A 57,086-nucleotide genomic window follows, 5' to 3' on the forward strand; every position below is an offset into this window, starting at 1 on the left:
TCGACCGGGGCTCCCTTCATCCCGCAAATGGCCGATCAGCTTCTCGAACCGGTACCACTTGACCAGGCCAGCCAGCCGATCCAGCGCCGCATTGGCGCCAGCCCCCTTCGGCATCAGCGCTTCCACAAAGCTCGGCTGTCCCGTCCGCTTGACCGCCATCGCTACCCTCCAAGGCTTAGCCCTAGGGAATCACAATTGACGAATTACGCAACAGGCCCCTTGTGGGAGAGGGTGGCTCGCCGCGTAGCGGCGAGACGGGTGAGGGGTTTCTCTCCATGTGCAACCCTCTTACCGCTGAATTCGCTGAAGCATACCCCTCATCCGGCGCTTCGCGCCACCTTCTCCCGCAAGGGGAGAAGGAAGGGGAGCCGCGCGCGTTGATCCAATCTTGACCTTGCCGCCCTAATCCGCTCCCTTTGGCGCGACACAATGATCCCCTCTCAGGGAAACGCCAGGGTAAGCTTCCATGTCTTTCGTCCTCGCCATCGACCAGGGCACCACCTCGTCGCGCGCCATCGTCTTTCGCAGTGACATCTCGATTGCCGCCCGCGCGCAGCAGGAGTTTCCGCAGCATTTTCCGGCCTCGGGCTGGGTCGAGCACGAGCCGGAGGACATCTGGACCTCGACCGTCATGGTTTGCCGCGACGCGATCGAGCAGGCCGGCATCACCGCAAAGGACATCGCCGCGATCGGCATCACCAACCAGCGCGAGACCACCGTGGTGTGGGACCGCGCCACGGGCCAGGCCGTGCACCGTGCCATCGTCTGGCAGGATCGCCGCACCGCCGACATCTGCGCGAAACTCAAGGCCGACGGCCGCGAGCCCGTGATCTCGCAGAAGACCGGCCTGATCATCGATCCCTATTTCTCCGGCACCAAGGTCGCCTGGATCCTGGACCACGTCCCCGGCGCACGGGCGCGTGCCGCGCGCGGCGAGCTGATGTTCGGCACCGTCGATTGCTATCTGCTCTGGCGCCTCACCGGCGGCAAGGTGCACGCCACCGACGCCACCAACGCCTCGCGCACGCTGCTGTTCAACATCCACACCGGCCAGTGGGACGACGAGCTGCTGGAGATCATCGGCGTGCCGCGCTCGATGCTGCCCGAGGTGAAGGATTCCTCCGCCCGCTTCGGCGAGAGCACGCCGGACCTGTTCGGCGGCGCGATCGCGATCTCCGGCATCGCGGGCGACCAGCAGGCCGCGACCATCGGCCAGGCCTGCTTCCGCCCGGGCATGATGAAGTCGACCTACGGCACCGGCTGTTTTGCCCTTCTCAACACCGGCACCACGCCGGTCGTCTCCAAGAACAAGCTGCTCACCACCGTCGCCTATCAGCTCGACGGCAAGCGCACCTACGCGCTCGAAGGCTCGATCTTCGTCGCAGGCTCGGCGGTGCAGTGGCTGCGCGACGGCCTCGGCATCATCAAGCACGCCGCCGAGACCGGGCCTCTCGCCGATCAGTCCGATTCCATGCAGAGCGTCTATCTGGTCCCGGCCTTCGTCGGCATGGGCGCGCCCTACTGGAATCCGCGCGTGCGCGGCGCGCTGTTCGGCCTCACCCGCAACACCGGCCCGGCCGAGCTCGCGCACGCCGCGCTGGAAAGCGTGTGTTACCAGACCTTCGACCTCTGGGCCGCGATGCGCGCGGACTGGCCGAGCTCGGAAGTCGCGAGCGTCGTGCTGCGCGTCGACGGCGGCATGACCGCCTCCGACTGGACCATGCAGCGCCTCGCCGATCTCTTGGACGCCCCGGTCGATCGCCCCGTGATCCAGGAGACCACGGCGTTGGGCGCGGCCTATCTCGCCGGCCTCCAGGCGGGCGTCTATCCCGAGCCGACAAAGTTCGCCGACAATTGGCGCCTCGAGCACCGCTTCAAGCCGAACATGAGCCAGGCGACGCGCGAGCGGAAGCTCGCCGGCTGGGCGCGTGCGGTGAAGGGCGTGCTCGCGAGCGACGAGGGAGAGGGATAGGCGGATTTCGAGAGGGAGCGCTGCGTAATCCGGGCTAGGGGCCTCAGACGGTATCGCACACAAAATAACAACAACGGGAGAAGACAATGAACACGGATCTCAACCGGGTCATCCAAAAACTCTGCGGCGCCATGATCTGCGCCGCGCTGCTCACCTCGACAGCCATCGCGCGCGACAAGCCGAACCCGCTCGGAAGTGCGCGGCAGCTCAAGACCGACGTCGCCGGCCTCGACGCCCCCGCGCAGATCCTGGTCGACGTCTGGGGCATCCCGCACATCTATGCCGGCAACGAGCACGACCTGTTCTTCCTGCAAGGTTTCAACGCCGCGCGCGACCGGCTCTGGCAGATCGATCTCTGGCGCAAGCGCGGCCTCGGCCTGCTCGCAAAGGATTTCGGCCCGGCCTATGCCGAGCAGGACAAGGCGCTGCGGCTGTTCCTCTATCGCGGCGACATGAACGCGGAGTGGGCGGCCTACGGTCCCAAGGCGAAGACCTATGCGGACGCGTTTGTCGCAGGCGTCAATGCCTATGTCGCCGACGTGCGCGCAGGAAAACGTCCGCTGCCGATCGAGTTCAGGATCGCCGGCACCATGCCTGATCCGTGGACGGCGGATGACGTCGTCCGCATCCGCAGCCACGGCCTGACGCGCAATGTCGCCTCCGAGGTCAAGCGCTCGCTGGTCGCCTGCGCGGCCGGCCTCGATGCCGATCGTTTTCGCGTCAAGCTCGAACCGGCATGGACCACGAAAGTCCCCGATGGTCTCGACCCCTGCAGCGTGCCCAAGGCCGTGCTCGCGGCCTACGATCTCGCGACGCGCCCGGTGGCCTTCGCGGCACCGAAGGACAAGCAGGCCGCACTCACCCACGATCCCGACAAATACCTCACCGAGGCCGACCAGCAGCGCGACACCATTGGCTCCAACAATTGGGTGATCGCGGCATCGCGCACCGCGACGGGCCGCCCGATCCTCGCCAACGATCCGCATCGCGAGCACAGCGTGCCCTCGCTGCGCTACATCGTCGGCCTCAATGCGCCGGGCCTCTCCGTGATCGGCGCCGGCGAGCCGGCGCTGCCCGGCATCTCGATCGGCCACAACGGCACCATTGCGTTCGGCCTCACCATCTTCAACGTCGACCAGGAAGACCTTTACGTCTACGAGCTCAATCCGAAAAACCCCAACCAGTACCGCTACGGCAATGGCTGGGAAGACATGCGCATCGTGCACGAGACCGAGCAGGTCAAGGGTGAGGCCGATCGCGACCTCGAGCTAAAGTTCACCCGCCACGGTCCCGTCGTCTTCGTCGACGATGCGAACAAGCGCGCCTTTGCGGTCCGCTCGATCTGGTTCGAGCCCGGCACCTCCGCCTATTTCGGCTCGTCCGACTACATGACCGCGAAGGACTGGAGCGGCTTCCTCGCCGCCATGCGGCGCTGGGGCGCGCCGTCGGAGAACCAGGTCTATGCCGACACCCGCGGCAATATCGGCTGGGTCGCCGCCGGCAAGACGCCGCGGCGCGCCAACTTCGACGGCCTGATGCCGGTGCCCGGCGACGGCCGCTATGAGTGGCAGGGTTTTCTCTCGCTCGACGAATTGCCGAAGGCCTATCAGCCCAAGCAGGGCTTTCTCGCCACCGCCAACCAGATGAACCTGCCGGCCGATTACCCGATAGCCGAACGCAAGGTCGGCTTCGAATGGTCCGACAGCGCGCGCTGGCAGCGCATCACCGAGGTGCTCGCGGCCAACAGCAAGGTGACGCTCGCCGACGCCATGGATTTACAGAACGACGACACCGCGATGCTCGGGCGGCGCCTCGTCAAGCTGTTGCAGCCACTCACCTCCGACGATCCCAATGTGAAGAAGGGTCTCGAGCTGCTCAAGCCATGGGACGCGCGGGATGCCGCCGACAGCGCGGCGGCTGCCGTGTTCGAGGTCTGGATCGCCAATCATCTCGGCCCAAGGCTGCTGAAGACCACCGCGCCCAAGGCCGCCGATCTGATCGCGCCGGAGGCGTCGAGCATTTCGGCGCTGGTCGCCTATCTGGAATCTCCGGATGCGTCGTTCGGCTCCGATCCCGCTGCCGCGCGCGACCAGATCCTGCGCGACAGCCTCGGCGCCGCGGTGGCCGACGTCGCGGGCAAGCTCGGGCCGGATGCCTCGACCTGGCGCTGGGGCCGGCTGCATGTCGCGAAATTCGACCATGCCTTGATGCCGCTCGCCGACAAGGCCACCGCCGCGCAGCTCTCGGTCGGCCCGCTCGCCTATGGCGGTGCCGCCAATGTGCCGCGCGCGGCCACCTACCGCCGCGCCGATTACCAGCTGTTCGCCGGCGCATCGTTCCGCATGGTGCTCGATGTCGGCAATTGGGATGCGAGCCGCACCATCAACACGCCCGGCCAATCCGGCGATCCCTTCAGCGCCCATTATCGCGACCTCGCGCCGCTCTGGGCGACGGGCCAATATGTCCCGCTGCTCTACAGCCGCCCGGCCGTCGAAGCCGCGACCGCGGAAGCGATCATTTTGACGCCGCGATGATCGATTTGTTGGCTGGAGAGTGCCGGAAGAGCGCGGCCTGCATGGTTCGAGACGCCCGCTTAGGCGGGCTCCTCACCATGAGGGTCTGATATCTCGCCGCGAAATGCGCCGTCATCCTGAGGGCCCGCCGTAGGCGGGCGTCTCGAAGGATGGGCCGCAAGCGAGCTGTTCGCCATGTCTTTCTGAGAGGCCACCCATGATCATCCCCGACGGCTATTCCGACATCCCCGCCGGCAAGATCGCCGCGGTCGTCACCCATCTGGAGATGACCGCACCTCCCGCGCGCCGCGACGATCCTCCAGGCAGTTGGACCTTGCGCAAGGTCGACGCGCCCGCGCTTCACTGGTATCGCGATCTCCATCGCCGCGTCGGCGAGGAGTGGCTGTGGTTCTCGCGTGCGCGCCTGAATGACGGGGAGCTTGCCGCAATCGTCCACGCGCCGGGCGTCGAGGTCCATGCCCTGGTCGTGGACGGTCGCGATGAAGGCCTGCTCGAGCTGGACTTTCGCGAGGCCGGCCAGTGCGAGCTGGTCTATTTCGGTGTCACCGCCGGATTGATCGGGACGGGCGCTGCTCGCTGCCTGATGAACCGCGCGCTGGAGCTCGCATGGTCGCGCGATCTGCGCCGCTTCTGGGTGCACACCTGCACCTTTGATCATCCGTCCGCCGTTGCGTTCTATCAGCGCTCGGGATTTCGTGCGTTCCGTCGCCAGATCGAGGTGGCCGATGATCCGCGCCTCGATGGAACGGCATCGCCGACGGCGGCGAGGCATGTGCCGATCATTGAGTAATGCCGGGCTACGCGCCCTCAATAATTATACCGCACGCCAAAGCTGAACCCCTGCGCAAGCAGGTTCGTCGTGTTGAGCACCGGCGCGGGCCGGTTCGGCCCGCCGCCGGCCGGCGGTGGCGCGAGGTTCGGATTGACGGTGGTGTCGATCAGCCCGCCGGCGCGCTGTACGCCGGTCCAGTACATCACGTCGTAGCCGGCGATCAGGCGCCAGCCGGGCGCAACCTGATATCCCGCCTTCAACGACAGCTCCGGCACCACGGCGAAGCGGGTTTGGTCGTAATGGCCTATATTGCTCGACAGCGCGAGGAAGCCGCCGGGGGCCGTCGTGGTGACGCCGGCCACGGTCGAGGCGGTCGAGCCCGAAATGTCGGCACTGTTGAGATTGGCGCCGAGCGCCACCTTGCCGCGCCACTCCAGCGACCACGGGCCATTGCGCCAGTCGCCGGTAAGGCCGAGATCGAGGCCGTGGAAATTGCTCGACGCCTTGAAATTGTCGGTGGGGCTGAAGGTGCCGAAGGCAAGAATGGTCGCGGTATTGGAGATCGTCAGCGTGTCGGTCGACCGCAGATAGCGATAGCCAACCAGCGCGCTGACGCGCTGTCCGCTCCACGCGCCGAGATCCCAGCGATAGAGCGCGCCGGCGCCGAGCAGGCGCGAGGTTTCGCTCGCGCTGGCGCTGCCGGTGGCCAGCCCCGGAAATCCCGCGATCAGCGCGTCGGGAAATCCCGTCAGCGCATTGGTGAAGGGCCGTGCCAGGATCGGATTGGCATTGGTGTCGGTCGCAAATCCGGTCGAGAGATTCTCCAGCCCGAAGAACGAGGCTTCGATGCCGCGGCTGCGCTGCGGATCGAACCAGTAGCCGGCGGTGATGCGCCCGCCCGAACGCCAGTCGTTGTTCACACTGGAATTGCCGAACAGCACGGTCGTCGTGGGCTGGCCGAGCACGCCGACAACTCCCAGCGGCGTGCCGACCGGGCTCGTGGTCACCAGCGCCGGCAGCTTGTCGCCCGTCACGCTCCAGGCAAGGTAGTCGGCCTCGGCCCAGAACGGATTGAAGTCGGTAGGTTTGGGCGGCGCCTTCATCGGCAGATCGGCTGCTGACGTGACGTCGGGCACGATCGCCGTAAGAGCCAGGCCGACCGCTGCCGCTCTCAATGCCCGCCGATTCATTTGGCTTCCCTCTGGGTCCGCGGAATGAACCATGCGACAATTTGTTCGGCAAGCTGGAGTTGAGGCGGTGCCGAGACGAAAATGTGTAGCTGTTGCCGTTGGGCACCGCTCGCTGGCTGTGTCGTTCGATAATAGCCTTGTGAAGAAGGTGAATGGCCGGCTTCGAGCCCCGGCACTGACTAGTGAGCGAGAACCATGTTCCTGATTGGCCAATACGATTCTCCCTTCGTCCGCCGTGTCGCGATCGCGCTGCGGCTCTACGGCCTCGCCTTTGAGCACCGGCCATGGTCCACCTTCGGCGACGCCGACAAGATCGCGCCGTACAATCCGCTGCGGCGCGTGCCCACGCTGGTGCTCGACGACGGCGAGGCGCTGATCGAGAGCACGATCATTCTCGATTATCTCGATGAGCTCGTCGGGCCTGAGAAGGCGATGCTGCCGCGCGGCGGCGCCGAGCGGCGGAAGCACCTGCGGATCTGCGCACTCGCCACCGGCCTCGGCGACAAGGCGGTCAGCCTGCTCTATGAGCGCGTGCTGCGGAAGGAGCAGCTTGCGCTGTGGGTCGAGCGCTGCCAGGCGCAGATCACCGACGTGCTGAAAGTGCTCGAAGCCGAACGCGCCGGGGTAACGACGCCGTATTGGCTGGGCGGCCAGATCGGCCACGCCGACATTGCGGTTGCCTGCGTCGTTCGCTTCACCCGCGAAGCGCATCCGCAACTGTTCGAGCCGTCGCGCTATCCGGCGCTGTCGGCACACGCCGAACGCTGCGAGGCGCTGGCACCGTTCGGGGAGATCGTGCAGCCGCTGGCCCCGCCGAAGGGGTGAAAGCGCGCCGTCCTATCTCCTGTTGCAGGGCTTGATCTCACCCGCTGCGGACTTCAGCACGATCGGATTCGGCGACAGTCTTATGCCAAAGAACAATTGAGAGCCGGACACCTTGTCGTCCGATCCCTGGTGTGCGTCCAGTTCGAGCTTCGCCGCGATCTCGGATGTCAGCTTGGCCCGCTCCTCCATCGAAATCGTGTTGTGATATTTGATCTCGTAGACGACGTCGGCTTCCAGCACGGACCGCGTCTGGCAGACCACTCCGCCGCTCGAAAGGTTCAGGGCGATCGCGTCCTCGCATTCGGCCTTCAGCAACGCATTGCGGGTCGATATCAGCGACTCGTCGGAAATCAGGAGAATGTTGGCGTTCTCGAGCTTGAGGTGAATTGAATCAACTTGCTGCATTCCGGCGACCGCCGACAGCTTGTCCCTGACCTGCGCGGACACGTCGAGATTCTTCTCGAGCGACTGCTTCAGGTCCCGGTCCACCGTCGGTGATTTCCGGATCTTGTCGGCCAGCAGCGTGGGGTCGATATCGCAGGTCGGATGCAGCTCCAGCCGGCCATCGCTCAGATATTCGATCGTGTTGATGGTGCCGGGACCGCCGAACGTGCTCGGCGGGACCACCTCGAAATATCCGGTCTCGGAGAGGATGGCCGTGATCGTGTGTTTCTTTCGCGGGAAGCCGACCCAGGCTGCAACCATCACCAGGCCGATCGCGACAAAGACGAGGCTACCAAGCCAGAGCCATTTGCGGCTTGCTACTTTCGCGGGCAGCACAACTGGTTTCGTTCGCCGCATGGCACGTAGCCTTTCGGGCAGTCAGCCGCGGCAATCGTGGGCAGCACGACAAGGGCGATCGCGGCGACGAACAGTGCAATGAACTGGTTCATATGCTCGATCCCAAGCAAACCATCGGTTTGAAGGTAGTAGACCGATAGAGTAGCGAATCAAGGTTGAGCGGACAAGTGAACGAGTTCACACCGCCCGGTTCCTGCGCGAAATTGCCGGTGAGCCGAATTCCGGACCGCGACTCGTCCTGGTGGTGTGTCAGAAAGGAGCAGGCCGCTCTTTGCGTCGCGCACTGTCGGTTGTTGCGAGGCGCAGGCGCCGTCCAGGGAGATCGTGCAGCCGCCGGCGCCGCCGAAGGAGCGAGGTCTCTACCCTCCCCTGGAGGGGGAGGGTCGATCGCGCGAAGCGCGAGCGGGGTGGGGTGACCTCTCAACACGGGTAGTGTTCGCGCGGAGAGACCGTCACCCACCTCGGTCCGCATTCCTGGTTCGCTGCATGCGAAATCCCCCTCCAGGGAAGGATGGGGACGCGCGTGTGGCATCCATCGGCACGGCAGGCGATGATGGAATATTACCGGTGCTTTGCCCGACGGAGCAAGTCGTTTCGGTAAGACCGAAATTCCTCAACCCTTTCAACCCCACCTCTACTGTGCATGGGGTTGTTTTTCACTTTTTAGTCTTGGGAAGCGAAGGCGGGCCTACCCCGCCCCCGCGCGCTTCTTCTGCCAGACGAGATGCACCGCGCAGGTGCAGCCGGGCGGATGCGAGGCGAGGTCCTTCGACGTCTCGTCGTTCGCGGGCGTTGCCACGAAGGCCTTGTCGGTCTGCTGCGACGGGATGTAGTTCAGCACCGGCGCGAGCCAGCGCTCGGTTTCCGCCACCGTCATTCCCTTGCGTGCGGCATAGTCCTCGACCTGGTCACGCTCGATCTTGCCGACGCCGAAATAATAGCTCTCGGGGTTCGCGAAATAGAGCCCGGACACGGAAGAGCCCGGCCACATCGCAAAGCTCTCGGTCAGCTTCACGCCGGCAGTCGCTTCCGCGTCGAGCAGCTCGAACAGCGTCGCCTTCTCGGTGTGATCGGGTTGCGCGGGATAGCCCGGCGCTGGACGGATGCCCTGGTACTTTTCGAGGATCAGATCGTCGCAGGAGAGTGCTTCGTCCGGCGCGTAGGCCCAGAACTCGCGGCGCGCGCGGGCATGCATGCGTTCGGCGAAGGCTTCGGCGAGACGATCGGCCAAGGCCTTGCACAGGATCGAGGAGTAGTCGTCATTGGCCATCTTGAAGCGGTCGGCGACCACGTCCTCGCCGATGCCGGCCGTGACGACGAAGCCGCCGACATAGTCGGGCACGCCCGCAGGCGCGACGAAGTCGGCGAGTGCGGCGTTGAACCGGCCCTCGCGCTTCTCGAGCTGCTGGCGCAGCGTGTGCAGCGTCGCGATCTGCTTGGTCCGGCTTTCGTCGGCGTAAAGCACGACGTCATCGCCTTGCGCATTCGCCGGCCAGAAGCCGACGGTGGCGCGCGCCCGGAACCACTTTTCCTTGACGATCAGATCGAGCATCTTGCGCGCGTCGTCGTAGAGCGAGCGTGCGACTTCGCCGACCTTGGAATCGTCAAGGATGGCGGGGAAGCGGCCGGCAAGCTCCCAGGTCTGGAAGAAGGGCGTCCAGTCGATATAGGGCACGAGCTCGGCGAGATCGTAATCGTCAAAGCTGCGGATGCCCAAGAAGGTCGGCTTCACCGGCTTGTTCTTGGCAAAGTCGACCGGCACGCGGTTGGCGCGCGCGGCCGCGAGCTTCAGGCGCTTCTTGTCGGCCTGCGCGCGCAGATGCGCGTCCGAGATTTTGGCGTATTCGGCGCGCACCTCGGCGGCGTAGGCCTCGCGCTTCTCAGGGCTCAGCAGCGAGGAGGCGACGCCGACGGCACGGCTGGCGTCGTTGACGTGGACGACGGGACCGGCGCGATAGCTCGGGTCGATCTTGACCGCCGTGTGCACGCGGCTCGTGGTGGCGCCGCCGATCAAGAGCGGCAGCTTCAAACCTTCGCGCTGCAATTCACCGGCGAAGAACGCCATCTCGTCGAGTGAGGGCGTGATCAGGCCTGATAGCCCGACGATGTCAGCCTTCTCCGCCTTCACGGTCTCGACGATCTTGGCTGCCGGCACCATCACGCCGAGGTCGATGACCTCGAAATTGTTGCACTGGAGCACGATGCCGACGATGTTCTTGCCGATGTCGTGGACGTCGCCCTTGACGGTCGCGAGCACGATCTTGCCGGCGGAAGAGGAGCCTTCGGTGCCGATGCCGTTGGCTAGGTTGCGCGCCTTCTCTTCCTCCATGAACGGCATCAGCCACGCCACCGCCTGCTTCATCACGCGCGCGGACTTCACCACCTGCGGCAGGAACATCTTGCCGTCGCCGAAGAGGTCGCCGACCACGTTCATGCCGGCCATCAGCGGTCCTTCGATCACGTCGAGCGGACGCTTGGATGCCTTGCGGGCCTCCTCGGTATCCACTTCGATGAACTCGGTGATCCCATGCACCAGCGAATGCGACAGCCGCTTCGCCACCGGCCATTCGCGCCAGGCGAGATCGGCTTCCTTGGTCTGGGTCTTGTTGCCACGGAATTTCTCCGCAAGTGCGAGCAGACGCTCGGACGCGCCGGGGTCGCGATTGAGGATGACGTCCTCGCACACCTGGCGCAGCTCGGCATCGATGTCATCATAGACGATCATCTGCCCGGCATTGACGATGCCCATGTCCATGCCCGCCTTGATGGCGTGATACAGGAACACCGAGTGCATCGCCTCGCGCACCGGCTCGTTGCCGCGGAACGAGAACGACAGATTGGAGACGCCGCCGGAAATATGCGCGTGCGGCAGGTTCTGGCGGATCCAGCGCGTCGCTTCGATGAAGTCGACGCCGTAATTGTTGTGCTCCTCGATGCCGGTCGCGATCGCGAAAATATTCGGATCGAAGATGATGTCTTCCGGCGGGAAACCGACGCGGTCCACCAGGATGTCATAGGCGCGCTTGCAGATCTCGGTCTTGCGCGCGAACGTATCGGCCTGGCCGACCTCGTCGAACGCCATCACCACCACGGCTGCGCCATGGCGCCGGGCGATCTTGGCCTCGTGAATGAACTTCTCCTCGCCTTCCTTCATCGAGATCGAATTGACGACCGGCTTGCCCTGCACGCATTTCAGGCCGGCCTCGATCACCGAGAATTTCGAGGAATCGACCATCACGGGGACGCGGGCGATGTCGGGCTCGGCGGCGACGAGGTTGAGGAAGGTCACCATCGCGGCTTCCGAATCCAGAAGCCCTTCGTCCATGTTGACGTCGATGATCTGCGCGCCGTTCTCGACCTGGTCGCGGGCGACCTGCAGCGCGGCGGTGTAGTCGCCGGCGGTGATCAGCTTGCGGAAGCGAGCGGAGCCGGTGACGTTGGTGCGCTCGCCGACGTTCACGAACGGGATGGCGTCCGTCAGGATGAACGGCTCGAGGCCGGAGAGGCGCAGGCGCGGCTCGATTTCCGGCACAATGCGCGGCTTGTGCGGGGCGACGGCCGCCGCAATCGCCGCGATATGGTCCGGCGTGGTGCCGCAGCAGCCGCCGACGATGTTGACCAGGCCATCGCGCGCGAACTCGCCGACCAGGCGGGCCATGTACTCCGGGGTCTCGTCGTACTGGCCGAATTCGTTGGGCAGGCCGGCATTCGGATAGGCACACACCAGCGTGTCGGCGACGCGGCCGATATCGGCGATATGCGCGCGCAGATCTTCCGCGCCGAGGGCGCAGTTGAAGCCGATGGTGACGGGTTTTGCGTGCCGCACCGAATTCCAGAACGCTTCCGGCATCTGGCCCGACAGCAGGCGGCCGGATTTGTCGGTGATGGTGCCCGACACCATCACGGGCACGTCGATGCCGCGCTCCTCGGTGATTTCGGCGATCGCATAGAGCGCCGCCTTGGCGTTCAGCGTGTCGAAGATGGTCTCGACCAGCAGCAGATCGACACCGCCGTCGAGCATGCCGTTGATCTGCTCGCCATAGGATTTGCGCAAATCGTCGAACGTGACGGCCCGGTAGCCGGGGTTGGACACGTCGGGCGAGATCGAGGCGGTGCGGTTGGTCGGGCCGATGGCACCGGCAACGAAGCGCGGCTTGCCGTCCTCGGTCTCGACGCGACGAGCGGCATTGCCGGCGAGGCGGGCGCCTTCGCGCGCCATCTCGTAGACGATGTCGGTGAGGTCGTAATCGGCCTGCGCGATCGAGGTCGTCGAGAAGGTGTTGGTCGCGACGATGTCGGCGCCGGCACGCAAATAGGCGGCGTGGATGTCCTCGATCGCCTGCGGCTGGGTCAAGATCAACAGATCGTTGTTGCCGCGCAGGTCGCGATGAAAATTCTTGAAGCGCTCGCCGCGGAAGGCGGCCTCGTCGAACTGGAGGTTCTGGATCATCGTGCCCATGGCGCCGTCGAGCACAAGGATGCGCTCGCGGGCGGCATTGAGCAGGGCAGTTCGCTTGGGAGAAACGGGAGTGGTCATTTTATCTTAAGCCGCCTTCTGCGCGCTCTTGGCGCGGATGCCGAGCAAATGGCTGATCGCGAACACGAGATCGGCGCGGTTCATGGTGTAGAAGTGGAAGGTGTCGACGCCGCGCTTCGCCAGCTTCTGCACCTGGCCGGCGGCAACCGTCGCGGCCACCAGCTTGCGGGTCTCGGCGTCGTCGTCGAGGCCGTCGAATTTCTCCGCCAGCCAATCCGGCACGGAGGTGCCGGCGCGGGTGACGAAATTGCGGGCCTGCTTGAAATTGTGCATGGGCATGATGCCGGGCACGATCGGGATGTCGATGCCTCGGGCACGGACGCGGTCGAGATAGCGGAAGTAGAGGTCGTTATCGAAGAACACCTGCGTGATCGCGCGCGTCGCACCCGCATCGACCTTGGCCTTCAGCGTGTCGATGTCGGCGTCGAAGTCGCGCGCTTCAGGGTGCTTCTCGGGATAGGCGGACACGGACACTTCGATGTCGCCGTGCCGCTTCTTGATGCCCGCAACGAGGTCGGCTGAGCTCTGGTAGCCGTCGGGATGGCTGGAATAGGGCGTGCCGATGCCGCCGGCGGGATCGCCGCGCAGGCCGACGATGTGGCGGACGCCGACCTCGTGATAGCGGTCGACGATCTCATCGATCTCCCCGCGCGAGGCGCCGACGCAGGTCAAATGCGCGGCCGGCAGCAGCGCGGTCTCTTTGAGGATGCGGGTGATGGTCGAATGGGTGCGCTCGCGGGTCGAGCCGCCGGCCCCATAGGTCACGGAGACGAATTTCGGGTCGAGCGGGGCGAGCCGGTTGATGGTCTCCCAGAGATTGCGCTCCATCTCTTCCGTCTTGGGCGGAAAGAACTCGAAGGAGATCGCAGGCCGCTTCGAGGAGAGGTGCCCGTTTTGGAGGTGCCCGTCTTGCCCTTCGGCTCGGGCAGGCGTCGTCAGATCAGTCATGGCACCACTCACTCCAGGGGCTCGTCCGGCTTTCGGCGGCCGGCAGTCAGGTCTCGATTGGATGTGGGCAAGATAAGCCAAAGCGGTCGCACTCGACAGCCCATCGGGGATGGGAAGTGGCCCACTTTCACCGGTAACGGTGGAAATATTGAACGGATGAGGGTATGAGTGGGAAGTGCGTAAATCTGATAAGATATTATACAAATCAACATATTGCAGCGATTTTGGCGGCGAGCAGGAGCAAATAAGGGGTGTGGGCAGTGTGAAGATGGTGTTGCTACGACAAATCTTGTCCCATCGCCTCAACCGGCCTTGTCGTGCGGGCTCGCTGCCTGCACACGCCAGACCTGCGCAGTCTGCCCATTGCCGCCGCGCCGGCCTTCACTACGTTAGCGCGCCATGATCCCGCTCTCAGTCCTCGACCTCTCCGTCGTCACCACAGGTACAAAACCCGCTGCGGCGCTGCGCAACAGCATCGATCTGGCGCGCCATGTCGATGGGCTTGGCTATGTCCGCTACTGGCTCGCCGAGCATCACAACCTCGCCTCGGTGGCGAGCCCGGCGCCCGACGTGATGATCGGGCAGATCGCGGCGGTGACGAAGCACATCCGCGTCGGCTCCGGCGGGGTGATGCTGCCCAACCACGCCCCGCTCGTGGTGGCCGAGCGCTTCAAGATGCTGGAGGCGCTGTTTCCCGGCCGCATCGATCTCGGTCTCGGCCGTGCCCCCGGCACCGACGGCGCCACCGCCTACGCACTGCGCAGCCGTCTCGACCGCCGCGAGGGCGACGACTTCCTGGAGCGGCTGCACGAACTGATTCTGTGGGAGACCCGCGAATTTCCCGCAGGCCATCACTACAACAACGTGGTCGCGATGCCCGACGACACCAAGCTGCCGCCGATCTGGCTGCTCGGCTCCAGCGACTATTCCTCGGAACTCGCCGCGCAGGTCGGCATGGGTTTCGCCTTCGCCCATCACTTCGCATCCCATGACGCGATCGATGCGATGGTGCATTACCGCAACCGTTTCCAGCCCTCGGCCTGGAGCGCGAGCCCGCGCGCGATCCTCGCCGTCGCCGTCATCACGGCCGACACGGATGAGGAGGCCGAAAAGCTCGCCTCCTCGTTCGATCTCAACCGCCTGCGCCGCGACCGCGGGCAATATCTGCCGCTGCCGAGTGTCGAGGAGGCGCTGGCCTATCCCTATACGGACGCCGAGCGCATTTCGATCTCGCGCAACCGTTCGCGCCTCTTCGTCGGCAATCCGGCGACGGTGCAGAAGAAGCTGCAGCCGCTGATCGATGCGAGCAAACCGGACGAGTTGATGGTGATTACGGCCGTGTACGACCACGACGCACGGAAGAAATCGTATTCGCTGCTGGCCGAGGCGTTCGGACTGAAAGCGGCCGCGTAAGGCTCTCGTGCCCCGGACGCGGCGCAGCGCGAAGCGGTGCGCTGCAGAGAGAGCCGGGGCCCATCGCGCTCCGGGTATCGTGGCCCCTGGGTCCCGGCTCGCGCTCCGCGCGTCCGGGACACGCAATCAATCCTGCTGCGTTTCGCTGAACGTCGCGCGGAAGGGGTGTCCCGGATACACGCCAACGATGCGGAATTCGCGCGAGAAGAATTTCAGCTCCTCGATCGCGAACGCCAGTCCCTTGTCTTCAGGGTGGCCGTCGACGTCCGCATAAAACTGTGTGGCGAAGAAATTGCCGTCGACCATGTAGCTTTCGAGCTTGGTCATGTTGACGCCGTTGGTGGCAAAGCCGCCGAGCGCCTTGTAGAGCGCAGCGGGCAAGTTGCGCACACGAAATACAAAAGTCGTGACCAGCGGCCCCGAGCCCTGCGCCGCCCATTTCGGCTCGCGCGCCAGCACCACGAAGCGCGTGGTGTTGTGGGCCTCGTCCTCGATGTCCTCCGCCAGAATGTCGAGGCCGTAGATCTTTGCCGCAAGCCGCGAGGCGATCGCGGCGACGGCCTTGTCGTTGCGCTCGGAAATGTCGCGGGCGCTGCCGGCGGTGTCGGCGTGCACGATCGGCTTGATGCCGAGCTTGCGGATGATGCGCCGGCACTGGCCGAGCGCATGCACGTGGCTCTCGACGCTCTTGATGTCCTCGAGCTTCGTCCCCTTCACCGCCATCAGCTGATGGCGGACCGGCAGAAACCATTCGCCGATGATGAAGAGGCCGGAGGCCGGCAGCAGATGATGGATGTCGGCGACGCGCCCCGCGACCGAATTCTCGATCGGGATCATGCCGAGGTCGGCCTCGCCCGACGAGATCGCCGACAGCGCGTCCTCGAAGGTGGCGCAGGGCATCGGCTCGGCGTCGGGATAGGCCTCGACGATGGCGATGTGGGAGTTGGCCCCAGGCTCGCCCTGGAATGCGATTTTCAGCTTGCTCATGATCGGCCTTGTAACAGCGGCTCAGGATTTGGAAAGGATGCTGCGGGCGGTCTCCAGGTCCGCCGGCGTGTCGACCCCGCGGGGCACGGTGTCGACGATGGTGAAGTCGATCCGCATCCCGGCCTCCAGCGCCCGGAGTTGCTCGAGCTTCTCCTGCAATTCCAGCGGGGATGGCGGTAGGGAGACGTAGCGCTCCAGCGCGGCGCGGCGATAGGCGTAGAGGCCGATATGGTGGTAGCGCGGCCCGTCGCCGGTCGGAGCGGTCGCGCGGGTGAAATAAAGTGCGCGCATGCGTTTCCCGCCCAGCGAAGTTCCGATCGCCTTTACGACGCTCGGCGCGAGGTCCTCCTCCTCGGTATGGATCTGCGAGGCCAGCGTCGCGATGTCCACGGCCGGATCTTGCAGCGGCGGCAGCACCTCGCGGATGTTGTCGATCGTGATGGTCGGGAAATCGCCCTGGAGATTGACCACGATCTCGGCCTTGCCTGAGGGATCGAGCTTCTGCATCGCCTCGTGGATGCGGTCCGAGCCAGAGGGGTGCTCCGGGCGGGTCATCACGGCTTCGCCGCCATGGGCGGTGACCACGGAGGCGATCTCGTCCGTATCGGTCGCGACCGCGACCCGGCCGATGCCGGCGGCCTCTGCCCGCCGCATCACGTGCACGATCATAGGCAGGCCCGCGATGTCTGCGAGCGGCTTGCCGGGCAGGCGGGTTGCGGCCATGCGGGCGGGGATCAGCACCAGGATGCGGGGATCGATCATCGGGTCAAGGGCCTGGAAACGAGAGGTTTTCCGCGTCGAGAAATGGGGTGGGGACGGGCTGAAAGCCGGGTCGCTTATACGGGTTGCCAGACCCCGGGCAAACCGATATCTCAATGGCAAAACTCGGGGAAACAACAAGGAACGTTTGATTCTCCCGAGGCTCGTCCTGGCGGCCGCTCGGCCGCTATTTCCTTACTGTGGTGTGGGGCCTGGCCGGAAATGGACTCTTTCGAACTGAACAAGATCCTCGGTGCCGTGCTTGGCACCTGTCTCATTCTGCTTGTGACGAGCTTTGCCGCCCAGGCGCTGTTCACACCGAAGCCGCTGGCGAAGCCTGGTTTCGAGATCGCCGTGAAGGAAGATGCTGGCCACGGCAAGGAAGGTGGCGCCGCTGCTGCGCCCTCCGAGCCGATCGAAAAGCTGCTCCAGACCGCTTCCGTCGAAAAGGGCGCTTCGGCTGCCAAGAAGTGCGGCGCCTGCCACACCTTCGAGAAGGGCGGCCCGAATCGCGTCGGTCCGAACCTCTATGGCGTCGTCGGCGAAGCCAGGGGCGAGGGCCGCAACGGCTTCAACTTCTCGGCCGCCATGAAGGCCAAGGGCGGCACCTGGTCGTTCGACGACCTCAACAAGTTCATTGCAAACCCGAAGGGCTTCATCCCGGGCACCGCGATGGGCTTTGCCGGCATCCCGAAGGACTCCGAGCGCGCCGACGTCATCGCCTATCTGAATTCGCTGTCAGAGCATCCTCAGCCGATCCCGACGGCGTCGAAGTAAGGCCGTCAAAAACCGATCTTGGAAAGTGCGGCCAGGCTGAAAAGCCTGGCCGTTTGCTTATCCGGGCCTCGCGGTGAGTTTATCGGGGCGTTTGGCCGCATCCGACGGGCCGCCCGGGCTTCCAACATGAGGAAAAAGCAACATATTCCGTCGAAACCTCGCCTATATTGAGCACTTAAAGGGGTAACCTCCTTCAAGACCAGGAATGTTGATTTGGCCATTACCCGACGCGATCTCCTGCTCACCGGCACTGCCGCCGTAGCGCTCCCCGCCCTCGGTTCCGTAGGGGGCCTTCCCGTCATCGGCACGGCCGCGGCGCAATCCGCCAGTGAGGCGCCCTGGCGCCACGCGCTGTCGCTGTTCGGACAGGTCAAGTATCCCGCCGACTTCAAGCGCTTCGACTACGTCAATCCGGAAGCGCCCAAAGGCGGTGTCGCGCGCCAGATCGCCGTCGGCACTTTCGATAATTTCAATATCGTAGTGGCGGGAGTGAAGGGGCAGGTCGCCGGTGCCGTCGCGTTCATCTACGAATCCCTCACGACGCCCTCGCTCGACGAAGTCTCGACCGAATACGGCGCGCTGGCCGAGGCCGTCAGCCACCCGGCCGACTTTTCCTTCGTCACCTATCGTTTGCGGCCGCAGGCCAAATGGCATGACGGCAAGCCGGTCACTGCGGACGACGTGATCTTCTCGCTGGATGCCTTCAAGAAGCATCACCCGATGTACTCGGCCTATTACAGCCATGTGGTGAAGGCCGAGAAGGTCGGTGAGCGCGAGGTGAAGTTCGTGTTCGACGCACCGGGCAACCGCGAACTGCCGCAGATCGTCGGGCAGCTCACGGTTTTGCCGAAGCATTGGTGGGAGGGGACCGACGCGCAGGGCCGCAAGCGCGATGTCTCCGCGACCACGCTCGAAATACCGCTCGGTTCCGGCCCCTACAAGGTCAAGGAATTCGTGGCGGGACGGTCGATCGCGCTGGAGCGCGTCAAGGACTATTGGGGGCGCGATTTCGCCACCAATGTGGGCCGCAACAATTTCGACGAGATGCGCTACGAGTATTTCCGCGATGCCACCGTGGCGATCGAGGCTTTCAAGGCCGATCAGGTGGACTGGCGCACCGAGAACAGTGCGAAGAACTGGGCGACAGCCTACGACTTCCCGGCCGTGACCGAAAAGCGGGTGATCCTCGAGGAGTTCGCCAATCGCAGCTCGGGTGTGATGCAGGCTTTCGTGCCGAACCTGCGCCGCGCCAAATTCAAAGATCCTCGCGTCCGTCGCGCGCTCAACTATGCGTTCGACTTCGAGGAGATGAACAAGCAGATCTTCTACGGTCAGTACAAGCGCGTCAGCAGCTATTTCGACGGTATCGACGAGCTCATGGCGACCGGGTTGCCGCAAGGCAAGGAGCTCGAGATCCTCGAGACCGTTCGCGCCGATGTTCCGCCTGAAGTCTTCACGACGGCCTACACCAATCCGGTCGGCGGCAGTCCGGAAGCCGTGCGCGACAATCTTCGCGAGGCGCTGCGCCTGTTCAAGGAGGCCGGTTACGAGGTGCGCGACCGCAAGCTGGTCGACGTCAAGACCGGTGCGCAGTTCACCCTGGAGCTGCTGAACCAGGATCCGAGCTTCGAGCGGGTCACGCTGTTCTACAAGCCGTCTCTGGAACGGCTCGGCATCGCGGTCAGCGTGCGCACGGTCGACCCGACTCAATACGAGAACAGGACGCGGGACTGGGATTTCGACGTCGTCACCAACTCATGGGGCGAGTCGCAGTCGCCGGGCAACGAGCAGCGCGAGTTCTGGTCGTCCAAGACGGCCGACATCGCGGGTTCGCGCAATATTGGCGGCATCAAGAATCCGGCGGTCGACAAGCTGATCGAGCGGCTGATCTACGCCACGGGTCGCGACGATCTCGTCGCGGCAACCAAAGCGCTCGACCGCGTGCTGCTGTGGAATAACTACGTCGTTCCGCAATGGACCTATTCGAAGATCCGCACCGCGCGCTGGGATCGCTTCGGCCGACCGGCGGAATTGCCCAAATACGGTCAGTCCGGCTTCCCGTTCATCTGGTGGTACGACGCAGACAAGGCGGCACGGATCGCAAAGAAGTCGTGAAGGACATCCCCCGCATGACGCAGATGTCACGCCGCCATGTGCTGGTCTTGGGTGTCGGCGGCACTCTCGGTGCGTCCCTCGGCGCGCTGATGTTGCCCGGCGCACGCGCATCGGAAGCGGGGACCGAGGCGCACGGCATCTCAGCGTTCGGCGATCTCAAATATTCCGCCGACTTCCACCATTTCGACTACGTCAATCTCGATGCGCCGAAGGGCGGCACGTTCTCGCTCATTCCCTCGGTGCGGGCCTACAACCAGTCCTACCAGACCTTCAACTCGCTCAACGCCTTCATCCTGAAGGGTGACGGCGCGCAAGGCATGGACATGACGTTTGTGCCGCTGATGGCGCGTGCAAATGACGAGCCTGATGGAATGTACGGCCTTGCCGCCAAATCCGTGCGGATATCGCCTGATAGGCTGGTCTATCGCTTCACCATGCGGCCCGAGGCGAAATTCCACGACGGCAGCAAGCTCACCGCCCACGACGCGGCGTTTTCGCTGACATCGCTGAAGACCAAGGGACATCCGCTGATCATCGTGCAGATGCGCGACATGGTCAGTGCGGAAGCGATCGACGACGCGACGCTCGTTGTGACCTTCGCCAAGGGGCGCGCCCGCGACGTGCCGCTTTATGTCGCGAGCCTGCCGATCTTCTCGAAAACGTATTATGCGTCGCGCGCCTTCGACGAAACGTCACTCGATATCCCGCTCGGCTCTGGCCCGTACAAGGTCGGCAAGTTCGAGGTCAACCGCTATATCGAGTATGAGCGCGTCAAGGACTGGTGGGCCGCCGACCTGCCGGTTTGCCGCGGCAGCTACAATTTCGACGTCGTGCGCTATGAATTCTATCGGGATCGCGATGTCGCGTTCGAGGGGTTCACCGGCAAGAACTATCTCTATCGGGAGGAATTCACCTCACGCATCTGGGCGACGCGCTACGACTTTCCGGCGGTGAAGGACGGGCGCGTCAAGATGGAGGTGGTCCCCGACGACACGCCGTCCGGTGCGCAGGGCTGGTTCATCAACACGCGACGCGACAAGTTCAAAGACCCGCGCGTGCGCGAGGCCTTGATCAATGCCTTCGACTTCGAATGGACCAACAAGACCATCATGTACGGCGCCTATGCCCGCACGGTGTCGCCGTTCCAGAACTCGGACCTCATGGCAAGCAACGGGCCTCCGTCGCCGGAAGAGCTGAAGCTGCTGGAGCCGTTTCGCGGCCAGGTGCCCGACGAAGTGTTCGCCGCACCGTTCGCGCCTCCGATCTCGGACGGCTCCGGCCAAGATCGCAGCCTGTTGCGCAAGGCTCAGCAACTTCTGACCGAGGCTGGCATGCCGATCAAGGATGGCAAGCGGGTGCTGCCGAATGGTGAGGTCTTCAGGATCGAGTTCCTGCTGGACGAGCCTTCGTTCCAGCCGCACCACGCGCCCTACATCAAGAACCTGGGCACGCTCGGTATCGAAGCGAGCGTGCGCCTCGTCGATGCCGTGCAACACAAGGCGCGCCAGGAAGATTTCGACTTTGACATGACGATCCAGCGTTTCAGCATGTCGGCGACGCCGGGCGACGCGATGCGATCGTTCTTCTCCTCGCAGGTCGCGGCAACCAAGGGCTCGTACAATCTTGCGGGCGTCGCCAGCCCGGCGATCGATGCCATGATCGAGAAGATCATGGCGGCCGACAACCGCGAGGATTTGACCGTCGCCTGCCGCGCCTTCGACCGCCTGTTCCGCGCCGGCCGTTACTGGGTGCCGCAATGGTATAACAAGACGCACCGGCTCGCTTATTGGGACCAATTCGCTCATCCGCAGAAGCTGCCACGTTACGCCAACGGCGTCGGCGCTCCCGAAATCTGGTGGCACGATAATGCCAAGGCGGCCAAGCTCGAGCAGGCGAAATAATCATGAGCGCCTATATCGCCCGCCGCATCCTCTTGATGATCCCGACCCTGCTCGGGATCCTCTTCGTCTCCTTCGTCGTCGTGCAATTCGCGCCGGGCGGTCCAGTCGAGCGCGTCATCGCGCAGCTCTCGGGCGCCGACACCGGTGGCAGCTCGCGCATCTCGGGCGGCGGTGATTTCGCTCAGCGCGCGCCCGGTCAGCTGGGCGCTGGTGGCGATGCCATCAATTCGAAATATCGCGGCGCGCAGGGCCTCGACCCTGATTTCATCAAGAAGCTGGAGAAGCAATTCGGCTTCGACAAGCCGGCCCCCGAACGCTTCGCGCTGATGGTGTGGAATTTCGCCCGCTTCGATTTCGGCAACAGCTATTTTCGCGATGTCAGCGTGCTCCAGCTGATCAAGGAAAAGCTGCCGGTCTCGATCTCGCTCGGCATCTGGCTGACGCTGCTAACCTACCTGATCTCGATTCCGCTCGGCATCCGCAAGGCAGTCAAGGACGGAACGCGCTTCGATACCTGGACGTCGAGCGTGCTCGTGCTCGGCTACGCGATTCCCGGCTTCCTGTTCGCGATCCTCCTGATCATCCTGTTCGCCGGGGGCTCGTTCTTCAACTGGTTCCCATTGCGCGGACTGACGTCAGACGGCTGGTCGCAATTTCCCTGGTACTGGAAGATCATCGATTACTTTTGGCATTTGACGCTGCCGCTGATCGCCATGGGGCTCGGCGCGTTCACCACCATGACGTTCCTGACCAAGAACTCGTTTCTGGATGAGATCCGCAAGCAATACGTGATGACCGCGCGCGCAAAGGGCTGCAGCGAGAATCGGGTGCTCTATGGCCACGTCTTCCGCAACGCGATGCTCATCGTGATCGCGGGCTTTCCCAGCACCTTCATTCACGCTTTCTTCTCGGGCTCGCTTCTGATCGAGACCATCTTCTCACTGGATGGGCTCGGACTGCTCAGTTTCGAGAGCGTTCTCAACCGCGACTATCCCGTGGTGTTCGGCACGCTCTTCATCTTTTCGCTCGTCGGCCTCGTGATCAACCTCATCTCTGACCTGACCTACATGTGGATCGATCCGCGGATCGATTTCGAGGCACGGGAGGTCTGATGACACTGACCGCCCCGACCCCGATCGAAACCACCGCAAAGTCGCCGCTCGGCGATGCCGTGCCGATCACGCGCAAGCCATTCGTGCCATCGCCGCTCAACCGGCGGCGCTGGCAGAATTTTAGGGCGAACCGGCGCGGTTACTGGTCGTTCTGGATCTTCATGATCCTGTTCGTGGTGTCGCTGTTTGCCGAGCTGATCGCCAATGACCGGCCATTCCTGATCAAGTACGACGGCCATCTCTACTGGCCGGCCTTCGTCACCTATTCCGAGACGACCTTCGGCGGCGACTTCGAGACGGCGGCCGACTACCGCGATCCCTATTTGCAGAAGCTGATCAAGGACAAGGGCGGCAGCATCGTCTGGCCGCTGATCCGCTATTCCTACGACACCCACAATCTCGACCTGCCGACGCCGGCGCCGTCGCCGCCGACCTGGATGTTGACCGAGGCGCAGTGCAAGCCTGTCGTCGAGAAGAAGGGCCTCAAGAGCTGCCGCGACCTTGAATACAACTGGCTCGGCACCGACGATCAGGGTCGCGACGTGGTTGCGCGCCTGATCTACGGGTTCCGCATCTCGGTGCTGTTCGGCCTGTGCCTGACCATTGTCTCCTCCGTCGTCGGCATCGCCGCCGGCGCGGTGCAGGGCTATTTCGGCGGCTGGGTCGATCTGTTGTTCCAGCGTTTCATCGAGATATGGACTGCGATCCCTTCGCTCTACCTCTTGCTGATCCTCTCGTCGGTGCTCGTGCCCGGCTTCTTCGTGCTGCTCGGCATCCTGCTCCTGTTTTCCTGGGTGTCGCTGGTCGGGCTCGTGCGCGCGGAATTCCTGCGCGGGCGCAATTTCGAGTACATTCAGGCCGCGCGCGCCCTCGGCGTGTCGAACGCCGTGATCATGTTCAAGCATTTGCTGCCGAACGCGATGGTTGCGACGATGACGTTCCTTCCGTTCATCGTCTCCTCGTCGGTCATGACGCTCACGGCCCTCGATTTCCTCGGCTTCGGGCTGCCGCCCGGCTCGCCGTCGCTCGGCGAACTGCTGTCGCAAGGCAAGTCCAACGTGCAGGCGCCCTGGCTGGGTTTCTCCGGCTTCTTCTCGGTCGCGATCATGCTGTCGCTCCTGATCTTCATTGGCGAAGCCGTGCGCGACGCCTTCGATCCGCGCAAGACGTTCAAGTGAGGGCGTGATGGACGCGATCAACCAGCCCCTGCTTGCCGTCCGCGACCTCTCGGTGGCCTTCCACCAGGGCGGCGCCACCACGCTCGCGGTCGACAAGGTCTCGTTCCAGATCAAGCGCGGCGAATGCGTCGCACTGGTCGGCGAGTCCGGTTCCGGCAAATCGGTCAGCGCGCTCTCGATCCTGAAGCTCCTGCCCTATCCGAATGCCTCGCATCCCTCGGGCAGCATCCGCTTCAAGGGGCGGGAGCTGATCGACCAGTCCGAGCAGCAGATGCGCGAGATTCGCGGCAGCGATATCTCCATCATCTTCCAGGAGCCGATGACCTCGCTCAATCCGCTGCACACGATCGAGGCGCAGATCGGCGAGATCATCCAGCTCCACAATCCGACCAGCAATGCCGAGGCGCGCAAGCGGACGCTGGAATTGCTGACGCAGGTCGGCATCCCCGAGCCCGAAACGCGGCTCAACAGCTATCCGCACCAGCTCTCCGGCGGCCAGCGCCAGCGCGTCATGATCGCGATGGCGCTTGCCAACGAGCCGGACCTCCTGATCGCGGACGAGCCGACCACGGCGCTCGACGTCACCGTGCAGGCGCAGATCCTGGCGCTGCTCGCCGAGATCCGCTCCCGGCTCGGCATGAGCCTGCTGTTCATCACCCACGATCTCGGCATCGTGCGCCGCATCGCCGACCATGTCTGTGTCATGAAGGGCGGCGAGATCGTCGAGCAGGGGCCGGTCGAGCAGGTCTTCAGGACCCCGAACCATCCCTATACGCGCGACCTGCTCGCGGCGGAGCCGAAGCCCGATCCGGCGCCGCCGCAGCCGAATGCACCGGTGGTGATGTCCGCCGATGACTTGAAGGTCTGGTTTCCGATCAAGCGCGGCTTGATGCGCAAGACGGTCGGCCACATCAAGGCGGTCGACGGCGTCAGCATTGCCGTGCGCAAGGGCGAGACGCTCGGCGTCGTCGGCGAATCCGGCTCGGGCAAGACCACGCTCGGGCTCGCCCTGATGCGGCTGATTTCCTCGAACGGACGCATCGTGTTCCTCGGCAAGGATATCCAGGGCCTGCGTTTCAAGGAGATGCGGCCGTTCCGGCGCGATATGCAGATCGTGTTCCAGGATCCGTTCGGCTCGCTCAGTCCGCGCATGTCGGTCGCCGACATCATCGCCGAGGGGCTCACCGTGCACCAGCCAAAGCTGTCGCGCGAGGAGCGTGAGGAGCGCGTCGTCAAGGCGCTCGAGGACGTCGGGCTGAAGGCGGACACCCGCTACCGCTATCCGCATGAATTCTCCGGCGGCCAGCGCCAGCGCATCAGCATCGCGCGGGCGGTGGTGCTGGAGCCGGATTTCGTCGTGCTGGACGAGCCGACCAGCGCACTCGACATGCTGATTCAAGCGCAGATGGTCGACCTCTTGCGGGAGCTCCAGCGCAGGCGCGATCTCACCTACATGTTCATCTCGCACGATTTGCGCGTCGTCGCCTCGCTCGCCAGCCATCTCATCGTGATGCGTGGCGGCAAGGTGGTCGAGGAGGGACAGGCCGCCGAACTGTTCAAGAGCCCGAAGACGGATTATACACGCGCGCTGTTCGCGGCGGCGTTCCGGCTGGAAACGGCGGGGAACGGGGCGGTGGCGACCTGATCCCGTTGTTCCGGGGCGCGCGCGATCGCGCGACCCCCGGGGGCTTGCACCTGCCTGTCGCGTTGATCTACGCGGCGCTTTCCTAAAGTCACCTCTCGGGTTGTGAATTGCGTGCTTCTAAACACTCGGCCAAAATTTGATCTGCCGCGAGTCGCGCGCATTGGTCGTCATGCAATTCATCCATTTTTTTTCAAGTAGGCGACTGCGGCTATTTGCAAGAGACCGAAATCATCTTCGCCGGTATCGCGGAGATTGGCGATGTAACGGTAGAGGGCGGCACGCCTGTTGTCGTTCTCGCCGATGCCACTGTGGAGCAGCAAGTAGTTCCGCCAAGCGAACGCACACGCGCCTTCTCTGGCCTGAGAATTCATGGGCACCTCCCAAAGGCAGAGAAAGACTGACGACGCGTTTCGTTCCGCGAATCTCTCAGTTGTAACGTTGTTCCGTAGCTGCGCTGCGAGGTGCCTATGAGCCGGCCGCGGGTTGCCCTTCGAATGACGGATTGCACGAACGATCGTGCGTGTGTTCCCTGGAAAATGAGCTTGGGGAACGTACGAGACTGCCGGTTCTATCTGCGCTGGAGTGTCGCAGTCGGCTTCGCTCAAATATATCGATATCCACGATAATATCCGACCCAAGAGCTTACCGCGGAGGCGGTGATGGCTTCAAAGCTGTCTTCGGGCGTTGTTGCCTTGCTACTGGTTGGAACAACGGCGCTTTTGATCGCAATTCGGCCACCCGCGTGGCTACTGCTGCTGCTTGGTTCCTTCGCATTGGCGGTGCTGTATATCGTCGCTAGAACAAGGTCGCGTTACGATCCGCTCGATCCACGCTTCGGCAGCTGCATCCCTCCGATTTCCAAGCCGAAGGCCAGCGCCGACAATGTCCCCAAGCAACATGGCGACGTCTGACATACATCAGATGCGGCCGAAAGTAGAGCGGACGCGACGAATTCATGAGTGCCCGCCCTAGAGCCGCTTGATCGTGACGATTTCGCTGCCAGCCGCCTTGATCCTCGCGATCGCCGGCTCGGTCGCCTCGATCACAGTTGCCATGTGATGCGCGTTGGCGTGAACCATGGTGCTGCCATCGCGGACGATAGCGACATGGCCCTTCCAGAAAATGAGATCGCCGCGTTGCAGCTTGCTCCGCTCATGCGGCTCCAACGCGCGGCCGAGCCCTGACTGCTGCATGTCGCTGTCGCGCGGGCAGCCGATGCCTGCTGCTGTCAGCGAAACCTGCACGAGGCCGGAGCAGTCGATGCCGAGGCTGCTCTTGCCGCCCCAGAGATAGGGCGTGCCGACGAAGCGCTCGGCTGCCGCGACGAAGTCCGGCTCGCGGTGACCGAGCGGGGCGAGATGAGCCTTAGGCAGATATTGTCCGTCGCGCGTCACGGCGAAGCTGCCGTCCTCGCGCGCGACCGCGATCTTCGATCCCATGACGAGTGTGTCGGCCGGCGGCAGCTTGATCGAGGGACCGGGGAAGGCGAATGTCCGGAGCGCGCTTACCTTGTGGGTTGGCGCGGCGGCCGACGGCTTCATCAGGGCTGCGTCGGGGAGCCAGCCGACATAACCATCGCCACCAAGCTGGCCCCAGGCCCAGCCCTCGCCATTGCGGTCGTAGACCGTGACGCGTTCGCCGCGCAGCGCCTCCGTCATCAGCATCGCGTTCGACGACGGCTGCTCGCGCACGGGTGCGATCGCCTCGAACACCTCGAATTCCTCGCCCGTGACGAAGCGGTCCGCTTGCACCTTGCCTTCGAGATATTTCGCGGCGAGGTCGCCGCGCGCCGGTGTCAGCCTTGGATCGTGTCTTGGATCATGCATAGCGCTCGCTCAGCAATGTGTAGATGGCGCGCGCGGCCTGGCATTCGCCGCCTTCGGGCCGCGCTGGCTTTGCCGACGGGGTCCAGCCGTAAATATCCACATGAAGCCAGCTCTTCGCCTGCTCGACGAACCGTTGCAGGAACAGCGCGCAGGTGATCGAGCCGGCAAAGCCGCCTGAGGGTGCGTTGGTGATGGTGGCGGTCTTGGAGTCCAGCCACGCATCGTAAGGCGGCCACAGCGGCATGCGCCACAACGGATCATTCTCCTTCGTCGCGCACCGCGCGACGTCGGCGGCCAGCGTCTCATCATTGGTGTAAAAGGGCGGTAAATCCGGCCCCAGCGCGACGCGCGCCGCGCCGGTCAGCGTGCCCAAATCGATCAGAAGGTCCGGCTTTTCCTCGTCTGCCAGCGCCAGCGCGTCGGCGAGCACGAGCCGGCCCTCCGCGTCGGTGTTGCCGATCTCGACCGTGATGCCCTTGCGCGAGGTGAAGATGTCGAGCGGCCGGAAGGCATTGCTGGAGACGGCATTTTCGACCGCCGGAATCAGCACGCGCAAGCGGACCTTGAGCTTCGCATCCATCACCATGCGCGCGAGCGCCAGCACATTGGCGGCGCCGCCCATGTCCTTCTTCATGATCAGCATGCCGCTCGACGGCTTGAGGTCGAGCCCGCCGGTGTCGAAGCAGACGCCCTTGCCGACCAGCGTCACCTTGGGATGATCAGGATCGCCCCAGCTGATGTCGATCAGCCGTGGCGCGCGGTCCGAGGCCATGCCGACGGCGTGGATCAGTGGAAAATTCGTCTTCAGATCCTCGCCGATGGTGCAGGCAAAGCTGGCACCGAATTCCGTGGCGAGCGCTTGCGCGGCCGCAGCGAGCTCTTCCGGGCCCATGTCGTTGGACGGCGTGTTGATGAGGTCGCGCGCCAGCATCGCGGCATCCGCCACGCGATTGATCTCGGCGGCGTCGACGCCATCGGGCGGTACCAGCCGGACGGCGGGGCGGTCAGCCTTGCGGTAGCGGGCGAAGCGGTAGCTGCCGAGCGCAAAGGCGAGCGACGCCAACCGCGCATCGTGGGGGGCATTGGCAAAGCGATAGATGCCTGGCGGCAGCAGGCCGGGCAGGGCGCCCGGCCGGAACAGGTCGCGTGATCTCGCACCCTCGTCCTCCAGTCCGAACAGCACTTGCGCGATCGCGCCGTCCGGCGCGGGCAGCGCGAGATAGCCGCCCGGCTTGGCGGCAAAGGCGCTCGCGGTGGCGAACTGGCGCTGCATCGGCGGCAATTTCTCGGCGACCTGATCCCAGCTCGACTTGGTGACGAAGGTGATCGGGATGGCGGTGGGCGATGTCTCGAAGACAGAAGGCATTGGCGGGTCCGGATCGTCAGATCAAGCTGGTCATGCGAACGGACGAGACTTCGCAGAGTTTCGCGGCGGCTGCAATCGGCTTTGCTGTCACCGTTCAGCGACCCGCTACTCGCCGCAAGGGGCCCATGCTAGGTTCCGGCAACGGCCGCCGGATCGACTGGGAAAAGTGTGCAGGGGATGACCGGCGGCCGAAGACGAGGCCTGCCGGGAGGAAACTGCAATGGAATTTGTGTGGAGCGTGGTCACATTCATCGGCCAGGCCGTCGAGGCGATTTTTGGTTATGTCGAGCATCATCACTGGATCTTCGCATTCCTTGCCGGCGGTTACGTCTTCTATCTCCACGACCGCTCCGTCCACGCGCGGTTCGATGCGCTCGACAAGCGCATCGACGAAATCCGCAAGCGGCTGGCCATCGAATATTGATCGGGTGAGCGAAACCATCGCCGGGCGGATCTCGTATCCATGCTGAGAACCGCCGTTCATGAGCGCGCGCCCGTGGGGCTTTACTAGCGCCGCGGTTGTGGCATTATTGATGGATATTTTAGATTGTGCCGTGCGGTTCTGCCGAGCGCAACAACGCGGCGGGCCGGCTTGATATCTGGCCAAACCTGTTCGTCGAAAGCATTCTTCTCATCGTTTGGGCGGCGCAGCATTCGCAAATGAGCGGCGCAAAATGGATAGAGCGTTCGTTATTGCGCAGATTTCCGACCTGCATCTGGACGGGTCAGGCCGGCTGCTGGCGACGATCGAGGCGCTCGGTGCCGCAATCCGCGAGGCGATGGTGGACTTCGCGGACGTTCCCGATCGCATTCTGCTGATCACGGGTGATCTCGTGGACGACCCGACGCCGCGCGCGCTGGACGAAGCGCTCGCCGTCATCGCGTCCTTCCGGCAGACCGGACTGTTCACCGACATCCAGGCGGTCGCGGGCAATCACGACGTCAAGCGCCCGAGCCAGCGCGCAGGCCGCCACGACGTCTATGATTATTTGCATCTGCCGCGGAGCTCCAAGAGCGTCTATTACCGCCAGGCTGGCCTCGATCTGGTGCTGCTGGACTCCAACCGCGCAAGCCTCTCAACGCTCGCGAGCGGCCATATCGACGAGAGCGCCTACAGCGCGCTTGTCGCGGATTCCGCCCAGCTGAGCGTCGAGCTCGCGGGCAGCATGGGATCCGTGGGGCGCGCCGACTATGCCGAGCCGGCGGAAAACCTGGTGCGCGTGCTGGCGTTGCATCATCATCCGCTGCCGCAGGCGACCGGCGAAGGAAAGCGGTTTCTCGGCGTGCCCGACGAACCGCTGATGTATCTAGCGGCGCCCGCAACTTTCCTCGAAGCGGCGACGTCGCTCAACGTCAATCTGGTCCTGCACGGACACCGGCATGTCGAGGGGCTCACCCGCTATTCGATCCCGGATCCGCGTGCCACGCGGAGCGCGAGCGGCGAAGCCTTCTGGCGTACGATCTACGTGCTCTCCTGTCCGTCCTCGACCGGGCAGGCCGGTGACGATGCCGGCTTCAACATCATTCATTTTGGCGCATCGTCCCAGGCCGGCGGCGCGGAGCACCAGTTCGCAATCACACGCTATTCGCGGCCGCGCAACGACGGCACCTTCGGGCTGCTCGACTCGAACCTGCCGGACGGCGTCATCAGGTTGCCGGCAGGACGGGATTTTTCCCGCGATCCCGCCGTCCAGTCGGCCATCGAGATCGCCTCATGTGCGATGCTGAAGCGTGATCAAGTCGCCGCACAGGCCCGCCGGCTCCTGATGCGCCGCGCTTTCTATGCCGACGGCGAGGTGGACTGGCCGAGCGCGCTCCACGCCTATCTTGTCACCTCATGGGCCTGGGCCGATATCGAGGGCAAGTTCGCGAGATCGGAGCGCAGGGATGACGCCGGGGCGCTGGCCGCGGTGAAGTTGCTGCTGCGCCGCCTGATCGAGCACTGCGCCGACGTGCTCGGCATTGACGATGTTCAGCTCGACGAGCTGCTTACGAAGCGGCTGGTCAACCGCGACGACTTCCGGCGCGAATGGCCCGGGATGCCGAGCGCGGGCGTCGATGTTGCTCAGGCGCGGCGGCGGCTGCAATTGCTGCACGATCTGAACGAGCCGGTGAAGGTGCTTGGTCTCGATCTGGCCCTCGGTGGCGAGCCGCCGCCGCAGACACCGCCGTGAGGGGCAGCCAGGCTGACGTTAACCCGCCGTTAGGGTTAACAGTCTATTGCTGGCGCGTTCGGCTCGATCAATCGGCTCGTGAGTCAAAAGCGTCATGCGTCAACGGTTCAGTCTTGCCCGGCTTCTCGCGTCCACTTCGCTGGTGGCGGCAGTGGCCATGGGTCTCGGCGGCTGCACCGCCATGTCGAAACTCTCCGACGTCACGGGCTCTGTCGGGCCGCGGACGGAAGCCGCCCCCGCCGATCCCGCGCGCGCCGTCGACGTCTATGGCGAGCGCTACCGTGCCAATCCCAAGGACGCCGACGCGGCGCTCGGCTACGGCCAGGCCTTGCGCGCCAACGGCCAGCGCGCCCAGGCCGCCGCCGTGCTCGAGCAGGCGACCATCGCCAATCCCGGCAACAAGGCGCTGCTCGCGCAGTATGGTCGCGCGCTCGCCGACAACGGCAATTTTCAGCAAGCCTTCGACGTGCTGTCGAAGGCGCACTCGCCCGACAATCCGGACTGGCGCCTGCTCTCGGTGCAGGGCACCGCGCTCGATCAGATGGGCCGCCACGACGAGGCGCGTTCCTATTATGCGAGCTCGCTGAGGATCGCACCGGGCGATCCCGGCGTGCTCTCCAATCTCGGCCTGTCCTACATGTTGTCGAAGGACCTGCCGAAGGCCGAAGAGGCGTTGCGGCAGGCCTACGCCTCGCCGCGTGCCAGTACCCGGGTGCGGCAGAATCTCGGCCTCGTCGTCGGTCTCCAGGGCCGCTTCGCCGAAGCCGAGACGATCGTGAAGGCCGACCTGCCGCCGGACCAGGCCGCGGCCAATGTCGCTTACCTGAAGGAAATGCTGAGCCGCAGCGACGCTCCGCGCGGCGCACCGAAGCGGACGCCGGTCGCTTCGCTCAGCCAGTCCGACTGATCAGAACCTGATCTCGCAATCCTGAAGCTGCCGGCGGACCGCGCGCGGTCCGCGTCTTGACGTCAGTGCAGCTCGCTGATCTTGATGCCGGTCGGTCCGAGAATGACGACGAACAGCACCGGCAGGAAGAACAGGATCATCGGCACCGTCAACTTCGGCGGCAGCGCGGCGGCCTTCTTCTCGGCCTCGTTCATGCGCATGTCGCGGTTTTCCTGCGCCATGACGCGCAAGGAATGCCCGAGCGGGGTGCCGTAGCGCTCCGCCTGCTGAAGCGCGAGACACACCGACTTGACGCCCTCGAGCCCGGTGCGCCGCGCCAGGTTCTCATAGGCGACCTTGCGATCCTGCAAATAGGACAGCTCGGCCGTGGTCAGCGTGAACTCCTCGGACAGCGCGATCGACTGGCCCACGATTTCGGTGGCGACCTTTCGGAACGCCATTTCGACCGACATGCCGGATTCGATGCAGATCAGGAGCAGGTCGAGCGCATCGGGGAAGGCGCGCTTGATCGATAGCTGGCGCTTGGAAATCGCATTCTTGAGGAACAGCATGGGCGCCTGAAGGCCGAGATAGGCCGCGCCGATGCAGATGCCGATCTTGATCGGCATCAACTGCTGCATATGCGCGATCAGGAACACGTAGATGATCGAGCCGACGAACAGCACGAGCGGAGCCACCATGCGGGCGAAGAGGAAGGTGATGTAGGGCGCCTGGCCGCGATAGCCCGCCATGATGAGCTTGTCGCGCGCGGCTTCCTGCGCGAGCCATTTGGTGAGGTTGAAGTCCTCGACGACCCGGGAGACGACCTGCTTCGGCGTTTGGCGCAGCGAGACCTTCTCGCTCTTGTTGAGGCGCTCGCGCTCGCGCTGGCGGATGCGCTCGCGCTCGCTCGCCACCGCCTTCATGCGCTTGGCGAGGCCTTCGCCGGCGAAAAGCGGCATCACCAGCGTATAGACGGTGGCGCTGGCGGCGATGGCCGCCAGCAGCATGGTCATGAAGCGGACATCATGCAGTTTCGAAACGAGGAATTCGACCATACGGCACCGTCAGAAATCGAAATTGATCATCTTCTTCATCACCATGATGCCTATCGACATCCAGACGACGCAGCCGACCAGCATGAGCTGGCCGGTCGGATGGGTCCAAAGCAGCGAGATGTAGTGCGGAGTCGTGAGATAGACGAGGAACATCACGATCGGCGGCAGCGAACCGATGATGCCGGCCGAGGCCTTGGCCTCCATCGACATCGCCTGGATCTTTTCCTTCATCTTCTTGCGGTCGCGCAGCACCTTGGAGAGGTTGCCGAGCGCTTCGGAGAGGTTGCCGCCGGATTTTTGCTGGATCGAGATGACGATGCCGAAGAAGTTGGCTTCCGGCAGCGGCATGCGCTCGTACAGACGCGAGCAGGCCTCGCCGAGCGGCATGCCGATCGCCTGGGTCTCGATGATGGCCAGGAACTCGCTGCGCAGCGGCTCAGGCGAGTCGGCGGCGACGACCTTGATCGACTCGAACAGCGGCAGGCCCGCCTTGATGCCGCGAACGATCACGTCGACCGCATCGGGCAGCGCCGCCAGGAATTTGTTTTCGCGTCGCTTCTTCAGGAAGCCCAGCGCCCAGCGCGGCAGGCCGAAGCCGCCGGCAAAGGCAAGGCCGGCGGCGCCAAGCAGGCCGCCGCCGACGAACATTGCGGCCGCGAACAGCACTCCCGCCACGACGGCGGACACGATCCAGAATTTCTGTGGCGTCCAGTCGAGCCCTGCCTGCGACAGGCGAACACCGAGCGGAACGCTCTTCTCCTGCTGGCGCCGCGCCTCGAGATCCTTGAGCGACGTCTCGACCTGCTCGCGGCGCGACCGCTGGCTCTTTTCAGTTTGCTTGGCCGCGGGCGCATCGGCGCGCGCGATCGAGGCACGGCGGTTCTCCGCCTTCCGTTCTCCGGACAGGAGCGGATAAAGGAACACCCAGGCGATGCCGCCGACGGCGGCAGTGGCGAGGAAGGCGAGGGCAAGGACCTGCATGTTCATGGCTGCGCCGATCTGCTCATGTCTTCGGCGCGACTTCCGCCGCATCGAGCGCAGCGGCAAGGCGCTTCTCGTCGCCGTAATAGCGCGCACGCTCCCAGAATTTCGGGCGGCCGATGCCGGTCGAGCGGTGCCGGCCGATGATCTTGCCGTTGGCGTCCTCGCCGACCATGTCGTAGAGGAAGATGTCCTGGGTGATGATGGTGTCGCCTTCCATGCCCATCACCTCGGTGATGTGCGTGATGCGGCGCGAGCCGTCGCGCAGGCGCGCGGCCTGGACGATGACGTCGATCGAAGCGCAGATCATCTCGCGGATGGTGCGCGAGGGCAGTGAGAAGCCGCCCATCGTGATCATGGATTCGCAGCGCGACAGTGCTTCGCGCGGATTGTTGGCGTGGAGCGTGCCCATCGAGCCGTCATGACCGGTGTTCATAGCCTGGAGCAGGTCGAACGCCTCGGGTCCGCGGACTTCGCCGACGATGATGCGTTCGGGGCGCATACGCAGGCAGTTGCGCACCAATTCGCGCATGGTGACCTGGCCTTCGCCCTCGATGTTGGGCGGACGGGTTTCGAGGCGCACCACGTGCGGCTGCTGGAGCTGGAGCTCGGCCGCGTCCTCGCAGGTGATGATGCGCTCGTCGTGCTCGATGTAGTTGGTCAGGCAGTTGAGCAGCGTGGTCTTGCCGGAGCCGGTGCCGCCGGAGATCAGCACGTTGCAGCGGACGCGGCCGATGATCTGGAGGATTTCCGCGCCCTCCGGCGAGATCGCGCCGAACCTGACCAGCTGATCCAGCGTCAGCTTGTCTTTCCTGAATTTTCGAATGGTGAGCGTGGGCCCGTCGATCGACAGCGGCGGCACGATGGCGTTGACGCGGGAGCCGTCGGCGAGGCGCGCGTCGCAGATCGGCGAGGATTCGTCGACGCGCCGGCCGACCTGGCTGACGATGCGCTGGCAGATGTTGAGGAGCTGCTGATTGTCGCGGAAGCGGATGCCGGTGCGCTGGATCTTGCCGGCGACTTCGATGTAGACGGTGTCGGCGCCGTTGACCATGATGTCGGCGATGTCGTCGCGCGACAGCAGAGGCTCCAGCGGGCCGTAGCCGAGAACGTCGTTGCAGATATCGTCGAGCAGCTCTTCCTGCTCGGCGATCGACATCACGATATTCTTGATCGCGATGATCTCGTTGACGATGTCGCGGATTTCCTCGCGCGCGGACTCGGAGTCGAGCTTCGCGAGCTGGGCGAGGTCGATGGCCTCGATCAGCGCACCGAAGATCGTCGCCTTGACCTCGTAGTAATTGTCCGAGCGGCGGGATTCCATGGCCGGCGCCGGCCGGGCGGGGGCAAGCGGCGGCGAGGCGACGGCCGGCGGGGGCGGCGCGCGCGACACCGCGGGCGCCGGAGCCTGGGCAGGCTCTGGCGACACGGCGCCGGGCTTGGGAGCCCGAGTATCGGTGTCTGTTCCGCTACGCTTACCGAACACTTAACAACTCCATGCGGCGGCTTATTTTCCCCGCAACTTGTCAATCAGGGGTGAAAGCAAGGAAGACTTTTGCTTCTTCGTCTCGCTGCGGCCGGTCAGGCGCTGGGCGATTTGAAGGAACATTTCGATCGACTTGTGGTTGGCGGAGATCTCCGCGATCATCTGGCCGTTGTTGGCGGCCGAGCCGAAGATCTGCGGTTCGAACGGGATCGAGACGACCGGCTGGCTCTCGATCGCCTTGGCGAACTCGGCGGCGGCAATTTCGGGCCGTTTCGGGACGCCGACCTGGTTCAGGCAGTAGAGCGGAGGCCGATCGTTGGGCCGCGAGGCCTTCAGCAGATCGAACAGGTTCTTGGTGTTGCGCAGATTGGCGAGATCAGGCGCTGCCACAATCAGGATGTCGTCCGCCCCGATCAGGGCGCGCTTGGTCCAGCCCGACCATTGATGCGGAACGTCGAGCACGATGCACGGCATGGTGGAGCGCAGCGTGTCGAACACGGCATCGAAGGCGTCGGTGCCGAAATCATAGACCCGGTCGAGCGTCGCCGGCGCCGCCAGCAGGCTGAGATGGTCGGTGCATTTCGACAGCAGGCGGTCGATGAAGGCGGTGTCGACGCGATCCGGCGAGAACACGGCATCCGCAATACCTTGCGGCGGGTCCTGGTTGTAGTCGAGCCCGGCGGTGCCGAAGGCGAGGTCGAGATCGGCGACGACCGAGTCCATCGCGAGGTCGCGCGCGATCGCCCAGGCGACGTTGTGGGAGATGGTGGACGCGCCGACGCCGCCCTTGGCGCCGACCACGGCAATGATGCGGCCGACCGCCTTGGCTTCGGGCGCCGAGAACAGGTTGCAGATCGAGCGCACGACGTCGATCGCGCCGACCGGCGCGAGCACGTAGTCGCTGACGCCGCGGCGCACCAGCTCGCGGTAGAGCGTGACGTCGTTGATGCGGCCGATCACGACCACGCGGGTGCCGGCGTCGCAGACCGTGGCGAGATGGTCGAGGCCGGTCAGAAGATCGTTGCGGCCGTCGCTCTCGAGCACGATCACGTTCGGCGTCGGCGCCGAGCGGTAGGCTTCGATCGCGGCCGCCATGCCGCCCATCTGGATCTTCAGATGGGCCTTGCCGAGACGACGGTCTTCGCCGGCCGACTGCACCGCGGCAGCGGTCTCGACGGTCTCGCAGAAAGCCTGGACCGACACGCGCGGTGAGGGAGCAATATGCTCCTCGACCGGCGTCGGCGCCTCGGACTGCTCTTGTTGAGTCTGGCGAGCGTAGCTGATCATTTGCCGGTGTCGCTGAGTTTGGCCTTTTCGGCCTCAGGATAGGTGGTCGCCGTCGTCGTTCCCTTGCGATACTTCTCGAAGGCCGTGGTGCGACGCGCTGTATAGGACGGCGTTTCAGGCCGCGGCTGCTCGAGGTCCGACGGATTGTCGATCATCGCCGCCATGTTGCGCTGATAGGCGCAGCCGTAATTGTAATAGTCCTTGTTCTCGAACCAGCCCTTGTTCTTCATCGAGGGGCCGATGTCGTCCGGCCACAGGCCACAGGGACCGGCAATCGCAGCGATCTTGGAATAGGTGAGCCGGATCGGCGGCAGGAAGCGCCTGTCTTCCGGCTGGTAGGGGCGAATGTTGACGCCGCGCGGCGGAACGCCCGCTCCCGCCAGCATCGCCTGGATCTCGCGCATCGTGTCCGCGACCGGACGCGCGTTGGGCGTGCCGGACGGCACGTCGATGCGGATGGCGCCGGTGCCTTCGTGCAGCCAGGCCGAGGCTACGCCCATCACGTCGGCGCGCTGGGCGGCGGTCAATCCGCCGCGGGCATGGCCGACGAAGACGACGATCGAGCGGTTCTGCTCCTCGATCGCGATCGGATGACGCTGCTTGTAATCGTCGGGGATGGAGGCCGTGACCGCTTCGTTGTGCTGGCAGCCGCCGAGGGCGAGCGCCATGCCGACGAGCGCGCCACCGAAACGGATGGCGCGTTTGCGAATCTGGGGTGGTGCTGTGATCATCGTGAAATCCCCGTTCCGCCTCAGTCGGTAATGAAGCCGTAGGTGCCGCGGTAGTTCTTGGCCGGTTCGGTCCGGCCGGGCACGCCGTAGATGCGGTTGATATTGCCGAGCAGCTCGGCCTGCGGATCTGCAGGCGCGGCGAAGCCGTCATCCGGCCGTGACAGGTCCTTTGGCGACGCCGCGCGGACGACATAAGGTGTCACGATCACCACCAGCTCGGTCGCGTTGTTGACGAAGTCACGGCTGCGGAACAGCGTGCCGAGGATCGGGAGCTGCATCAGTCCCGGCAACCCGCTGACCGCCTGCTTGGTCTGCTGCTGGATCAGGCCGGCCATGGCCATCGCGCCGCCGGAGGGAATTTCGAGCGAGGTTTCGGCGCGGCGGGTCTTGATCGAGGGCACCGTCAGCGAGTTCACCGAGGTCGAGGTCACGGCCTGTGACAGCGTGATCGAATTTTCGTTCGACAGTTCGGAGACCTCGGTCATCACGCGCAGGCTGATCTTGCCTTCGCTCAGCACGATGGGGGTGAAGTTGAGCGAGATACCGAACTTCTTGAAGCTGATCTGGGTGGTACAGACATGCGTGGTGGGATCGCACGCGTAGCCCGCCGGTACCGGGAATTCGCCGCCGGCGATGAAGGTCGCGGACTCACCGGAGATCGCGGTCAGGTTCGGCTCGGCCAGCGTCCGGATCACGCCGGCGCTCTCCATCGCGCGCAGGGTCGCCTGCACCGACGGCGTCGCGCCGAACTTCGTGGTCAGGGCGTTGCCGTCCACCAGATTCTTGCCGAGAGCCGTGAAGGGGTTGGAGTTGGTGAAGCTCACCACCGAGGTGCCGTAGTTCAGGTTCGCGGTGAGATCGATGCCAAGCTGCTTGATGATGGTGCGCGCGACTTCGGCGACGGTCACCTTCAGCATGACCTGGTCGCGGCCGCGGACCACGATCGAGTTCACCACCTTTTCGGCACCGCCGGCGAGGCGCGCGGCGAGATCATTGGCCTGCTGCGCTTCCAGCGGGTTCGCCGCCGAGCCGGTCAGGACGACACCGTCGCCGAGGCCGTCGATCTGGATGTCGGAATTGGGCAGGACCTGCTTGAGCGCTGCGCGCAGGCCGTTGAGGTCGCGCTTGACCGCGATGTCATAGGCCGCGATCTGCTGGCCGGCGGAATCGAAGAACACGATGTTGGTCTGGCCGACCGAGGCGCCGATGATGTAGGCGCGCTGCGACGAGCGGACCACCGCATTGGCGATCTTGGGATCGGCGACGAGCACGTCCTTGATGTCGCGCGGCAGGTCGATCACGATCGACTTGCCGACGCCGAGCGAGAGGAAGCGTGCGTTCATCTGACCGTCGGCCGCGGCCTGCGCCACGGGGCGGTAGTCGGCGGCGATCGCCGGGGTGAGCACCGGGTTGAGCGTCAGCGCGAAGGCGGCCGAAAACGACAGGGCGCGGACCATTGAGGCTCGCATCGTCGCCAAATCTGCCCTGCATTTCATATCGACAGTCCTCATCGTGCCTTCGCCGTCGCGCTTGGGATGCCGTAGCGAATAATCGAAACGCCATCGCGCTTCGCGGAATCATCGAGCGTGATCTCGCTCATCTTGACGTCGGCGATGCTGCGCAGCGCGAGCGACAGCGTGCCGCTCTGCCGGGCCGCGGAGAGCGTCGCCGTCTGCGCGGGATTGAGCTCGAGCGTGACGGTCTTGCCCACCACGGCGTTCTGGCCGTCCTTTTCCTTCGGCGCCTGGTCGATGGCCAGCACGCGGACGTTGGCCAGGATGATCTCGGACGTGACGATGTCCTGGGCGCCGGCGCCCTGGTCGGCGTTCTTGAGGCGGCGCGTCAGAAGCACGTCGACGCGGTCGTTGGGCAGGATGAAGCCGCCCGCGCCGGTCTCCGGCGAGATCTCGGTCGAGATCGCGCGCATGCCGGTCGGCAGGATCGCCGCCATGAAGCCGGAGCCTTCGGCCCTGACCAGCTTCTGGTCGCGGATCGGCTCACCCTGGATGAAGGGCGCGCGGGCGATCGAGCCGATGACCTGGGTTGCGCCCTCGGGGCGCTCGTTGCGGCGGATGAAGGTGGAGCTCGCGGTCGCAGCCGGCCAGGTCTGCCATTGCACGTCTTCCGGCTTCACGGTCTGGCCGAGGCCGATGTCGTTCTTGGCGACCAGGACGTCGACGGTCGGAAGCTGTGCGACCGGAGCCGCCGGTGGCGGCGCAGAGTCCGAGCCGCTCGCCAGGTACGCGGCGACACCGCCGGCGCAGATGGCGACCGTCAGGACGACAATGCGTGCCCTATTCATACGCTTCACTTTCCACAAAACGCCGCGACGCAGCCGCCGCCGTAATCGGCAGTTGACCAGCTATTCGTCAAAGCATGGTTAATGAGGCGTATCTAAATCGGCTTAACGCCGGCTTACCCGGTGCGTTCAGCGCAGTGCGAGGTGAGCGAGGTCGATCGCCTTCACCCATTCGGTCTCCGGATAGACCATCAGCGCGCCGAGCGTGAGCGCGATGCCATAAGGAATGCCGCTCTCCTTGTCGTGCAGCCGTGCCAGCCAGGCCTGGCCCGCCAGCCCGTAAGGCAATGGCCATTGCCGGAACTGGAGCAGCAGCAGCGTCAGGGCTCCGCCGAACAGCGAGGCGTAGAGCAGGAAATCCATCAATTGCGCGAAGCCGAACCAGAGCGCGACCGAAGCCGCGACCTTGGCATCGCCGCCGCCCATCCAGCCCATCGCAAAGCAGCCGAAGGCCACGACGAGGAGCAGTGCGCCGGCGCCGACATGGCTCAGCATCTCGTAAGGTGCCATGCCACCGGCGAAGGCGAGCGCGAAGAAGCCCGCGATCAGCGCCAGCGACACGCGGTTCGAGATGGTCATCGTGAAGAGATCGCTCGCGGCGGCGAAGGCCATCAGGGCCGGGAAGAGCAGAAGGCGCGCAAGGTCGAGGATCATGGGCGGCGTCTTGAGCTTGGGTTCATCGCGGGATCGGGGTGTCGCCGCATGCTAGCCGGCAGTGCTAAACAAACCGACAACGGCGGTAGCGGCGCCACGAGCAGGAATCTGCCGGAGGCGCACTCACCAGATGCTGGCGATGCGCGCGGCGAGGACGGCTGTCGCGAGCAGCAGCGCAAGGCAAACCCAGTACGCCGGCGAAGAGGTCTCGACCGCCTCCGCCTCGCTCGCCGCAACCGCGGCTTTCGTTCTGTACTCGCGCAACGCCACTGGAACTCGCCGCATTCGGAAAAACAAAGGCCCCGGAGGTCCGGGGCTTTTGCCGTCGTTGGTCGGTTGCTTACTTCAGCGAGGAGCTGATCGAGCCGAACTTGGTGTTCAGCGAGCTGCCGAGGTTGTTGACGACGGTGATGATGGCCAGTGCGATGCCGGCGGCAATCAGGCCGTATTCGATGGCGGTGGCGCCGGATTCATCCTTCGCGAAACGCGCAATCAGGTTCTTCATGAACTAAACTCCGTCTGGGGTGTGATCGCCTCGTTCGGCGCTGTGCTTGACGCGATAAACATGAGATCCGAGCTCTTTCGGTAGAGTTAATTCGATCGGGCAAACCCGCTTCCAGCCGGATGCTTTTGCCCAGAGTGAATTTGGCCTTAAGGACGCAATCGAAATTCTTCCTGTTCCAAATGCGCCCCAAGCGCGCCGTGGACTTCACCCTCCCTTAAATTTCGGGGAGTAGGCCTAAGCGGGATCAGAAGTTTGGAAGAGAGGCGACGATGTCGAGCCTGCCCATGCAAGTCGCCTTGATGCTCGGCGAGACCATCCAGAAGATGGTCCCCGTCACCTTCGTGCTCGCGGCGGTCTTCACCGTGCTCGAGCATTTCTGGGCCTGCAATCCCGGCGCGCCGTGGTGGCGCAAGCGCGAGATCCTCACCGACATCTGCTACTGGTTCTTCGTTCCGGTATTCGCCCGCACCATGCGGATCGGACTCCTGATCGTCGGTGCCGGTGCCGTCTTCAACATCCACGACGCCGACGACCTGATCGCCTTCTACGACAATGGCCATGGCCCGCTGGCGCAGTTGCCGCTGTGGGTACAGGCCATACTGTTCCTGGTGCTGTCTGACTTCATGCTGTACTGGCTGCACCGGCTGTTCCACGACGGCGGATTCTGGAAGTACCACGCCATCCATCATTCGTCGGAGGAGATCGGGTGGATTTCCGCGGCCCGCTTCCATCCCGTCAATCTCATGCTCGGGACGATCGGCGTCGACGTCGTGCTGCTGATGGCCGGCATCTCCCCGAACGTCATGATCTGGCTCGGTCCGTTCACCACCTTCCATTCGGCGTTCGTGCACGCCAACCTGAACTGGACCTTCGGGCCGTTCAAATATGTGCTGGCGACACCGGTGTTCCACCGCTGGCACCACACCGCGCTCGAAGAGGGCGGTGACACCAATTTTGCCGGGACGTTTCCGATCTGGGACGTGCTGTTCGGCACCTTCCGCATGCCGGAGGGGAAACTGCCGCAGGACTACGGCAAGGACGAAGCGACCATGCCGAAGGAGATCGGGGGCCAGCTCGCCTATCCGTTCCGCCAGTAAGGGATCTTCTGAGGCAGCAAAACGCCCAGTCCGTTCAAACAATAGTCGGCGAGTTTGCGGAACGTTCACGAATTAAGGGCAGGTTAGCCGGGTCGGGCACCGGCTCCGCTGTGTATCGAATCGCTTCTGCCGGTTTGTGACGTCCCGGGGGTAAGAGTATGCGTAAAGAGTTGCTGCGCCGTCATGCGCGCGTTTGTCTTCTGGTTGCGGCTGCGGTGCTGGCATCGCCTGCCGCCAGCCTTGCCGAGGCGACCGCCGACACCATCGCCGTCAATGTCGACCAGGCCAAGCTGGTCAAGCTGCCCGGCAAGGTAGCGACCATCGTGGTCGGCAATCCCCTGATCGCCGACGTCACGCTCCAGCCCGGCGGCATGATCGTCGTGACCGGGAAGGGCTACGGTGCCACCAATTTCATCGCGCTCGACCGCGGCGGTGAGATCCTGGTCGACCGTCAGATCCAAGTCGAAGGTCCGAGCGACCGGCTCGTCACCGTCTATCGCGGGGTCGAACGCGAGTCCTACAGCTGCATGCCGCTGTGCCAACGTCGCGTGACGCTCGGCGACAGCGACAACTACTTCAACAACACGATGAGCCAGGCCGGTTCGTTGAGCAACAACGCCAGCGGCAATGCCGGCGCGGCCGCCAAAACGAACTAGCAGGACGAACTCGCAAGACGAACTGGCAAGACGAACTCGCAAGACCGACGCGTTGTCCGGCTGCGTCTACGACAGCGCGGATGCGGCCGGTACGACCTGCTGAGTCCATCCGCTCTTTCGGACATGAAAAAAGGCCGTGCGTTGCGCACGGCCTTTTCCTTTTGCTTGTTCGCTAGAGCCGTCCGGGCCAAAGGCCCGTGGGCTCAACCGGCGGCGCGGAGGTTGTCCGCTGCCGACTTGCCGGAACGACGGTCGGCCACGATCTCGTAAGAGACCTTCTGACCTTCACGCAGCGTGCCGAGACCGGCGCGCTCGACGGCGCTGATGTGTACGAAGACGTCCTGGCCGCCATCGTCGGGCTGGATGAAGCCAAAGCCCTTGGTCGCGTTAAACCACTTCACGGTTCCCATGCTCACGGGGTAGTTCCTTCTCAGATGTGCAGTGTCGAAGCCTACTTTCGCAGGCGGGTTAGATCGAGTTTCTGGAAGGGTCGTCAGCGTGTCTGAACCGGCTGTACCGGTGGATGCCAATGTCGTCCGGCCGAAAATCGATAAGTGATTTTATTGGAATTAAGGCACCAAAACAATCCTGACGTGCACGATTTTTTGATCCGCCGCGATCGACACGGCGGATCAGCATACAGGTCAGAATTTTACTTTCGCAGCCGAGATGCTGGAAGCGGATCAACGGCGGCGGAACTGGCCACCGCGCTGTCCGGGACGGGGAGGCCCGCCCACGCCACTCGGACGTTCGTCCTTGTGGCGGAAAATCAGCCGGCCCTTCTCGAGGTCGTAGGGCGACATTTCCACGGTCACGCGGTCACCCGCCAGCGTCTTGATGCGGTTCTTCTTCATCTTGCCGGCGGTGTAGGCGACGATCTCGTGCCCGGCGTCGAGCTGCACGCGGTAGCGCGCGTCGGGGAGGATTTCGGTGACCAGTCCTTCGAACTGGATCAGCTCTTCCTTAGCCATGAATTTCTCCAGGTCGTGGACGGCTAGTGCGAATAGGGTTTGCGGGTCGGTTGGCCCATCGGCCGACTCTCGCGGCGTAAAAAGGCCACGCCTTGTATCCCATCGGGCTTGCCGGCGCTATGCGCGGAACGCTGTTCCGGGCGCTCGGTTGGGGAAGAATGCGTCTTACCACCGGACCGTTGGCGGCGAGACCCCTTCGAGACCTTCTGGCTGCCACCGGGACGTCCGTCAACATGCCTTCCGTCACCGTGCCGACCTTCGCCGGGCCTTCCGTCGCCATGCTTGCCGGCGCTATGGTGGCGTCCGTCGGCATGCCTTTCGTCGGTGCGTCGTCCGTCAGTGTGACGTCCCTCACCATGCCTTGCGCCTTGCGGACGCTGGCCCGGGCGGCCCGGGCGGCCCTGTCGTTGCTGCGGCGGGGGCGGACCCGCATCGCGGCGCCCGGCATCGGTGCGGAGATCCTCGCGCGGCAGCGCCACCTTGATCAGTCGCTCGATGTCGCGGAGATAGCTCAGTTCCTCGCCGCCGGCGACCAGCGAGATCGCGGTGCCTTCGGCACCGGCACGCGCGGTGCGCCCGATGCGGTGCACATAGGTCTCGGGCACGTTGGGCAGGTCGAAATTGATGACGTGGCTGATGCCGTCGACATCGATGCCGCGGGCGGCGATGTCGGTGGCGACCAGGGTGCGGATCTCGCCGGAACGGAACTGGGCGAGCGTCCGCTCGCGATGGTTCTGTGACTTGTTGCCATGAATGGCGCTGGCGGCGATGCCGGCCTTCTCAAGTGTCTTCACGACCTTGTCGGCACCATGTTTGGTGCGGGTGAAGACCAGCGCGCGATTGACCGGCTCGTCCTTCAGGAGCTTGGTCAGGAAGGCGGGCTTGGCCGAGAAATCGACTTGGATGATGCGCTGGTTGATCCGCTCGGCGGTCGAGGACACCGGGGTGACCGCAACGCGGGCGGGGTCCCGCAGCATGGCGTCGGCGAGCTCGGCGATGTCCTTCGGCATGGTGGCCGAGAAGAACAGCGTCTGCCGCTTGATCGGCAGCTTGGCGACGATTTTGCGGATGTCGTTGATGAAGCCCATGTCGAGCATGCGGTCGGCCTCGTCGAGCACGAGGAATTCGACGCTTCCGAGCTTCAGTCCGTTGCTCTGCACGAGGTCGAGCAGCCGGCCGGGGGTCGCCACCAAGACCTCGAGGCCAGGCATCAGCGCGCGAACCTGGCGGCCCATCGGCACGCCGCCGATGGCGAGCGTCGAGGACAGCCGGATGTGGCGGCCGTAGGCGTTGAAACTGTCGAGGATCTGGCCGGACAGCTCGCGGGTGGGCGAGAGCACCAGCACCCGGCAGGTCTTCGGCTGCGGCTTGATGCGGTTCTCGAGCAGGCGGTGCAGGATCGGCAGCGCGAAGGACGCGGTCTTGCCGGTGCCGGTCTGGGCGATGCCGATGACGTCGCGGCCGGTCAGCGCCGTGGGAATAGTCTGGGCCTGGATGGGGGTGGGGGTGACGTAATTCTCTTCGGCGAGAGCACGCGCGATGGGTTCGGCAAGGCCGAAGTCCTGAAAGGAAGTCAAAAGATGGGTTCTTTCCATGTCGAAAGCGGGCGCCCAGCGCAATCAGCGGGGCACGCGCAATAAGGGTGTCGAATGGACACCTGCGTGTTTGGGGTGTCGGATGGCTTGATGGGATGGGGCAAGCCAGAGGCCCGGAAAGGGCTTAAGAACACGCGGCTCGCTACGACCCCTTGATTCGCAAGAGGTCTCGAACCTCCATATGGAACATTCAGGGGGCGGTTTCAAGGCAACGCGGCCTCAAACCGCGATTGCAGTGCAGAAATAGTTATGCCGGAAATTTAGACAGGGTTGCTGTTTTGCTCAAAAAATAACCTGTCTGCCGCATTGGCATACATTTTATTCGCCCAAGATTTGAGCAATCGGAGTGCGGCGAAAGTTGGATTGCAGCAAAATTATCTAGCCTGACCAATAGGTTGGCATGTGCTCAGCCCATGGCATGGTTCTTGCGATTCTGTTAATCGCAGGCGGCCGTGGGGCCGTTTCGCAGCGTCTTTTTCACGTCTGCGTCAGGGAGATGATACATCCATGCTTAACAAATCCACTCACGATATAGCGGCGTCATTTAGCCGCCGTGGCGTTCTCGCCGCGACCGCCGGACTGATGATGGGTCTGGCTTCATTGACCGGCGCCAAGGCCGCGGACGACACCATCAAGGTCGGCGTCCTTCATTCTCTCTCCGGCACCATGGCCATCAGCGAAACCACGCTGAAGGACACCATCCTCTTCCTCATCGACGAGCAGAACAAGAAGGGCGGCGTCAACGGCAAGAAGCTCGAAGCCGTCGTGGTCGACCCTGCCTCGAACTGGCCGCTGTTCGCCGAAAAGGCGCGCGAGCTGATCACCAAGGACAAGGTCGCGGTCGTGTTCGGCTGCTGGACCTCGGTGTCGCGCAAGTCCGTGCTCCCGGTCTTCAAGGAGCTGAACAGCATCCTGTTCTACCCCGTGCAGTACGAGGGCGAGGAGAGCGAGCGCAACGTGTTCTACACGGGTGCTGCGCCGAACCAGCAGGCGATCCCCGCCGTCGACTATCTGATGAAGGACGAGAAGGTGAAGCGCTGGGTGCTCGCGGGCACCGACTACGTCTATCCGCGCACCACCAACAAGATCCTGGAGGCCTACCTGAAGTCGAAGGGTGTCGCCCAGGAAGACATCATGATCAACTACACGCCGTTCGGTCACTCCGACTGGCAGACGATCGTGGCCGACATCAAGAAGTTCGGCTCGGCCGGCAAGAAGACCGCGGTGGTTTCGACCATCAACGGCGACGCCAACGTTCCCTTCTACAAGGAGCTCGGCAACCAGGGCATCAAGGCCAAGGACATCCCGGTGGTCGCGTTCTCGGTGGGTGAGGAAGAGCTCGCCGGCATCGACACCAAGCCGCTGCTCGGTCATCTCGCCGCCTGGAACTACTTCCAGTCGATCAAGTCGCCCGAGAACGAGAAGTTCATCAAGGCCTGGCAGACCTACACCAAGAACCCGAAGCGCGTGACCAACGATCCGATGGAAGCGCACGTCATCGGTTTCGACATGTGGGTCAAGGCGGTCGAGAAGGTGAAGTCGACCGATCCGGACAAGGTGATCGACGCGCTGCCCGGCATCGAAGCCAAGAACCTGACCGGCGGCACCTCCAAGATGCTTCCGAACCATCACATCACCAAGCCGGTGTTCATTGGCGAAATCAAAGCCAACGGCCAGTTCGACGTGGTGTGGAAGACCCCGGGTCTTGTCGCAGGCGACGCCTGGTCGAAGGAGCTCGATGGCTCCAAGGACCTGGTCGGCGACTGGGTCGGCAAGAAGTGCGGCAACTTCAACACCAAGACCAACAAGTGCCTCGGCTCGGGCTCCTGATCCCGATCTGTCGGTTCATTGCACGACGGGAGGAGGCGGCTATTCCGCCGCCTTCTCCCCACTTCTGCCGGGGTGATTCAAAGTGCCAACCAATTTGTCCGCTCGTCTCTGTACCTTTGTCCTCTCGTTGTTCCTGATCGCGTTCGCACTGCCGGCCTTTGCCGGTCCGTTCGAGGATGCGGTCGCCAAATTCGCCAATGACGATTACTCCGATACGGAAGAGGCGATCGGCGTGGTCGCGAGCAGCGGCAACAAGCTGGCTTTCCCCATCATCAGCGCGCTCCAGGACGGCCGTCTCATGGCCGATCCTGATAGCAAGAAGGTTTACGTCACCGGTGCCGACGGCAAGTCGATCGATGCTGCGACCGGCGAGCCCGTCGCCAGCGTTCCCGACAGCGCCAGCGCGGTGCGCCTCAACAACCGCCTGCGCCGCAGCGTCGACGCTGCGATCGGCAGCCTGACGCTCCAGTCGCCGGATGTCGGAACGCGCCTGCAGGCTGCGCAATCCGTCTTCAAATCGCATGAGGAGACCGCACTCGAGGCGGTCGATGGCGCGCTCGCCAAGGAAACCAACAAATCGGTCAAGGCCGCACTCGGCGATGCCCGCGCCGCGATCCTGCTGTTCAAGTCCGATGCCACCGAGGTCGAGAAGCTCGAGGCGGTCGCGACCCTCAAGGCGCGCGGCGACCAGGAGGCGATGGCGTTGCTGACAGGCATGGGCGATCAGCCGGCCTCGGTGACCAAGGCCGCTGCGAGCGCAATCAGCTCGATCCAGGGCTCGCTCGCGGTCTGGTCCACGGTGCAGAATGCCTGGTACGGCCTCTCGCTCGGCTCGGTGCTGCTGCTCGCCGCGATCGGGCTCGCCATCACCTTCGGTGTGATGGGCGTCATCAACATGGCGCATGGCGAGATGGTGATGATCGGCGCCTACACCACCTTCGTGGTGCAGGAGGTGATCCGCACCCGCTATCCCGGCCTGTTCGACTATTCCTTGCTGATCGCCGTGCCGCTCGCCTTCCTCGTTGCCGGCGGCATCGGCGTGCTGATCGAGCGCAGCATCATCCGTTTCCTCTATGGTCGTCCGCTGGAGACGCTGCTGGCGACCTGGGGCCTGTCGCTGGTGCTGCAGCAGGCGGTCCGCACCATGTTCGGCCCGACCAACCGCGAGGTCGGAAATCCCTCCTGGATGAGCGGCGCGTTCGAGCTCGGCCAGATCACCATCACCTATAACCGGCTCTGGATCCTCGTCTTCACGCTCGCAGTGTTCGCGATTTTGCTGGCGATGCTTCGCTATACCGCGCTTGGTCTCGAGATGCGCGCGGTGACGCAGAACCGCCGCATGGCGGCCTCGATGGGCATCGCCACCTCGCGCGTCGACGCGCTGACCTTCGGCCTCGGCTCCGGCATTGCCGGTATCGCCGGCGTGGCGCTGTCGCAGATCGACAATGTCAGCCCCAATCTCGGCCAGAGCTACATCATCGACAGCTTCATGGTCGTGGTGTTCGGCGGCGTCGGCAATCTCTGGGGCACGCTGGTCGGCGCCTTCACGCTCGGCATCGCCAACAAGTTCCTGGAGCCGGTCGCAGGCGCCGTGCTCGGCAAGATCGCGATCCTCGTTCTCATCATCCTGTTCATTCAAAAGCGGCCGCGCGGCCTGTTCGCGCTCAAGGGCCGTGCGGTGGAAGCATGACCCCCCACATGCTGACCAGGTCGCTGGACCGCGGCGCGACGATCTTTCTCGCCATCGTCGCGGCCTGCGGCATCCTCATCCCGCTCTCCAACCTGCTGCTGCCCGCGGGCTCGGTGCTGCAGGTGCCGACCTATCTGGTCGCGCTCTGGGGCAAATATGTCTGCTACGCGATCCTCGCGCTCTCGATCGACCTGATCTGGGGCTATTGCGGCATCCTCTCGCTCGGCCACGGCGCCTTCTTCGCGCTCGGCGGCTACGCGATGGGGATGTACCTGATGCGGCAGATCGGCACCCGCGGCGTCTACGGCAACCCGATCCTGCCCGACTTCATGGTGTTCCTGAACTATTCGAAGCTGCCCTGGTACTGGTACGGCTTCGACATGCTCTGGTTCGCAGCACTGATGGTGCTGGTCGTGCCCGGCCTGCTTGCCTTCTGCTTCGGCTGGCTCGCCTTCCGCTCCCGCGTCACCGGCGTGTACCTGTCGATCATCACGCAGGCGATGACCTATGCGCTGCTGCTCGCCTTCTTCCGCAATGATTTCGGCTTCGGCGGCAACAACGGCCTGACCGACTTTAAGGACATCCTCGGCTTCAACGTGCAGGCCGAGGGCACCCGTGCCGCGCTGTTTGCGCTGAGCTGCCTGGCGCTGATCCTGAGCTTCCTGATCTGCCGCTCCGTCGTGTCCTCCAAGCTCGGCAAGGTTCTGATCGCAATCCGCGACGCGGAATCGCGCAGCCGGTTCCTCGGTTACCGCGTCGAATCCTACAAGCTGTTCGTGTTCACGTTGTCGGCCTGCATGGCCGGCGTTGCCGGTGCGCTCTACGTGCCCCAGGTCGGCATCATCAACCCGAGCGAATTCGCACCCGGCAATTCGATCGAGGCGGTGATCTGGGTCGCGGTCGGCGGGCGCGGTACGCTGATCGGCGCGGCACTCGGCGCCGTCGTCGTCAACTACGCAAAAACGTTCTTCACCTCGGGCATGCTCGCGCCCTACTGGCTGTTCATGCTGGGCGCGCTGTTCATCCTGGTGACGCTGCTGTTGCCGAAGGGCATCGTTGGCACCTTCAACGCCTGGTGGGACTCGTCGAAGGAAAAACGCACCGCAGCCAGCGCGAGCGCCGCGGCCGAAGATGGCGTCACCGAACCCAAGATGGCGGAGTAGGCGCAATGAACGTCATGGACACCCGCGCGACCTCCGCGATGCTCTATCTCGACGGCGTGCACGTCTCGTTCGACGGCTTCCACGCCATCAACAATCTGTCGCTGACGCTCGCGCCCGGCGAGATGCGCGCCATCATCGGCCCGAACGGCGCCGGCAAGACCACGATGATGGACATCATCACCGGCAAGACCAAGCCCGACGAGGGCACGGTGCTGTTCGACGGCGTCACCGATTTGACACGTCTGGATGAGACCCGCATCGCCGAGCTCGGCATCGGCCGCAAATTCCAGAAGCCGACCGTGTTCGAGAGCCAGACCGTGCAGGACAACCTCCTGCTCGCGCTCAATGTCGACCACAGCGTCAAGGGCACGCTGTTCTGGCGCGGCAGCAGGGCGGAGTCCGAGCGCATCGACAAGGTGCTGGAGACGATCCGCCTCACTGATGCCCGCAACCGCCTCGCCGGCAGCCTCAGCCACGGTCAGAAGCAGTGGCTCGAGATCGGCATGCTGCTGGCGCAGGATCCGAAGCTGCTGCTCGTCGACGAGCCCGTCGCGGGCATGACCGACGTCGAGACCCATCTCACCGCCGAGCTGCTGAAAGAGATCAACAAGACCCACACCGTGATGGTCGTCGAACACGACATGACGTTCGTGCGCGAGCTCGGCGTCAAGGTCACCTGCCTGCATGAAGGCACCGTGCTTGCGGAAGGAACCATCGACCAGGTCTCGTCCAACGAGCGGGTCATCGAAGTCTATCTGGGGCGCTGAGCGATGCTTGAGGTCAAGGACATCAACCTGTTCTACGGCGCGGCGCAGGCGCTGCGCGGCGTCTCCATCGCCGCAGAGCCCGGCAAGGTCACGTGCGTGCTCGGGCGCAACGGCGTCGGCAAGACCTCGCTGTTGCGCGCCATGGTCGGCCAGTATCCGATCTCCTCCGGCGCGATCGTGCTCGACGGCAGCGACATCACGGGCCTGAAGCCCTATGAGCGGGCGCGCAAGGGCATCGGCTTCGTGCCGCAGGGCCGCGAGATATTTCCGCTGTTGACGGTCGAGGAGAATCTCAAGACCGGCTTCGGCCCGCTCAAGCGCGAGGACAAGCACATCCCGGACGACGTGTTCTCGCTGTTCCCGGTGCTGCAGTCCATGCTCGGCCGGCGGGGCGGCGACCTCTCCGGCGGCCAGCAGCAGCAGCTCGCGATCGGGCGTGCGCTGGTGATGCGGCCAAAGCTGCTGCTGCTCGACGAGCCGACCGAAGGCATCCAGCCGTCGATCATCAAGGACATCGGCCGTGCCATCTCCTACCTGCGTAACCTCGGCAACATCGCCATCGTGCTGGTCGAACAATATCTCGACTTTGCCTGCGAACTCGGCGACAGTTTCGCGGTGATGGATCGCGGCGCGGTGAAGTTCTCCTGCGACCGATCCAATCTCGATCCGGCCGAAATCAGCCGCCAGATGGCGCTGTAATCCGAAAATTTCTGCCGCGGCCGGCTGGGGAGACGGATGCGCAGCGACGCTTTGACGACATCTTCGGTTTTCGAGGCGAACCGCGCCCGCGGCGCGGTGCGCTTCGACGTCCATGCGCGCGATGGCGTGACGCGGCGTGGCGTCTTGCATGAGTCCGGCTCCCTGCGTGTGCGCTTTCCCTCGCCGGAGGGCGAGGGGCTCTCCGGCGTGTTCGTCAACACGGCTGGCGGTGTTGCCGGCGGAGATAGTTTTGACATCGAGATCGCGGCAGGGCAGGGGTCGCGCCTGACATTGACCACCGCTGCGGCCGAGAAGGTCTATCGCGCGCCAGGGGCGGCGGCGCAGCTCAATATCGCCTTGAAGGTCGCCGCAGGCGCGCATCTCGGCTGGCTGCCCCAGGAGACGATCCTGTTCGATCGCGCCCGGGTCCATCGTCGTTTCGACATCGAACTCGACGAGGCCGCCTCGCTTCTGCTTTGCGAGATCGTCGTGTTCGGCCGCACCGCCATGGGCGAGCGGATGGAGCAGGGCGAGTTCTTTGATCGCTGGCGGCTGCGTCGTGGGGGCAAGCTGGTGTTCGCCGAAACCGTCAGGCTCGACGGCAATATCGGTGCAAAACTTGGGCGATCGGCGGTGGCCAAGGGCGGTGCCGCGATCGGCACGGCGCTGATCGTTCCCGGCGACGAGCGGCTGATCGAGCGTATCCGCGAGGCCTCGGAGTCATTCGCCGGCGAGGTCGGAATCTCCGCCTGGAATGGCTTTGCAATGGCGCGGTTCTGTGCCCAAGATGCCGCGCGCTTGCGCGCCGACATGATGGCGGTGCTGGCGCGGACCGGCGCGGCGCTGCCGCGGCTGTGGCTGAGTTGATGGCTGCTGAATTGATGCATTGAACGGAAGAGATGCTGCATGAACCTGTCTCCCCGCGAAAAGGACAAGCTCCTGATCTCGATGGCGGCCATCGTCGCCCGCCGCCGGCTGGATCGCGGCGTCAAGCTCAACCATCCCGAGGCGATCGCGATCATCTCCGACTTCATCCTCGAAGGCGCGCGCGACGGCCGCACCGTCGCCGAGCTGATGCAATCCGGCGCGCAGGTCCTCACCCGCGACCAGGTGATGCCGGGCATTCCCGAAATGATCCACGACATCCAGGTCGAGGCGACCTTTCCGGACGGCACCAAGCTCGTCACCGTGCACGAGCCGATCAGGTAGGAGCGAGAGCATGATCCCCGGCGAACTCTTCATCCAGGACGGCGAGATCGAGCTCAATGCCGGCCGCAAGACCGTGACGCTGACGGTGGCCAACACCGGCGACCGCCCGATCCAGGTCGGCTCGCACTACCATTTCTTCGAGACCAACCCCGCGCTGAAATTCGACCGCAAGAAAGCCCGCGGCATGCGCCTCGACATCGCCGCCGGCACCGCCGTCCGCTTCGAGCCCGGCCAGACTCGCGACGTCCAGCTCGTCGCCGTGGCGGGGAAGAAGACGATCTACGGTTTTCGCGGCGACGTGATGGGGAAGCTGTGAGTCATGCTCTCCGCCGTGCGCCTCGTCTCCGAAGCTGCTGAGCTGGCCGCGCGCCGGCACAATGGCATGGCGCGCAAGGGGCGGGGGAACGAGCCTTACATCAATCATCTCGCGGAGGTCGCGAACCTGCTGGCGACGGCGACCGATGGCGCGGATGCCGAGCTGGTCGCGGCCGGGTGGTTGCATGATGCGATCGAGGACACCGAGACGACGCGCGAGGAACTTGCGGAGAGGTTTTCGGACCGTGTCGCCTCCCTCGTCGTTGAATGCACCGACGACATGAGCCTGCCCAAACCAGAGCGGCGACGCCGGCAGATCGTCGATGCACCGAAGAAATCGGCCGGCGCCAAGCTGATCAAGATCGCCGACAAGATCAGCAATATCGGCGCGCGCATTCATTCCGACCCGTCCGCGGAAGAACGCGACGATCTCGCCGACTACACGGGCTGGGCTGAGCGGGTCGTCGCCGGATGCCGTGGCGGCAATTCGTGGCTCGATGCAAAATTCGACGATGCCGTAAGCGCAGCGAGGGCTTCGCTGTGAACAACCAAAAATTCAAACGCAAACGGGGCTTGTGATGTCCGTCAAAATAAAGCGTTCCGTCTATGCCGACATGTTCGGCCCGACCACCGGCGACAAGGTGCGGTTGGCCGACACCGATCTCATCATCGAGGTCGAGAAGGATTTCACCACCTACGGCGAGGAGGTGAAGTTCGGCGGCGGCAAGGTGATCCGCGACGGCATGGGGCAGTCGCAGGTCACCAACAAGCAGGGCGCGGCCGACACCGTCATCACTAATGCGCTGATCGTCGACCACTGGGGCATCGTGAAGGCCGACGTTGCGATCAAGGACGGCATGATTTCGGCGATCGGCAAGGCCGGCAATCCCGACATCCAGCCGGGCGTCACCATCATCGTCGGCCCCGGCACCGACGTGATCGCGGGCGAAGGAAAAATCCTCACCGCCGGCGGCTTCGACAGCCACATCCATTTCATCTGTCCGCAGCAGATCGAGCACGCGCTGATGTCTGGCGTCACCTCGATGCTCGGCGGCGGCACCGGTCCCTCGCACGGCACGTTCGCCACCACCTGCACGCCGGGACCGTGGCACATGGGGCGGATGATCCAGTCGTTCGACGCCTTCCCGGTCAATCTCGGCATCTCCGGCAAGGGTAACGCGTCGCGGCCCGCCGCCCTGGTCGAGATGATCAAGGGCGGCGCCTGCGCGCTGAAGCTGCACGAGGACTGGGGCACCACGCCGGCTGCGATCGACAACTGCCTGTCGGTGGCCGACGATTACGACGTCCAGGTCATGCTGCATTCCGACACGCTGAACGAATCCGGCTTCGTCGAGGATACGATCAAGGCCTTCAAGGGCCGTACCATCCACGCCTTCCACACCGAGGGCGCCGGCGGCGGTCACGCCCCCGACATCATCAAGGTCGCGGGGCTGAAGAATGTGCTGCCGTCCTCGACCAACCCGACGCGGCCCTTCACCCGCAACACCATCGACGAGCATCTGGACATGCTGATGGTGTGCCACCATCTCGATCCCTCGATCGCGGAAGACCTCGCGTTTGCGGAGAGCCGCATCCGCAAGGAAACCATCGCCGCCGAAGACATTCTGCACGATCTCGGCGCGCTCTCGATGATGTCCTCGGACTCGCAGGCCATGGGCCGCCTCGGCGAGGTCATCATCCGGACATGGCAGACTGCGGACAAGATGAAGAAGCAGCGCGGGTCGCTCGCCGAGGACAAAGGCAAGGACAACGACAATTTCCGCGTCAAGCGCTACATCGCCAAATACACGATCAATCCCGCGATCGCGCACGGCGTGTCGAAACTGATCGGATCGGTCGAGAAGGGCAAGCTCGCCGATCTCGTGCTGTGGTCGCCGGCCTTCTTCGGCGTCAAGCCGGACTGTATTATCAAGGGCGGCTCGATCGTCGCCGCCCCCATGGGCGATCCCAACGCCTCGATCCCGACGCCCCAGCCGGTGCACTATCAGCCGATGTTCGGTGCCTTCGGCAAGGCGCGCACCGCGTCGTCCGTGGTGTTCACCTCGAAGGCGGCGGTCACCGGCGGCCTCGCGCGAAAGCTCGGCATCGACAAGAAGCTCTATGCGGTGCAGAACACCCGCGGAAAAATCTCGAAGAAGAGCATGATCCACAACGACGCCACGCCTAATATCGAGGTCGATCCCGAGACCTACGAGGTGCGCGCCGACGGCGAACTGCTCACCTGCGCGCCCGCCGAGGTGCTGCCGATGGCGCAGCGATATTTCATGTACTGAAATGGCGCCTGGACGCATGCTCCCGGCGCAGGCCCGGGGGCGGCTTTTCCGGTTTTGCGTTCGACCCCGCCTGGTCTAAGGTCCCGCCCGGTATCTTACCTTAGAAGAAAAGCCGGGAGGATTTCTCGTGATTTACGTCGTTGCCACCTTGACCATCAAGCCCGAGACGCGCGCCGAATTCATTGCGGCCGCCACCGCCTGCATCAAGGAGACGCGGAAGGAGCCCGGCAATATCGCCTATGATTTGCACGAGAGCGTCACCGATCCCGCCAAGATGGTGTTCGTCGAGCAGTGGGAGAGCGCCGAGGCGCTGGTGCCGCATCGCGCCATGGAGCACATGAAGACGTTCGGCCGCGTCGCGGTGAAGTGTTTTACGGCGCCGCCGAAGATTGAAGTGATCACGCCCGAGAAGGTCGAGACACGGTAACGGGGTAAAAGCATGATCCGGGCGACGCAGGTTAAGGGACAGCACGGCTTCACGGAGACGCCGGCGGATACGGTGGTGCTCGATTTCGACGACCGGCACCGCCGCCGCATGGCGATGACGGGGACGCGGGGCCTCGAATTCCTGCTCGACCTGGAAAATGCCGTCGCGCTGCGCGGCGGTGATGCGTTGGTCCTGGAGGACGGCCGGCTGGTCGAAGTGGTCGCGGCGCCCGAGCCGCTGCTGGAGATCCGCGGCCGCGATCCGCACCACCTCATTCGCGTCGGCTGGCATCTCGGCAATCGCCATTTGCCGACGCAGATCATGGCCAAGAGCCTGCGCATCCGCCGCGACCATGTCATCGAGGCCATGGTGAAAGGCCTCGGTGCGCGCGTGATCGAGATCGAGGCGCCGTTCGATCCCGAAGGCGGCGCTTACGCCGACGGCGGCCACGCACATGGTCACGACGACCATGCGCATCACGATCACGGCCATCACCACCACGATCATGGCCACGATCACCATGACCATCATGGCCACGATCATCACGGCCACGAGCATCATGATCATGCCGCGCATGACCATGGCCACGACCACCACCACGACGAGCATTGCGACCACCCCGACCACCACCACGGCCACAAGCATGCTCATGACCACAAATGAGCCGGTGAGTGCCGGTGACCTCGCCGAGCGCGAGGCGGCGGCGCTGTACCGGCTGATGACGTGGCTGTCGCCGGCCTTTCCGGTCGGCGGCTTCTCCTATTCCAGCGGCATCGAATGGGCGGTCGAGGCGGGCGACATCACCGACACCGCGACCCTGGCCGACTGGCTCGACGCCATGCTGGGCGACGGCTCCGGCTTTTGCGATGCGACGTTCCTGGTCCACGCCTATCGCGCCACTGAATTGGGCGAGGACACCACCTTGAACGATATCGCCGAGCTCGCCGCCGCCTTCGTGCCGTCGCGCGAGCGGCAGCTCGAGACGAGTTCGCAGGGGCGCGCCTTCATCGACATCTCCCGCGCCGCGTGGGATGCCGACGGGCTGGATGCCATGGTTGCGGCATGTCGCACGGCACTGGTCTATCCCGTCGCCGTCGGCGTGGTCGCCGCGGTGCACGGCGTGCCGCTGGCGCCGACGCTGCACGCCTTCCTGCATGCGCTGGTCTCGAACTGGATTTCGGCGGCGAGCCGCCTCATTCCGCTCGGCCAGACCGACAGCCAGCGGGTGCTGGTGAAGCTGGAAGCCGCCGTTGCCGCGACCGCCAATCGTGCGTTGAATGCGACATTGGACGACCTCGGCAGCGCGACGTTTCGCGCCGATCTCGCCAGCCTGCGGCACGAGACGCAATATACGCGGCTGTTTCGCTCGTGAGCGGTGCGGCCTTTAATCCATCAAGAGAGAGCGAGTGACATGTCGAAATCTCACGGCCCCTTGCGCGTCGGAATAGGCGGCCCGGTCGGATCGGGCAAGACCGCGCTGATGGACCTGCTCTGCAAGACGATGCGCGAGCGCTATGACATCGCGGCGATCACCAACGACATCTACACCAAATGGGATGCGGAATTCCTCGTGCGCTCGGGCTCGCTGACGCCGGACCGCATCGCCGGCGTCGAGACCGGCGGCTGCCCGCACACCGCGATCCGCGAGGATGCT

Annotated in this window: 53 protein-coding genes and 1 pseudogene (1 of these 54 running past the window's edge); 31 read left to right on the forward strand and 23 right to left on the reverse strand. The window is 64.3% G+C overall.

What is annotated here, in order from left to right; translation table 11 throughout:
- A pseudogene (locus IVB46_RS14975) lies at positions 1–159 on the reverse strand (IS5/IS1182 family transposase); the annotation flags it as partial.
- Between the two features lie 307 nt (positions 160–466).
- On the opposite strand from IVB46_RS14975, the gene glpK reads away from it, so the two are divergent.
- The 3 genes from glpK (at position 467) to IVB46_RS14990 (ending at position 5,296) form a co-directional block, all read left to right on the forward strand.
- Complete coding sequence (glpK, locus tag IVB46_RS14980; RefSeq protein ID WP_247302170.1) at positions 467–1,972, forward strand: glycerol kinase GlpK; 1,506 nt, start codon at positions 467–469, stop codon at positions 1,970–1,972.
- An 86-nt stretch (positions 1,973–2,058) separates the two neighbouring features.
- Positions 2,059–4,506, forward strand: coding sequence for a penicillin acylase family protein (locus IVB46_RS14985; protein WP_247302171.1), 2,448 nt, complete (start codon positions 2,059–2,061; stop codon positions 4,504–4,506).
- A 196-nt stretch (positions 4,507–4,702) separates the two neighbouring features.
- Positions 4,703–5,296, forward strand: coding sequence for a GNAT family N-acetyltransferase (locus IVB46_RS14990; RefSeq protein ID WP_247343050.1), 594 nt, complete (start codon positions 4,703–4,705; stop codon positions 5,294–5,296).
- Positions 5,297–5,313: 17 nt separating this feature from the next.
- Here IVB46_RS14990 and IVB46_RS14995 read toward each other — a convergent pair whose 3' ends face one another.
- Complete coding sequence (locus tag IVB46_RS14995) at positions 5,314–6,468, reverse strand: BBP7 family outer membrane beta-barrel protein (protein WP_247302173.1); 1,155 nt, start codon at positions 6,466–6,468, stop codon at positions 5,314–5,316.
- Between the two features lie 195 nt (positions 6,469–6,663).
- Here IVB46_RS14995 and IVB46_RS15000 point away from each other — a divergent pair, with 195 nt between their 5' ends.
- Positions 6,664–7,293 (forward strand): glutathione S-transferase family protein, encoded by a 630-nt coding sequence (locus tag IVB46_RS15000; RefSeq protein WP_247302174.1) that lies wholly within the window; start codon positions 6,664–6,666, stop codon positions 7,291–7,293.
- Positions 7,294–7,305: 12 nt separating this feature from the next.
- Here IVB46_RS15000 and IVB46_RS15005 read toward each other — a convergent pair whose 3' ends face one another.
- The 3 genes from IVB46_RS15005 to metF all read right to left on the reverse strand — a co-directional run bounded on the left by IVB46_RS15005 (position 7,306) and on the right by metF (position 13,579).
- Positions 7,306–8,094 carry a hypothetical protein gene (locus IVB46_RS15005; RefSeq protein WP_247302175.1) on the reverse strand — a complete coding sequence of 263 codons (789 nt, stop codon included), beginning with the start codon at positions 8,092–8,094 and terminating at the stop codon, positions 7,306–7,308.
- 688 nt (positions 8,095–8,782) lie between these two features.
- On the reverse strand, positions 8,783–12,631 hold the full coding sequence (metH, locus tag IVB46_RS15010; protein ID WP_247302176.1) for a methionine synthase: 3,849 nt from the start codon (positions 12,629–12,631) through the stop codon (positions 8,783–8,785).
- A 6-nt stretch (positions 12,632–12,637) separates the two neighbouring features.
- The gene (gene metF / locus IVB46_RS15015; protein WP_166345253.1) at positions 12,638–13,579 is read right to left on the reverse strand and encodes a methylenetetrahydrofolate reductase [NAD(P)H]; all 942 of its coding nucleotides are present in this window, start codon (positions 13,577–13,579) and stop codon (positions 12,638–12,640) included.
- Between the two features lie 399 nt (positions 13,580–13,978).
- Here metF and IVB46_RS15020 point away from each other — a divergent pair, with 399 nt between their 5' ends.
- Entirely contained in the window at positions 13,979–14,992 is a 1,014-nt protein-coding gene (locus IVB46_RS15020; RefSeq protein ID WP_247302178.1) for an LLM class flavin-dependent oxidoreductase, read from the forward strand.
- 126 nt (positions 14,993–15,118) lie between these two features.
- Here the strand turns inward: IVB46_RS15020 and IVB46_RS15025 are convergent, their stop codons facing one another.
- Positions 15,119–15,979: a prephenate dehydratase gene (locus IVB46_RS15025; protein ID WP_014498246.1), complete on the reverse strand. Its 861-nt coding sequence runs from the start codon at positions 15,977–15,979 to the stop codon at positions 15,119–15,121.
- A gap of 21 nt (positions 15,980–16,000) precedes the next feature.
- The gene (locus tag IVB46_RS15030) at positions 16,001–16,741 is read right to left on the reverse strand and encodes a 3-deoxy-manno-octulosonate cytidylyltransferase (protein ID WP_014498245.1); all 741 of its coding nucleotides are present in this window, start codon (positions 16,739–16,741) and stop codon (positions 16,001–16,003) included.
- 219 nt (positions 16,742–16,960) lie between these two features.
- Between IVB46_RS15030 and IVB46_RS15035 the strand changes: the two genes are divergently transcribed.
- From IVB46_RS15035 to IVB46_RS15060, 6 genes are all read left to right on the forward strand, one after another.
- Positions 16,961–17,515, forward strand: coding sequence for a cytochrome c family protein (locus IVB46_RS15035; protein ID WP_071916710.1), 555 nt, complete (start codon positions 16,961–16,963; stop codon positions 17,513–17,515).
- 213 nt (positions 17,516–17,728) lie between these two features.
- A complete protein-coding gene (locus IVB46_RS15040) occupies positions 17,729–19,630 on the forward strand; it encodes an extracellular solute-binding protein (protein WP_247302182.1) in 1,902 nt (633 codons plus the stop codon).
- A gap of 14 nt (positions 19,631–19,644) precedes the next feature.
- Positions 19,645–21,531: an extracellular solute-binding protein gene (locus IVB46_RS15045; RefSeq protein ID WP_247302185.1), complete on the forward strand. Its 1,887-nt coding sequence runs from the start codon at positions 19,645–19,647 to the stop codon at positions 21,529–21,531.
- Positions 21,532–21,533: 2 nt separating this feature from the next.
- Positions 21,534–22,643, forward strand: a complete 1,110-nt coding sequence (locus IVB46_RS15050) for a microcin C ABC transporter permease YejB (protein WP_028148358.1) — start codon at positions 21,534–21,536, stop codon at positions 22,641–22,643.
- On the forward strand, positions 22,643–23,821 hold the full coding sequence (locus IVB46_RS15055; RefSeq protein WP_063980960.1) for an ABC transporter permease: 1,179 nt from the start codon (positions 22,643–22,645) through the stop codon (positions 23,819–23,821). Before IVB46_RS15050 ends, IVB46_RS15055 begins: the two co-directional genes overlap by 1 nt.
- Positions 23,822–23,828: 7 nt before the next feature.
- The gene (locus IVB46_RS15060; RefSeq protein ID WP_085401890.1) at positions 23,829–25,466 is read left to right on the forward strand and encodes an ABC transporter ATP-binding protein; all 1,638 of its coding nucleotides are present in this window, start codon (positions 23,829–23,831) and stop codon (positions 25,464–25,466) included.
- A gap of 176 nt (positions 25,467–25,642) precedes the next feature.
- Here the strand turns inward: IVB46_RS15060 and IVB46_RS15065 are convergent, their stop codons facing one another.
- Complete coding sequence (locus IVB46_RS15065) at positions 25,643–25,837, reverse strand: hypothetical protein (RefSeq protein WP_247302188.1); 195 nt, start codon at positions 25,835–25,837, stop codon at positions 25,643–25,645.
- A 288-nt stretch (positions 25,838–26,125) separates the two neighbouring features.
- Here IVB46_RS15065 and IVB46_RS15070 point away from each other — a divergent pair, with 288 nt between their 5' ends.
- A complete protein-coding gene (locus IVB46_RS15070; protein ID WP_247302191.1) occupies positions 26,126–26,377 on the forward strand; it encodes a hypothetical protein in 252 nt (83 codons plus the stop codon).
- Positions 26,378–26,434: 57 nt separating this feature from the next.
- Here IVB46_RS15070 and IVB46_RS15075 read toward each other — a convergent pair whose 3' ends face one another.
- Together IVB46_RS15075 and IVB46_RS15080 are read right to left on the reverse strand one after the other, a co-directional pair.
- Entirely contained in the window at positions 26,435–27,292 is an 858-nt protein-coding gene (locus tag IVB46_RS15075) for an NlpC/P60 family protein (protein ID WP_247302194.1), read from the reverse strand.
- Positions 27,285–28,658: a leucyl aminopeptidase family protein gene (locus tag IVB46_RS15080; protein ID WP_247302197.1), complete on the reverse strand. Its 1,374-nt coding sequence runs from the start codon at positions 28,656–28,658 to the stop codon at positions 27,285–27,287. The genes IVB46_RS15075 and IVB46_RS15080 overlap by 8 nt, the downstream gene beginning before the upstream one ends.
- A 220-nt stretch (positions 28,659–28,878) precedes the next feature.
- On the opposite strand from IVB46_RS15080, the gene IVB46_RS15085 reads away from it, so the two are divergent.
- The 3 genes from IVB46_RS15085 (at position 28,879) to IVB46_RS15095 (ending at position 31,739) form a co-directional block, all read left to right on the forward strand.
- A complete protein-coding gene (locus IVB46_RS15085) occupies positions 28,879–29,082 on the forward strand; it encodes a hypothetical protein (RefSeq protein WP_018454690.1) in 204 nt (67 codons plus the stop codon).
- Positions 29,083–29,332: 250 nt separating this feature from the next.
- Complete coding sequence (locus IVB46_RS15090; protein ID WP_247302200.1) at positions 29,333–30,832, forward strand: metallophosphoesterase; 1,500 nt, start codon at positions 29,333–29,335, stop codon at positions 30,830–30,832.
- Positions 30,833–30,926: 94 nt separating this feature from the next.
- Entirely contained in the window at positions 30,927–31,739 is an 813-nt protein-coding gene (locus IVB46_RS15095) for a tetratricopeptide repeat protein (protein ID WP_247302203.1), read from the forward strand.
- A gap of 62 nt (positions 31,740–31,801) precedes the next feature.
- On the opposite strand, the gene IVB46_RS15100 is transcribed toward IVB46_RS15095, so the two are convergent.
- From IVB46_RS15100 to IVB46_RS15145, 10 genes are all read right to left on the reverse strand, one after another.
- The gene (locus tag IVB46_RS15100; protein ID WP_247343054.1) at positions 31,802–32,776 is read right to left on the reverse strand and encodes a type II secretion system F family protein; all 975 of its coding nucleotides are present in this window, start codon (positions 32,774–32,776) and stop codon (positions 31,802–31,804) included.
- 9 nt (positions 32,777–32,785) lie between these two features.
- Positions 32,786–33,763 carry a type II secretion system F family protein gene (locus IVB46_RS15105; RefSeq protein ID WP_063980967.1) on the reverse strand — a complete coding sequence of 326 codons (978 nt, stop codon included), beginning with the start codon at positions 33,761–33,763 and terminating at the stop codon, positions 32,786–32,788.
- A 16-nt stretch (positions 33,764–33,779) separates the two neighbouring features.
- Entirely contained in the window at positions 33,780–35,243 is a 1,464-nt protein-coding gene (locus IVB46_RS15110) for a CpaF family protein (RefSeq protein ID WP_071916702.1), read from the reverse strand.
- Positions 35,244–35,264: 21 nt separating this feature from the next.
- Positions 35,265–36,530: an AAA family ATPase gene (locus IVB46_RS15115; RefSeq protein WP_063980969.1), complete on the reverse strand. Its 1,266-nt coding sequence runs from the start codon at positions 36,528–36,530 to the stop codon at positions 35,265–35,267.
- On the reverse strand, positions 36,527–37,261 hold the full coding sequence (locus IVB46_RS15120) for a CpaD family pilus assembly protein (protein ID WP_247302206.1): 735 nt from the start codon (positions 37,259–37,261) through the stop codon (positions 36,527–36,529). The genes IVB46_RS15115 and IVB46_RS15120 overlap by 4 nt, the downstream gene beginning before the upstream one ends.
- A 20-nt stretch (positions 37,262–37,281) precedes the next feature.
- The gene (locus IVB46_RS15125; RefSeq protein WP_247302208.1) at positions 37,282–38,757 is read right to left on the reverse strand and encodes a type II and III secretion system protein family protein; all 1,476 of its coding nucleotides are present in this window, start codon (positions 38,755–38,757) and stop codon (positions 37,282–37,284) included.
- 11 nt (positions 38,758–38,768) lie between these two features.
- Positions 38,769–39,563, reverse strand: coding sequence for a Flp pilus assembly protein CpaB (gene cpaB / locus IVB46_RS15130; protein ID WP_063980971.1), 795 nt, complete (start codon positions 39,561–39,563; stop codon positions 38,769–38,771).
- Positions 39,564–39,689: 126 nt separating this feature from the next.
- The gene (locus IVB46_RS15135; RefSeq protein WP_208088838.1) at positions 39,690–40,214 is read right to left on the reverse strand and encodes a prepilin peptidase; all 525 of its coding nucleotides are present in this window, start codon (positions 40,212–40,214) and stop codon (positions 39,690–39,692) included.
- Between the two features lie 123 nt (positions 40,215–40,337).
- The gene (locus tag IVB46_RS15140; RefSeq protein WP_247302212.1) at positions 40,338–40,484 is read right to left on the reverse strand and encodes a hypothetical protein; all 147 of its coding nucleotides are present in this window, start codon (positions 40,482–40,484) and stop codon (positions 40,338–40,340) included.
- A gap of 70 nt (positions 40,485–40,554) precedes the next feature.
- Entirely contained in the window at positions 40,555–40,719 is a 165-nt protein-coding gene (locus IVB46_RS15145) for a Flp family type IVb pilin (RefSeq protein ID WP_014498224.1), read from the reverse strand.
- Positions 40,720–40,988: 269 nt separating this feature from the next.
- Between IVB46_RS15145 and IVB46_RS15150 the strand changes: the two genes are divergently transcribed.
- Together IVB46_RS15150 and IVB46_RS15155 are read left to right on the forward strand one after the other, a co-directional pair.
- Positions 40,989–41,816: a sterol desaturase family protein gene (locus tag IVB46_RS15150; protein WP_014498223.1), complete on the forward strand. Its 828-nt coding sequence runs from the start codon at positions 40,989–40,991 to the stop codon at positions 41,814–41,816.
- A 158-nt stretch (positions 41,817–41,974) separates the two neighbouring features.
- The gene (locus tag IVB46_RS15155; RefSeq protein ID WP_028148373.1) at positions 41,975–42,472 is read left to right on the forward strand and encodes a pilus assembly protein N-terminal domain-containing protein; all 498 of its coding nucleotides are present in this window, start codon (positions 41,975–41,977) and stop codon (positions 42,470–42,472) included.
- A gap of 203 nt (positions 42,473–42,675) precedes the next feature.
- On the opposite strand, the gene IVB46_RS15160 is transcribed toward IVB46_RS15155, so the two are convergent.
- The 3 genes from IVB46_RS15160 to IVB46_RS15170 all read right to left on the reverse strand — a co-directional run bounded on the left by IVB46_RS15160 (position 42,676) and on the right by IVB46_RS15170 (position 45,038).
- Positions 42,676–42,888 carry a cold-shock protein gene (locus IVB46_RS15160; protein WP_028148374.1) on the reverse strand — a complete coding sequence of 71 codons (213 nt, stop codon included), beginning with the start codon at positions 42,886–42,888 and terminating at the stop codon, positions 42,676–42,678.
- A 267-nt stretch (positions 42,889–43,155) separates the two neighbouring features.
- Positions 43,156–43,443 carry a translation initiation factor IF-1 gene (gene infA, locus IVB46_RS15165; protein WP_008131890.1) on the reverse strand — a complete coding sequence of 96 codons (288 nt, stop codon included), beginning with the start codon at positions 43,441–43,443 and terminating at the stop codon, positions 43,156–43,158.
- Between the two features lie 23 nt (positions 43,444–43,466).
- Positions 43,467–45,038: a DEAD/DEAH box helicase gene (locus tag IVB46_RS15170; protein WP_247343057.1), complete on the reverse strand. Its 1,572-nt coding sequence runs from the start codon at positions 45,036–45,038 to the stop codon at positions 43,467–43,469.
- Between the two features lie 507 nt (positions 45,039–45,545).
- Here IVB46_RS15170 and urtA point away from each other — a divergent pair.
- From urtA to ureG, 14 genes are all read left to right on the forward strand, one after another.
- A complete protein-coding gene (gene urtA / locus IVB46_RS15175) occupies positions 45,546–46,868 on the forward strand; it encodes an urea ABC transporter substrate-binding protein (RefSeq protein WP_063980975.1) in 1,323 nt (440 codons plus the stop codon).
- 82 nt (positions 46,869–46,950) lie between these two features.
- Positions 46,951–48,558, forward strand: coding sequence for an urea ABC transporter permease subunit UrtB (urtB, locus tag IVB46_RS15180; RefSeq protein ID WP_247302215.1), 1,608 nt, complete (start codon positions 46,951–46,953; stop codon positions 48,556–48,558).
- Entirely contained in the window at positions 48,555–49,721 is a 1,167-nt protein-coding gene (gene urtC / locus IVB46_RS15185) for an urea ABC transporter permease subunit UrtC (protein ID WP_247302217.1), read from the forward strand. Before urtB ends, urtC begins: the two co-directional genes overlap by 4 nt.
- A 5-nt stretch (positions 49,722–49,726) precedes the next feature.
- Positions 49,727–50,488, forward strand: coding sequence for an urea ABC transporter ATP-binding protein UrtD (gene urtD / locus IVB46_RS15190; protein ID WP_014498216.1), 762 nt, complete (start codon positions 49,727–49,729; stop codon positions 50,486–50,488).
- Between the two features lie 3 nt (positions 50,489–50,491).
- Complete coding sequence (gene urtE / locus IVB46_RS15195) at positions 50,492–51,187, forward strand: urea ABC transporter ATP-binding subunit UrtE (protein WP_008131878.1); 696 nt, start codon at positions 50,492–50,494, stop codon at positions 51,185–51,187.
- 36 nt (positions 51,188–51,223) lie between these two features.
- The gene (locus tag IVB46_RS15200; protein WP_085401878.1) at positions 51,224–52,054 is read left to right on the forward strand and encodes an urease accessory protein UreD; all 831 of its coding nucleotides are present in this window, start codon (positions 51,224–51,226) and stop codon (positions 52,052–52,054) included.
- A 39-nt stretch (positions 52,055–52,093) separates the two neighbouring features.
- Entirely contained in the window at positions 52,094–52,396 is a 303-nt protein-coding gene (locus IVB46_RS15205; protein ID WP_007605424.1) for an urease subunit gamma, read from the forward strand.
- Positions 52,397–52,406: 10 nt separating this feature from the next.
- Entirely contained in the window at positions 52,407–52,712 is a 306-nt protein-coding gene (locus IVB46_RS15210; RefSeq protein WP_007599812.1) for an urease subunit beta, read from the forward strand.
- 3 nt (positions 52,713–52,715) lie between these two features.
- Positions 52,716–53,255, forward strand: coding sequence for an HD domain-containing protein (locus IVB46_RS15215; protein ID WP_247302220.1), 540 nt, complete (start codon positions 52,716–52,718; stop codon positions 53,253–53,255).
- A gap of 34 nt (positions 53,256–53,289) precedes the next feature.
- A complete protein-coding gene (gene ureC, locus IVB46_RS15220) occupies positions 53,290–55,005 on the forward strand; it encodes an urease subunit alpha (RefSeq protein ID WP_247302221.1) in 1,716 nt (571 codons plus the stop codon).
- 127 nt (positions 55,006–55,132) lie between these two features.
- Positions 55,133–55,432 (forward strand): putative quinol monooxygenase, encoded by a 300-nt coding sequence (locus IVB46_RS15225; RefSeq protein ID WP_014498210.1) that lies wholly within the window; start codon positions 55,133–55,135, stop codon positions 55,430–55,432.
- A 12-nt stretch (positions 55,433–55,444) separates the two neighbouring features.
- A complete protein-coding gene (gene ureE, locus IVB46_RS15230; protein WP_247302223.1) occupies positions 55,445–56,095 on the forward strand; it encodes an urease accessory protein UreE in 651 nt (216 codons plus the stop codon).
- A complete protein-coding gene (locus IVB46_RS15235) occupies positions 56,076–56,804 on the forward strand; it encodes an urease accessory UreF family protein (RefSeq protein WP_346016129.1) in 729 nt (242 codons plus the stop codon). Before ureE ends, IVB46_RS15235 begins: the two co-directional genes overlap by 20 nt.
- Positions 56,805–56,843: 39 nt before the next feature.
- Positions 56,844–57,086, forward strand: the beginning of a protein-coding gene (gene ureG / locus IVB46_RS15240; RefSeq protein ID WP_063980981.1) for an urease accessory protein UreG. 381 nt of this gene lie beyond the right edge of the window; only the first 243 of its 624 coding nucleotides appear in the window; its start codon is at positions 56,844–56,846; its stop codon lies beyond the right edge, outside the window.

This window comes from Bradyrhizobium sp. 61 (assembly GCF_023073075.1).
Taxonomy (GTDB): domain Bacteria; phylum Pseudomonadota; class Alphaproteobacteria; order Rhizobiales; family Xanthobacteraceae; genus Bradyrhizobium; species Bradyrhizobium barranii.

Coding starts and splice junctions, on each gene's coding strand:
- glpK (WP_247302170.1), top strand. CDS start 467: ATGTCTTTCGTCCTCGCCATCGACCAGGGCACCACCTCGTCGCGCGCC.
- IVB46_RS14985 (WP_247302171.1), top strand. CDS start 2,059: ATGAACACGGATCTCAACCGGGTCATCCAAAAACTCTGCGGCGCCATG.
- IVB46_RS14990 (WP_247343050.1), top strand. CDS start 4,703: ATGATCATCCCCGACGGCTATTCCGACATCCCCGCCGGCAAGATCGCC.
- IVB46_RS14995 (WP_247302173.1), bottom strand. CDS start 6,468: ATGAATCGGCGGGCATTGAGAGCGGCAGCGGTCGGCCTGGCTCTTACG.
- IVB46_RS15000 (WP_247302174.1), top strand. CDS start 6,664: ATGTTCCTGATTGGCCAATACGATTCTCCCTTCGTCCGCCGTGTCGCG.
- IVB46_RS15005 (WP_247302175.1), bottom strand. CDS start 8,094: ATGCGGCGAACGAAACCAGTTGTGCTGCCCGCGAAAGTAGCAAGCCGC.
- metH (WP_247302176.1), bottom strand. CDS start 12,631: ATGACCACTCCCGTTTCTCCCAAGCGAACTGCCCTGCTCAATGCCGCC.
- metF (WP_166345253.1), bottom strand. CDS start 13,579: ATGACTGATCTGACGACGCCTGCCCGAGCCGAAGGGCAAGACGGGCAC.
- IVB46_RS15020 (WP_247302178.1), top strand. CDS start 13,979: ATGATCCCGCTCTCAGTCCTCGACCTCTCCGTCGTCACCACAGGTACA.
- IVB46_RS15025 (WP_014498246.1), bottom strand. CDS start 15,979: ATGAGCAAGCTGAAAATCGCATTCCAGGGCGAGCCTGGGGCCAACTCC.
- IVB46_RS15030 (WP_014498245.1), bottom strand. CDS start 16,741: ATGATCGATCCCCGCATCCTGGTGCTGATCCCCGCCCGCATGGCCGCA.
- IVB46_RS15035 (WP_071916710.1), top strand. CDS start 16,961: ATGGACTCTTTCGAACTGAACAAGATCCTCGGTGCCGTGCTTGGCACC.
- IVB46_RS15045 (WP_247302185.1), top strand. CDS start 19,645: ATGACGCAGATGTCACGCCGCCATGTGCTGGTCTTGGGTGTCGGCGGC.
- IVB46_RS15050 (WP_028148358.1), top strand. CDS start 21,534: ATGAGCGCCTATATCGCCCGCCGCATCCTCTTGATGATCCCGACCCTG.
- IVB46_RS15055 (WP_063980960.1), top strand. CDS start 22,643: ATGACACTGACCGCCCCGACCCCGATCGAAACCACCGCAAAGTCGCCG.
- IVB46_RS15060 (WP_085401890.1), top strand. CDS start 23,829: ATGGACGCGATCAACCAGCCCCTGCTTGCCGTCCGCGACCTCTCGGTG.
- IVB46_RS15065 (WP_247302188.1), bottom strand. CDS start 25,837: ATGAATTCTCAGGCCAGAGAAGGCGCGTGTGCGTTCGCTTGGCGGAAC.
- IVB46_RS15070 (WP_247302191.1), top strand. CDS start 26,126: ATGGCTTCAAAGCTGTCTTCGGGCGTTGTTGCCTTGCTACTGGTTGGA.
- IVB46_RS15075 (WP_247302194.1), bottom strand. CDS start 27,292: ATGCATGATCCAAGACACGATCCAAGGCTGACACCGGCGCGCGGCGAC.
- IVB46_RS15080 (WP_247302197.1), bottom strand. CDS start 28,658: ATGCCTTCTGTCTTCGAGACATCGCCCACCGCCATCCCGATCACCTTC.
- IVB46_RS15085 (WP_018454690.1), top strand. CDS start 28,879: ATGGAATTTGTGTGGAGCGTGGTCACATTCATCGGCCAGGCCGTCGAG.
- IVB46_RS15090 (WP_247302200.1), top strand. CDS start 29,333: ATGGATAGAGCGTTCGTTATTGCGCAGATTTCCGACCTGCATCTGGAC.
- IVB46_RS15095 (WP_247302203.1), top strand. CDS start 30,927: ATGCGTCAACGGTTCAGTCTTGCCCGGCTTCTCGCGTCCACTTCGCTG.
- IVB46_RS15100 (WP_247343054.1), bottom strand. CDS start 32,776: ATGGTCGAATTCCTCGTTTCGAAACTGCATGATGTCCGCTTCATGACC.
- IVB46_RS15105 (WP_063980967.1), bottom strand. CDS start 33,763: ATGAACATGCAGGTCCTTGCCCTCGCCTTCCTCGCCACTGCCGCCGTC.
- IVB46_RS15115 (WP_063980969.1), bottom strand. CDS start 36,530: ATGATCAGCTACGCTCGCCAGACTCAACAAGAGCAGTCCGAGGCGCCG.
- IVB46_RS15120 (WP_247302206.1), bottom strand. CDS start 37,261: ATGATCACAGCACCACCCCAGATTCGCAAACGCGCCATCCGTTTCGGT.
- IVB46_RS15125 (WP_247302208.1), bottom strand. CDS start 38,757: ATGAAATGCAGGGCAGATTTGGCGACGATGCGAGCCTCAATGGTCCGC.
- cpaB (WP_063980971.1), bottom strand. CDS start 39,563: ATGAATAGGGCACGCATTGTCGTCCTGACGGTCGCCATCTGCGCCGGC.
- IVB46_RS15135 (WP_208088838.1), bottom strand. CDS start 40,214: ATGATCCTCGACCTTGCGCGCCTTCTGCTCTTCCCGGCCCTGATGGCC.
- IVB46_RS15145 (WP_014498224.1), bottom strand. CDS start 40,719: ATGAAGAACCTGATTGCGCGTTTCGCGAAGGATGAATCCGGCGCCACC.
- IVB46_RS15150 (WP_014498223.1), top strand. CDS start 40,989: ATGTCGAGCCTGCCCATGCAAGTCGCCTTGATGCTCGGCGAGACCATC.
- IVB46_RS15155 (WP_028148373.1), top strand. CDS start 41,975: ATGCGTAAAGAGTTGCTGCGCCGTCATGCGCGCGTTTGTCTTCTGGTT.
- infA (WP_008131890.1), bottom strand. CDS start 43,443: ATGGCTAAGGAAGAGCTGATCCAGTTCGAAGGACTGGTCACCGAAATC.
- IVB46_RS15170 (WP_247343057.1), bottom strand. CDS start 45,038: ATGGAAAGAACCCATCTTTTGACTTCCTTTCAGGACTTCGGCCTTGCC.
- urtA (WP_063980975.1), top strand. CDS start 45,546: ATGCTTAACAAATCCACTCACGATATAGCGGCGTCATTTAGCCGCCGT.
- urtC (WP_247302217.1), top strand. CDS start 48,555: ATGACCCCCCACATGCTGACCAGGTCGCTGGACCGCGGCGCGACGATC.
- urtD (WP_014498216.1), top strand. CDS start 49,727: ATGAACGTCATGGACACCCGCGCGACCTCCGCGATGCTCTATCTCGAC.
- urtE (WP_008131878.1), top strand. CDS start 50,492: ATGCTTGAGGTCAAGGACATCAACCTGTTCTACGGCGCGGCGCAGGCG.
- IVB46_RS15200 (WP_085401878.1), top strand. CDS start 51,224: ATGCGCAGCGACGCTTTGACGACATCTTCGGTTTTCGAGGCGAACCGC.
- IVB46_RS15205 (WP_007605424.1), top strand. CDS start 52,094: ATGAACCTGTCTCCCCGCGAAAAGGACAAGCTCCTGATCTCGATGGCG.
- IVB46_RS15210 (WP_007599812.1), top strand. CDS start 52,407: ATGATCCCCGGCGAACTCTTCATCCAGGACGGCGAGATCGAGCTCAAT.
- IVB46_RS15215 (WP_247302220.1), top strand. CDS start 52,716: ATGCTCTCCGCCGTGCGCCTCGTCTCCGAAGCTGCTGAGCTGGCCGCG.
- ureC (WP_247302221.1), top strand. CDS start 53,290: ATGTCCGTCAAAATAAAGCGTTCCGTCTATGCCGACATGTTCGGCCCG.
- ureE (WP_247302223.1), top strand. CDS start 55,445: ATGATCCGGGCGACGCAGGTTAAGGGACAGCACGGCTTCACGGAGACG.
- IVB46_RS15235 (WP_346016129.1), top strand. CDS start 56,076: ATGCTCATGACCACAAATGAGCCGGTGAGTGCCGGTGACCTCGCCGAG.